53 protein-coding genes and 2 tRNA genes (1 of these 55 only partly in view) are annotated in these 56,401 nt (G+C 65.1%); 23 read left to right on the top strand and 32 right to left on the bottom strand.

What is annotated here, in order from left to right; all coding sequences use genetic code 11:
• From sdhA to IVB46_RS32745, 8 genes are all read left to right on the top strand, one after another.
• Positions 1–158, top strand: partial view of a succinate dehydrogenase flavoprotein subunit gene (gene sdhA, locus IVB46_RS32780; RefSeq protein ID WP_247306684.1) — the 3' portion only. Its footprint begins 1,678 nt before the window's first position; the window shows 158 of its 1,836 coding nt (coding positions 1,679–1,836); the start codon falls outside the window, past its left edge; it ends in the stop codon at positions 156–158.
• 42 nt (positions 159–200) lie between these two features.
• On the top strand, positions 201–983 hold the full coding sequence (locus IVB46_RS32775) for a succinate dehydrogenase iron-sulfur subunit (RefSeq protein WP_071908684.1): 783 nt from the start codon (positions 201–203) through the stop codon (positions 981–983).
• A 191-nt stretch (positions 984–1,174) separates the two neighbouring features.
• Complete coding sequence (locus tag IVB46_RS32770; protein ID WP_247306681.1) at positions 1,175–3,331, top strand: hybrid sensor histidine kinase/response regulator; 2,157 nt, start codon at positions 1,175–1,177, stop codon at positions 3,329–3,331.
• A gap of 52 nt (positions 3,332–3,383) precedes the next feature.
• A complete protein-coding gene (locus tag IVB46_RS32765) occupies positions 3,384–5,342 on the top strand; it encodes an ABC transporter ATP-binding protein/permease (protein WP_247306679.1) in 1,959 nt (652 codons plus the stop codon).
• Between the two features lie 219 nt (positions 5,343–5,561).
• A complete protein-coding gene (locus IVB46_RS32760) occupies positions 5,562–6,386 on the top strand; it encodes an FkbM family methyltransferase (RefSeq protein ID WP_247306677.1) in 825 nt (274 codons plus the stop codon).
• Between the two features lie 22 nt (positions 6,387–6,408).
• Positions 6,409–6,795 (top strand): VOC family protein, encoded by a 387-nt coding sequence (locus IVB46_RS32755; RefSeq protein ID WP_208083890.1) that lies wholly within the window; start codon positions 6,409–6,411, stop codon positions 6,793–6,795.
• A gap of 84 nt (positions 6,796–6,879) precedes the next feature.
• On the top strand, positions 6,880–7,122 hold the full coding sequence (locus IVB46_RS32750) for a hypothetical protein (protein ID WP_247306675.1): 243 nt from the start codon (positions 6,880–6,882) through the stop codon (positions 7,120–7,122).
• Between the two features lie 186 nt (positions 7,123–7,308).
• On the top strand, positions 7,309–9,474 hold the full coding sequence (locus IVB46_RS32745) for an OmpA family protein (RefSeq protein WP_247306674.1): 2,166 nt from the start codon (positions 7,309–7,311) through the stop codon (positions 9,472–9,474).
• A 54-nt stretch (positions 9,475–9,528) separates the two neighbouring features.
• Here the strand turns inward: IVB46_RS32745 and IVB46_RS32740 are convergent, their stop codons facing one another.
• The 8 genes from IVB46_RS32740 to IVB46_RS32705 all read right to left on the bottom strand — a co-directional run bounded on the left by IVB46_RS32740 (position 9,529) and on the right by IVB46_RS32705 (position 18,408).
• A complete protein-coding gene (locus IVB46_RS32740; RefSeq protein ID WP_247306672.1) occupies positions 9,529–10,485 on the bottom strand; it encodes a homocysteine S-methyltransferase family protein in 957 nt (318 codons plus the stop codon).
• 104 nt (positions 10,486–10,589) lie between these two features.
• Positions 10,590–12,347, bottom strand: coding sequence for an alkaline phosphatase (locus IVB46_RS32735; RefSeq protein WP_247344295.1), 1,758 nt, complete (start codon positions 12,345–12,347; stop codon positions 10,590–10,592).
• Positions 12,348–12,467: 120 nt separating this feature from the next.
• Positions 12,468–13,805, bottom strand: a complete 1,338-nt coding sequence (gene argG / locus IVB46_RS32730; RefSeq protein ID WP_247344292.1) for an argininosuccinate synthase — start codon at positions 13,803–13,805, stop codon at positions 12,468–12,470.
• 93 nt (positions 13,806–13,898) lie between these two features.
• The gene (locus IVB46_RS32725) at positions 13,899–14,675 is read right to left on the bottom strand and encodes a phosphatase PAP2 family protein (protein WP_247306665.1); all 777 of its coding nucleotides are present in this window, start codon (positions 14,673–14,675) and stop codon (positions 13,899–13,901) included.
• 56 nt (positions 14,676–14,731) lie between these two features.
• Positions 14,732–15,226, bottom strand: a complete 495-nt coding sequence (locus IVB46_RS32720; protein ID WP_063980357.1) for a hypothetical protein — start codon at positions 15,224–15,226, stop codon at positions 14,732–14,734.
• Between the two features lie 169 nt (positions 15,227–15,395).
• Positions 15,396–16,598: a 23S rRNA (adenine(2503)-C(2))-methyltransferase RlmN gene (gene rlmN, locus IVB46_RS32715; RefSeq protein WP_247306644.1), complete on the bottom strand. Its 1,203-nt coding sequence runs from the start codon at positions 16,596–16,598 to the stop codon at positions 15,396–15,398.
• Positions 16,599–16,815: 217 nt separating this feature from the next.
• Positions 16,816–17,463 carry an invasion associated locus B family protein gene (locus IVB46_RS32710; protein WP_063980355.1) on the bottom strand — a complete coding sequence of 216 codons (648 nt, stop codon included), beginning with the start codon at positions 17,461–17,463 and terminating at the stop codon, positions 16,816–16,818.
• Positions 17,464–17,568: 105 nt separating this feature from the next.
• Positions 17,569–18,408, bottom strand: coding sequence for an SDR family oxidoreductase (locus IVB46_RS32705; RefSeq protein WP_247344287.1), 840 nt, complete (start codon positions 18,406–18,408; stop codon positions 17,569–17,571).
• Positions 18,409–18,642: 234 nt separating this feature from the next.
• On the opposite strand from IVB46_RS32705, the gene IVB46_RS32700 reads away from it, so the two are divergent.
• The 3 genes from IVB46_RS32700 (at position 18,643) to IVB46_RS32690 (ending at position 22,046) form a co-directional block, all read left to right on the top strand.
• A complete protein-coding gene (locus tag IVB46_RS32700; protein WP_014490699.1) occupies positions 18,643–19,617 on the top strand; it encodes an NADPH:quinone oxidoreductase family protein in 975 nt (324 codons plus the stop codon).
• Positions 19,618–20,012: 395 nt separating this feature from the next.
• On the top strand, positions 20,013–20,873 hold the full coding sequence (locus IVB46_RS32695; protein ID WP_247306642.1) for a hypothetical protein: 861 nt from the start codon (positions 20,013–20,015) through the stop codon (positions 20,871–20,873).
• An 18-nt stretch (positions 20,874–20,891) separates the two neighbouring features.
• Positions 20,892–22,046 (top strand): TAXI family TRAP transporter solute-binding subunit, encoded by a 1,155-nt coding sequence (locus IVB46_RS32690; protein WP_135213903.1) that lies wholly within the window; start codon positions 20,892–20,894, stop codon positions 22,044–22,046.
• Positions 22,047–22,299: 253 nt separating this feature from the next.
• Here the strand turns inward: IVB46_RS32690 and IVB46_RS32685 are convergent, their stop codons facing one another.
• Positions 22,300–22,683, bottom strand: coding sequence for a YkvA family protein (locus tag IVB46_RS32685; RefSeq protein ID WP_166105110.1), 384 nt, complete (start codon positions 22,681–22,683; stop codon positions 22,300–22,302).
• Positions 22,684–22,774: 91 nt separating this feature from the next.
• Entirely contained in the window at positions 22,775–23,077 is a 303-nt protein-coding gene (locus tag IVB46_RS32680; protein WP_028152804.1) for a 4a-hydroxytetrahydrobiopterin dehydratase, read from the bottom strand.
• Between the two features lie 151 nt (positions 23,078–23,228).
• On the opposite strand from IVB46_RS32680, the gene IVB46_RS32675 reads away from it, so the two are divergent.
• Positions 23,229–24,674 (top strand): TAXI family TRAP transporter solute-binding subunit, encoded by a 1,446-nt coding sequence (locus tag IVB46_RS32675; RefSeq protein WP_085402976.1) that lies wholly within the window; start codon positions 23,229–23,231, stop codon positions 24,672–24,674.
• Positions 24,675–24,839: 165 nt separating this feature from the next.
• The gene (locus IVB46_RS32670; protein WP_247306641.1) at positions 24,840–26,381 is read left to right on the top strand and encodes an alkaline phosphatase D family protein; all 1,542 of its coding nucleotides are present in this window, start codon (positions 24,840–24,842) and stop codon (positions 26,379–26,381) included.
• A gap of 24 nt (positions 26,382–26,405) precedes the next feature.
• Here the strand turns inward: IVB46_RS32670 and IVB46_RS32665 are convergent, their stop codons facing one another.
• Positions 26,406–26,840, bottom strand: coding sequence for a response regulator (locus tag IVB46_RS32665; RefSeq protein ID WP_247344284.1), 435 nt, complete (start codon positions 26,838–26,840; stop codon positions 26,406–26,408).
• 136 nt (positions 26,841–26,976) lie between these two features.
• Here IVB46_RS32665 and IVB46_RS32660 point away from each other — a divergent pair, with 136 nt between their 5' ends.
• From IVB46_RS32660 to IVB46_RS32650, 3 genes are all read left to right on the top strand, one after another.
• Positions 26,977–27,753, top strand: a complete 777-nt coding sequence (locus tag IVB46_RS32660; protein WP_247306638.1) for a Crp/Fnr family transcriptional regulator — start codon at positions 26,977–26,979, stop codon at positions 27,751–27,753.
• Positions 27,754–28,042: 289 nt separating this feature from the next.
• On the top strand, positions 28,043–29,869 hold the full coding sequence (gene typA / locus IVB46_RS32655; protein WP_071908699.1) for a translational GTPase TypA: 1,827 nt from the start codon (positions 28,043–28,045) through the stop codon (positions 29,867–29,869).
• Positions 29,870–30,083: 214 nt separating this feature from the next.
• Positions 30,084–31,331, top strand: coding sequence for an NAD(P)/FAD-dependent oxidoreductase (locus tag IVB46_RS32650; protein ID WP_247306635.1), 1,248 nt, complete (start codon positions 30,084–30,086; stop codon positions 31,329–31,331).
• A gap of 98 nt (positions 31,332–31,429) precedes the next feature.
• Here IVB46_RS32650 and IVB46_RS32645 read toward each other — a convergent pair whose 3' ends face one another.
• The 4 genes from IVB46_RS32645 to IVB46_RS32630 are packed head-to-tail and all read right to left on the bottom strand — an operon-like array spanning position 31,430 to position 34,589.
• Positions 31,430–31,837, bottom strand: coding sequence for a thiol-disulfide oxidoreductase DCC family protein (locus tag IVB46_RS32645; protein WP_247306616.1), 408 nt, complete (start codon positions 31,835–31,837; stop codon positions 31,430–31,432).
• 60 nt (positions 31,838–31,897) lie between these two features.
• Positions 31,898–33,217: an SDR family oxidoreductase gene (locus IVB46_RS32640; RefSeq protein WP_247306613.1), complete on the bottom strand. Its 1,320-nt coding sequence runs from the start codon at positions 33,215–33,217 to the stop codon at positions 31,898–31,900.
• Between the two features lie 8 nt (positions 33,218–33,225).
• A complete protein-coding gene (locus IVB46_RS32635) occupies positions 33,226–33,693 on the bottom strand; it encodes a DUF2269 domain-containing protein (RefSeq protein ID WP_247306611.1) in 468 nt (155 codons plus the stop codon).
• Complete coding sequence (locus tag IVB46_RS32630; RefSeq protein ID WP_247306608.1) at positions 33,690–34,589, bottom strand: alpha/beta fold hydrolase; 900 nt, start codon at positions 34,587–34,589, stop codon at positions 33,690–33,692. Before IVB46_RS32630 ends, IVB46_RS32635 begins: the two co-directional genes overlap by 4 nt.
• A 261-nt stretch (positions 34,590–34,850) precedes the next feature.
• Between IVB46_RS32630 and IVB46_RS32625 the strand changes: the two genes are divergently transcribed.
• Positions 34,851–35,360: a GNAT family N-acetyltransferase gene (locus IVB46_RS32625; protein ID WP_014490714.1), complete on the top strand. Its 510-nt coding sequence runs from the start codon at positions 34,851–34,853 to the stop codon at positions 35,358–35,360.
• Between the two features lie 178 nt (positions 35,361–35,538).
• Positions 35,539–36,075: an inorganic diphosphatase gene (gene ppa / locus IVB46_RS32620; protein WP_014490715.1), complete on the top strand. Its 537-nt coding sequence runs from the start codon at positions 35,539–35,541 to the stop codon at positions 36,073–36,075.
• 136 nt (positions 36,076–36,211) lie between these two features.
• On the opposite strand, the gene folD is transcribed toward ppa, so the two are convergent.
• The 3 genes from folD to IVB46_RS32605 are packed head-to-tail and all read right to left on the bottom strand — an operon-like array spanning position 36,212 to position 37,772.
• Complete coding sequence (folD, locus tag IVB46_RS32615) at positions 36,212–37,096, bottom strand: bifunctional methylenetetrahydrofolate dehydrogenase/methenyltetrahydrofolate cyclohydrolase FolD (RefSeq protein WP_247306605.1); 885 nt, start codon at positions 37,094–37,096, stop codon at positions 36,212–36,214.
• 1 nt (position 37,097) lies between these two features.
• Positions 37,098–37,466 (bottom strand): DUF167 domain-containing protein, encoded by a 369-nt coding sequence (locus IVB46_RS32610; protein ID WP_247306602.1) that lies wholly within the window; start codon positions 37,464–37,466, stop codon positions 37,098–37,100.
• Between the two features lie 15 nt (positions 37,467–37,481).
• Positions 37,482–37,772, bottom strand: a complete 291-nt coding sequence (locus IVB46_RS32605) for a YggT family protein (RefSeq protein ID WP_007598721.1) — start codon at positions 37,770–37,772, stop codon at positions 37,482–37,484.
• 184 nt (positions 37,773–37,956) lie between these two features.
• Between IVB46_RS32605 and IVB46_RS32600 the strand changes: the two genes are divergently transcribed.
• Positions 37,957–38,032: transfer RNA gene (locus IVB46_RS32600), tRNA-Ala, on the top strand.
• 234 nt (positions 38,033–38,266) lie between these two features.
• Here the strand turns inward: IVB46_RS32600 and IVB46_RS32595 are convergent.
• The 7 genes from IVB46_RS32595 to IVB46_RS32565 all read right to left on the bottom strand — a co-directional run bounded on the left by IVB46_RS32595 (position 38,267) and on the right by IVB46_RS32565 (position 46,214).
• Positions 38,267–39,079, bottom strand: a complete 813-nt coding sequence (locus IVB46_RS32595) for an enoyl-CoA hydratase (RefSeq protein WP_247306594.1) — start codon at positions 39,077–39,079, stop codon at positions 38,267–38,269.
• Between the two features lie 126 nt (positions 39,080–39,205).
• Entirely contained in the window at positions 39,206–40,000 is a 795-nt protein-coding gene (locus IVB46_RS32590; protein ID WP_085402996.1) for a glutamine amidotransferase, read from the bottom strand.
• A 191-nt stretch (positions 40,001–40,191) separates the two neighbouring features.
• Positions 40,192–40,971 carry an SDR family oxidoreductase gene (locus IVB46_RS32585; RefSeq protein WP_071908709.1) on the bottom strand — a complete coding sequence of 260 codons (780 nt, stop codon included), beginning with the start codon at positions 40,969–40,971 and terminating at the stop codon, positions 40,192–40,194.
• Positions 40,972–41,202: 231 nt separating this feature from the next.
• Positions 41,203–41,691: a TerB family tellurite resistance protein gene (locus IVB46_RS32580; protein WP_063980339.1), complete on the bottom strand. Its 489-nt coding sequence runs from the start codon at positions 41,689–41,691 to the stop codon at positions 41,203–41,205.
• A 289-nt stretch (positions 41,692–41,980) separates the two neighbouring features.
• The gene (locus IVB46_RS32575; RefSeq protein ID WP_247306591.1) at positions 41,981–43,390 is read right to left on the bottom strand and encodes an adenylate/guanylate cyclase domain-containing protein; all 1,410 of its coding nucleotides are present in this window, start codon (positions 43,388–43,390) and stop codon (positions 41,981–41,983) included.
• 51 nt (positions 43,391–43,441) lie between these two features.
• A complete protein-coding gene (locus IVB46_RS32570; RefSeq protein ID WP_063980337.1) occupies positions 43,442–44,809 on the bottom strand; it encodes a cytochrome P450 in 1,368 nt (455 codons plus the stop codon).
• 34 nt (positions 44,810–44,843) lie between these two features.
• Positions 44,844–46,214, bottom strand: a complete 1,371-nt coding sequence (locus tag IVB46_RS32565; protein ID WP_247306589.1) for a hydrolase — start codon at positions 46,212–46,214, stop codon at positions 44,844–44,846.
• A gap of 148 nt (positions 46,215–46,362) precedes the next feature.
• Here IVB46_RS32565 and IVB46_RS32560 point away from each other — a divergent pair, with 148 nt between their 5' ends.
• Positions 46,363–48,051, top strand: coding sequence for an MFS transporter (locus IVB46_RS32560; protein ID WP_247344281.1), 1,689 nt, complete (start codon positions 46,363–46,365; stop codon positions 48,049–48,051).
• Positions 48,052–48,154: 103 nt separating this feature from the next.
• Here IVB46_RS32560 and IVB46_RS32555 read toward each other — a convergent pair whose 3' ends face one another.
• Together IVB46_RS32555 and IVB46_RS32550 are read right to left on the bottom strand one after the other, a co-directional pair.
• Positions 48,155–48,370 (bottom strand): hypothetical protein, encoded by a 216-nt coding sequence (locus IVB46_RS32555; RefSeq protein WP_063980334.1) that lies wholly within the window; start codon positions 48,368–48,370, stop codon positions 48,155–48,157.
• A 161-nt stretch (positions 48,371–48,531) separates the two neighbouring features.
• The gene (locus tag IVB46_RS32550; protein ID WP_247306588.1) at positions 48,532–48,840 is read right to left on the bottom strand and encodes a hypothetical protein; all 309 of its coding nucleotides are present in this window, start codon (positions 48,838–48,840) and stop codon (positions 48,532–48,534) included.
• Between the two features lie 253 nt (positions 48,841–49,093).
• Here IVB46_RS32550 and IVB46_RS32545 point away from each other — a divergent pair, with 253 nt between their 5' ends.
• Entirely contained in the window at positions 49,094–50,149 is a 1,056-nt protein-coding gene (locus tag IVB46_RS32545; protein WP_063980332.1) for a polysaccharide deacetylase family protein, read from the top strand.
• Between the two features lie 74 nt (positions 50,150–50,223).
• Here the strand turns inward: IVB46_RS32545 and IVB46_RS32540 are convergent, their stop codons facing one another.
• Positions 50,224–50,589, bottom strand: coding sequence for a hypothetical protein (locus IVB46_RS32540; RefSeq protein WP_247306586.1), 366 nt, complete (start codon positions 50,587–50,589; stop codon positions 50,224–50,226).
• Positions 50,590–50,809: 220 nt separating this feature from the next.
• Here IVB46_RS32540 and IVB46_RS32535 point away from each other — a divergent pair, with 220 nt between their 5' ends.
• A complete protein-coding gene (locus tag IVB46_RS32535) occupies positions 50,810–51,466 on the top strand; it encodes a hypothetical protein (protein ID WP_247306585.1) in 657 nt (218 codons plus the stop codon).
• A gap of 22 nt (positions 51,467–51,488) precedes the next feature.
• Positions 51,489–52,223 (top strand): class I SAM-dependent methyltransferase, encoded by a 735-nt coding sequence (locus tag IVB46_RS32530; protein ID WP_247306583.1) that lies wholly within the window; start codon positions 51,489–51,491, stop codon positions 52,221–52,223.
• Positions 52,224–52,307: 84 nt separating this feature from the next.
• Here IVB46_RS32530 and IVB46_RS32525 read toward each other — a convergent pair.
• The 4 genes from IVB46_RS32525 to IVB46_RS32510 all read right to left on the bottom strand — a co-directional run bounded on the left by IVB46_RS32525 (position 52,308) and on the right by IVB46_RS32510 (position 56,359).
• Positions 52,308–52,383: transfer RNA gene (locus tag IVB46_RS32525), tRNA-Thr, on the bottom strand.
• A 100-nt stretch (positions 52,384–52,483) separates the two neighbouring features.
• Entirely contained in the window at positions 52,484–54,259 is a 1,776-nt protein-coding gene (locus tag IVB46_RS32520) for a heme biosynthesis HemY N-terminal domain-containing protein (RefSeq protein ID WP_247306581.1), read from the bottom strand.
• A 37-nt stretch (positions 54,260–54,296) separates the two neighbouring features.
• Complete coding sequence (locus IVB46_RS32515; protein ID WP_247306578.1) at positions 54,297–55,532, bottom strand: hypothetical protein; 1,236 nt, start codon at positions 55,530–55,532, stop codon at positions 54,297–54,299.
• 65 nt (positions 55,533–55,597) lie between these two features.
• Complete coding sequence (locus IVB46_RS32510) at positions 55,598–56,359, bottom strand: uroporphyrinogen-III synthase (protein WP_247306576.1); 762 nt, start codon at positions 56,357–56,359, stop codon at positions 55,598–55,600.
• Positions 56,360–56,401: the final 42 nt, after the last annotated feature.

Genomic DNA, 56,401 nt, shown 5'->3' with positions numbered 1-56,401 from the left:
GCGAGGACTTCTCCGCGCGCGACGACAAGAACTGGATGAAGCACACGCTGGCCTGGCTCGACGACAAGGGCAAGGTCAAGATCGAGTACCGCCCCGTTCACGACTACACCATGACCAACGACGTGCAGTACATCCCGCCCAAAGCTCGCGTTTACTAAACGTCGCGCGTGTACTGAACGAACAGCGAAAGCTTTATCGAAATGGTTGAATTCGCACTTCCGAAGAACTCCAAGATCACCGGCGGCAAGACCTGGCCGAAGCCCGCGGGCGCGACCGAGACCCGCGAGTTCAAGGTCTATCGCTGGAATCCGGACGACGGCAAGAATCCGAGCGTCGACACCTATTACGTCGACACCCATGATTGCGGTCCGATGGTGTTGGACGGCCTGATCTGGATCAAGAACAACATCGATCCGTCGCTGACCTTCCGCCGCTCCTGCCGTGAAGGCGTCTGCGGCTCCTGCGCGATGAACATCGACGGCCAGAACACGCTGGCTTGCACCCGCTCGATGCACGACGTCAAGGATGGCGCGGTCAAGATCAACCCGCTGCCGCACCAGCCTGTCGTGAAGGACCTCGTTCCCGATCTGACCAATTTCTACGCGCAGTACGCCTCCGTCGAACCGTGGCTGAAGACGACCTCGCCGACGCCGCAGAAGGAATGGCGCCAGAGCCATGAGGACCGCGAAAAGCTCGACGGCCTCTACGAGTGCATCCTCTGCGCCTGCTGCTCGACCTCGTGCCCGAGCTATTGGTGGAACAGCGACCGCTATCTCGGCCCCGCCGCCCTGCTCCAGGCCAATCGCTGGGTGTCCGACTCCCGCGACGAGGCGACCGGCGAGCGCCTCGACAATCTCGAGGACCCGTTCCGCCTCTACCGCTGCCATACCATCATGAACTGCGCCAAGGCCTGCCCGAAGGGTCTCAACCCGGCCGAAGCCATCGCCGAACTCAAGCTCAAGATGGTCGAGCGCCAGATCTAGGCCTCATTCATGCTACGGCCCCCCGGCCGCGACGGCCGGGGCATTCTACGATCAACCTCAGTTTGAGTAGAATTTGCCATAGCCCGCACCACGCGCGAACGTCCGGATTACAACCTCCGGTTCCATCGACAAGCCACTTCCTTCCCAGCGGGAATTTCAAGTAAGCTCTCCGGTCAGGGACCGGAGCGACTGTGCAGGGTGCGCAACGCAACTCGCTGAGACTGTTGCAGTGGATGATGGCGGCATCCCTGGCGCTGCCGATTGCACTGTTCGTCTTCACCTCCACGATCTCCTACACATCGACAAAGGACATCGCCGACCGCGAGATCGAGCGCACGCTCGATGTCGCCCATGAGCACGCGCTCAAGGTGTTCGAGACCATCGACCGCAGCTTGGCCGAGCTCAACGAGGTCGTGCGCGGCCTCCCCGACGAGGTCATCCGCTCGCGCGAACCGGCGCTGCACCGCCGCCTGAAACGGCTGACCGATGCGCTGCCGCAGCTCAAATCGGCCTGGATCTTCGACGCGAACGGAAAATCGCTGGTCAACAGTCTCGCTTCGCCACCGCAGGATCTGAGTTTTGCGGACCGCGATTACTTCTACGCCCATGTCGACCAGAACATTGGCACGTTCGTCGGCGCGGCCCTGACGCCGCGTCCGCCCTATCAGGGAGCACGCTTCTTCGGCATGAGCCGGCGCCGCGAAGCCGACGATGGCAGCTTCATCGGCGTCATCCAGGCCTCCGTCCTGCCGGAATATTTCGAGAGCTTTTACGCCAGGATCGGCTCCGATCCCGGCAGCTTCTTCGCCATGGGACGCACGGACGGCGTGGTGCTCACCCATTTTCCCCGGCTCGACCGCGACTTCCGGCTCGATCCGACCGGACCGGTCGGGCAGCAGATCGCCGCTCACCCCGAGCACGGCCTCATCACCATCGCCTGGCCCTCGGACGGAATCGAGCGGCGCGTCGGCTACAGGCGCGTCGCCGAATATCCGATCTATGTCAGCGCCGGGCTCGAGACCTCGGCGATCCGCGCGCGCTGGCTCGCCACCATGGGCCAGCATCTGGTGTTCGGCATTCCCGCCACGGCGCTGCTGTTTCTGCTGCTTGCGCTCGCGTTCCGGCGCACCCAGCATCTCCACGCCGAGGCCGCAGCGCGACGCGAGGCCGAGGAGGCGCTCAAGCACAGCCAACGGCTGGAAGCGCTCGGCCAGCTCACCGGCGGTGTCGCGCACGACTTCAACAATCTCCTCACCGTGATCCGCGCCTCGGTCGACCTGTTGAACCGGCCGCAGCTGAGCGAGGAGCGGCGGCAGCGCTACATCAATGCCATTGCGGACGCGGTCGCGCGCGCCGCCAAGCTGACCTCGCAGCTGCTGGCGTTCGCGCGGCGCCAGACCCTGAAACCGGAAGTGTTCGACGTCGGGGATCGGATGCAGTCGCTGCACGACATGCTCGCCACGTTGCTCGGGCCGGCGATCGAGATCGGAATCCGGCTGCCGGCCGAGCCCTGCCTCGTCAAGGCCGATGCCGGCCAGTTCGAGACGGCTCTGATCAACATGGCGACCAATGCGCGCGACGCCATGCAGGGCAAAGGCAGGATCACCTTCGCCGTGCAGGCGGCGGCGACCATACCCGATACTTTGGTGCACGCCTCGGGCAGCCATGATCTTGCAGGCGGCGATGGCTTCGTCAGTGTCGCCGTCAGCGACACCGGCATCGGCATTCCCGCCGCACGATTGGGCCGCATCTTCGAGCCGTTCTTCACCACCAAGCAGGTCGGCCAGGGCACCGGCCTCGGCCTGTCGCAGGTGTTCGGCTTCGCCCGGCAATCCGGCGGCGAGGTGACCGTCGCGAGCGAGGTCGGCCAGGGCAGCACCTTCTCACTCTATCTGCCGCGCGTTCCGGCGGACCTGCTGCCGCAGCGGCAGGCGCCCAACACCGCGCCGGCAGTGGCCGGCAGCGGCATGTCGGTGCTGTTGGTCGAGGACAATATCGAGCTCGCCAATTTCGCTGCCGACGGTCTCACCGAGCTCGGTTACAGCATCACTTTGGTGGACAACGCCACCGACGCACTTGCCGAGCTCACCGTGGACACAGATCGCTTCGACGTCGTGTTCTCCGACGTGGTGATGCCCGGGATGACCGGGCTCGATCTGGCGCAAGCGATCCGCGAGCGCGGCATCCGCGTGCCGATCGTGCTGACCACGGGCTACAGTCAGGCCCTGTCACAAGATGGCGCCGCCGGCTTCGATCTCGTGCAAAAGCCCTATTCGATCGAGGAATTGTCGCGGGTTCTCCATCGGGCCGCGAGGCTCCGGCCGGTCCGCGACGGCGCCGCCGAGTGAGGGCGGCACGGAACCAACGGGAACTGATTGATTTGGTTCGCGTTATCCGCTCATGCACAAGCCGGCCGCAAAGCGCGAACAGGGCAGGAAGCCCCCCATTGTCGAGATCAAGGGCGAGAACGGCGACGAGGTCACGCCGCCGCCGCCGGAGGTTATTGAGCCCGATCCCGCACTCTCGCCCGAGGAGGCCGAGCAGGTTCGCAAGGACTATCTGCTGACGCGCTTCTGGATCAGCGCACGCGGCTTCTGGGGCCGCAACGGCGACCGGCTCGCGTGGCTCTACTCGATCGGCCTCGTCGTGCTGATCGTCCTCACCGTCGGCTTTCAATACGGCATCAATGTCTGGAATCGCGCGATCTTCGACGCCATCGAGAAGCGCGAGGCGAGCACCGTCTTCCATCTCACTGCGGTGTTCTTCCCGCTCGCGCTCGGCAGCATCGTGCTTGGCGTCGCGCAGGTGTTCGCGCGGATGGGAATTCAGCGCCGCTGGCGCGCCTGGCTCACGGCAAGCGTGCTGACGCGCTGGCTGGCCAACGGGCGCTATTATCAGCTCAACCTGGTCGGCGGCGATCACAAGAACCCGGAATATCGCATCGCCGAGGATCTGCGCATCGCGACCGATTCTCCGGTTGATTTCCTCGCCGGCGTGACCTCGGCGCTGTTGTCGGCGGTCACGTTCATCATCGTGCTCTGGACCATCGGCGGCGCGCTCACGGTCACGCTTGCGGGATCGACCATGACCATCCCAGGCTTCCTCGTCATCGCCGCGATCCTTTACGCCGCGATCGCCTCGGGTTCGATCCTGGTGATCGGCCGGCGCTTCGTGCAGGTCTCCGAGGACAAGAACCAGGCGGAGGCGGATTTCCGCTACACGCTGACGCGCGTGCGCGAGAACGGCGAGAGCATCGCGCTGCTCGGCGGCGAGGAGGAGGAGCGCGGCGGCATCGACCGCAATTTCACCAACGTGCTGCGGCAGTGGGCGCGTTTGGCCGGCCAGCACATGCGCACAACGCTGGTGTCGCAAGGCTCGAGCCTTGTTGCTCCCGTGGTCCCTCTCTTGCTCTGCGCGCCAAAATTCCTCGACGGCAGCATGACGCTCGGACAGGTGATGCAGGCGGCCTCCGCCTTCACCATCGTGCAGAGCGCGTTCGGCTGGCTGGTCGATAATTATCCGCGGCTCGCCGACTGGAACGCCTGCGCGCGTCGCATCGCCTCGCTGATGATGTCGCTCGACGGCCTCGAGCGCGCCGAGCAGGGCGACGGCCTCGGCCGCATCAAGCGCGGCGAGACCACCAACGACGCCATGCTGGAGATGAAGGATCTCTCCGTCACGCTCGACGACGGCACGGCCGTGGTCGGCGAGACCGAGGTGGTGATCGAGCCGGGCGAGCGGCTGCTGGTCGCCGGTGAATCCGGCACCGGCAAGAGCACGCTGGTGCGCGCCATCGCGGGGCTCTGGCCATGGGGCGGCGGCAGCGTCAATTTCCATCCTGACCGGCGCCTGTTCATGCTGCCGCAGCGGCCTTACGTGCCGTCCGGCAGCTTGCGCCGCGCGGTCGCCTATCCCGGCGCCGAGGACGATTGGAGCGTCGAGGAGATCGGCGAAGCCCTGCACAAGGTCGGCCTCGACCACCTCAAGGAGAAGATCGAGGAAGAGGGACCGTGGGACCAGACGATGTCGGGCGGCGAGAAGCAGCGCCTCGCCTTCGCGCGGCTGCTGCTGCACAACCCCGACATCGTCGTGCTCGATGAAGCGACCTCCGCGCTCGACGAGAAGAGCCAGGACAAGATGATGCAGATGGTCACCGACGAGTTGCCGAAGGCGACCATCGTCAGCGTCGCCCATCGCGTCGAGCTGGAAGCCTTCCACAGCCGCAAGATCGTGCTGGAACGCCGCAAGGGCGGCGCAAAACTCGTCAGCGATATCGACCTGATCCCGCGCAAGGGCAAACGCAAGCTGCTCGGGCGATTCCTGAGGCAGCGCAAGGCCGCGCCAAAAAAGGCGGCGTGAGGCTCTGTCGTCCCGGGGCGCGCGAAGCGCGAGCCCGGGACCCATAGCCACGGGATTGAGTTTGGCGAGGACTCGTAGTTGCCAGTCCCATGTCACAACTCTTCCCTGGGGTTATGGGTCCCGGGCTCGCTTCGCGCCCCGGGACGACAGCTGTGATGGAGCGTTGGAGTCCCCGGCAAAACCGGCTATGCATGCGCCGCTGCAACGAGGACCGCCTGCTTGACGCCCGACAACGCCCCTTCATCCGCGCCGTTTGGCGCGTTTGCGCCGAACGCGGCGCAGGCTGCGGTCATCCGCCTTGCGCAACAGTCGGGGCTGAAGCGCGGTGCGTTCCGCCCGTGGATGTCGCGGCTGGTCAACCTGATGCGCAGCGGGCCGATCGATGTGCAGTACCAGGGCGCCTCGTTCCGCTTCTATCACCAGGGCAGCGCGACCGAGCGCGGCGCGCTGTTCAATCCCGACTACAATCTCGACGAGCTCGACTTCCTGCGCCGACACACCCCGGCAGGCGGCGTGTTCGTCGACGTCGGCGCCAATGTCGGCACCTTTGCCCTGGTGATGGCGCAGCAGGTCGGCACCAATGGCAAGGTGGTCGCGATCGAACCGCATCCGATGACGTTTGGACGGCTTTCGTTCAATCACGCCGCGTCGAAGACGACGCAGGTGCGCCTGGTGCAGGCTGCCGCCGGTGACAGCGACGGTGAGCTCATGATCGAGAGCGGCGGCGGCAATCTCGGCGCTACGCACGTCGTCACCGGCACGGCCAGCGCGGAGGCCATCAAGGTGCCGTCGCTGCGGCTGACACGCATTCTGGACGAGGCCGGCGTCGGCCAAGTCGATTCGCTCAAGATCGACGTCGAGGGCTTCGAGGACCGCGTGCTGATCGGCTTCTTCCGCGACGCGCCGCAATCGCTGTGGCCGCGCGCGGTGGTGATCGAGCATCTGTCACAAAACGAATGGCAGCAGGATTGTATCGCTGACATGGTCGCGCGCGGCTTTGCGATCGCGCGCAAGACGCGGAGCAATACGTTCCTGTCGCGCTAACCGTGAGCAAGGGAGATTTGCGATGATCGACCATTTGGGTTTTTCGGTCTCCGACTATGAGCGCGCGAAAGCGTTCTACGCCAAGGCGCTGGCACCGCTCGATTACAGCCTGATCATGGAGGTAACGGCGGAGCAGACCGGCCACGCTCCGGCGGCAGGCTTTGGCGCCAACGGCAAGCCGGACCTCTGGTTCGGTGCGGAAGGCGCGATGAACAAGCCGGTGCATATCGCGATTCTCGCGAAGGATCGCGCCACGGTCGACGCCTTCTACAAGGCGGCCATGGCGGCCGGCGGTCGCGACAACGGCGCACCCGGCATCCGCCCGCATTATCATGCGAACTATTACGGCGCGTTCGTGCTCGACCCTGACGGACACAACATCGAGGCCGTCTGCCACGCGCCGGAATAGCGCGCGTTCAGGCACGACACGACAAGGAACATCGGCGCGGCATCATCGTTGTCATTCTCCAGACAACTGATCTCGATGATGCCGATGCCGATCGAACCGCCCGAGATTCCGCCGGCAACACCGGGCACCCCCACCGAGCCGCCGCCTGGAATTCCGCCGGGCAATCCGCAGCCTGAAATTGCGCCGCCGGTGCGCGAGCCCGGCGAATCACCGCAGCCCGACGAATTGCCGGGCCACGTGCCGGAAGAGATTCCATCGCGCGGACCGAACGGACCGCTCACGCCGAATCCCGCGACGGATGCAAGTTCGCTGCGCGATCACATGTGAGGCGAAGCATCACATGTGAGGCAATTGCAACCTGCGTCTGAATGCGCAATGAACGTCACCATAGTGAGGTGATTTGCGTGCAGAAATAAATCGGCCCGCGACCTCTTCGCCCGCCACATTCCGGCCTAACGCGTAGCTGTTCATCCCGACACTTCGTCAAAGAACCTTCCGGGGAAGTTCACCATCATGACCAACCTTCGTTTCGTGCTGCTTGCAACGACGGCTCTGACCGCGATGCAATTCGCAAGCTCCGCATCGCATGCGCAAAGCGCGCCGCCGCTCGTGGTCGCGCAGGCGCAGACACAACCACCAGAGACCGACAAATCGAAGCAGCCTCCGAAGGAAGCGCCGAAGGGACCGCCGCCTGGCGCACGTCCTGCCGCACCACCTCCTCCGGCCGCGGCACCGCCCGCAGCTCCTGCGCGCCCCACGGCGCCGCCGCCTGCGGCTGCACCTCCGCATCCTCCCGCTCCGCCGCCGCCGGCTGCCGCGCCGGCGCGCCCGACCCCACCACCGCCTCCTCCGCCTGCGGCACGTCCGGTACCTCCGCCTCCGCCGCCACCCCCACCGCCGGCAGCTCCCAAGCAGCCGTCGCCGCCTCCGGCTGCGGCACCCCAGCAGCATGCGCCTGCGCCAACTCCGCCGCCCCCGGCCGCGCAGCAGCACACGCCGACGCCGCCTCCCGCCGCAGCTCCGCCTGCCGCGCGTCCCGCTCCGACTCCGCCGGCAGCAGCAACGCCGCCCGCAGCAGCACCCGCACGTCCGGCGCCGGCACCTGCGGCTACGCCGTCGCCTTCACCGGCCGCGCCTGCGGCCCGCCCTGGCGCGGCTGCACCGACCGCCACGCCTGCTCCGACGGCAACACCTGCGCCGACGGCAACGCCGGCACCGGGCGCCACGCCCGGCGCACCGCCGACTGGACGCCCGGGCACCCCGCCGCCCGGCGGACGTCCCGGCACGCCTCCGGCTGCAGGATCACCGACACCGGCTCCCGGTGCCGCGCCCGCTCCAACGGCCACGCCGGCCCCCGGTGGCGCTCCGACGCCGCTGCCCGGCCGTCCCGGTGCAGGACCGACGCCCGCCCCCGGCACAGCGCCGGCGGCGACGCCGACCCCTGGTCAACAGGGCGGAACGCCTCCTGCTGGCGCGCCCGCAGCCGGAACTCCGGCTGCGCCGCCCCAGGCCGGCGGCCTCCCGCCGCGGCCCGCGGCGCCCGCCGGTGCCGCTGCGCCGAGCACCGTCCCGGGCTCGGCGGCCGCAACGCCGCCGCCCAACCGGGCGCAATTCGCTCCGCCGACGGTTACGCCTGCCTTCCAGGCAAGGCCGACAGTCGTCGCACCGCTGCCACCTCCGCCGCGCCCGCCGCAGCGTGACCTGACACCGCTCGCGATCGGTGCGGGCGTGGTGGCCGGCGCCGTGATCGGAGCCACCATTGCCGACCTGCACAACCAGCGACGCGAGGCCATCGAAGGCGGCCGCACCGTCTACACCGAACCGGATCGCATCATCATCCGCGATCCGGGCGGGCAGGCCTACGTCCGCGGCAACGACCTCTATCGCTTCCGCTATGGCGCCCGCGACATCCGCACCGACACCGTCGGCGGCGAGACCCGCACGGTCGTGATCCGTCCTGATGGCAGCGAGGTCATCACCGTGGTCGGCCCGGACGGTTCGTTGCTGCGGCGAATCCGCAGGGACCCCGGCGGGCGCGAGATCATCATCATCGACAACAGCTACCGCGATCCGCGGTCGGTCGGCGGCTTCTATGTCGATGCGCCGCCGCCGGTCGTGAACATTCCCTACGATCGCTACATCGTCGACGCCGAGGAAGCATCGCCGGACGTGATCTACCAGACCATGGAGGCACCGCCGGTACAGCGGATCGATCGGCGTTACACGCTCGACGAGATCCGCTACAGCCCCAATGTTCGCATGCAGATGCCGAGCATCGACGTCAACACGATCACCTTCGAGACGGGCTCGTGGACCATCCCGCCGGACCAGGCGGCCCGGCTGCAGGGGATCGCCGACGGTCTCAACCGTGCGATCCAGCGCAACCCGCGTGCGGTGTTCTTGATCGAGGGACACACCGACGCGGTCGGCAACGAGGTCGACAATCTGTCATTGTCGGACCGCCGTGCGCAATCCGCGGCCGAATTGCTGACCCAGCAGTTCGGGGTGCCCGCCGAGAACCTGACCTCGCAGGGCTATGGCGAGCAGTATCTGAAGGAGCAGACGCAAGGACCGAGCCTGATCAACCGGCGCGTCACCGTCCGCAACATCACGCCGCTGCTCAACGGCGGCCAGGCCTCGCTGCCGCCGCCCCCGCCCGGCACCGCGCCGCCGCGCTGAGGCGAAGCACAAATGCAAAATGGCCGGGAGCAATCCCGGCCATTTTTGTTTGGATCAGGCGCCCGCTGCCTGAAGCGGCACGCAGGCAGCGCAGATGGCTGCGGCATGCCTGTGATCGGTGCCGCAGCAGCCGCCGAGCAGTTGCATGCGCGGGAATGCCCGCCTGAGCGCCACATAACGGCGGCCAAGATCGGCGGGATCGCCGCTGTCGAGCACCTCGGACTCATCGAGCTCGGCATGACTCTTGGCCGACGCATTGGCCCTCACGCCATGAATGCGTTCGACCCATGGCTCGCCGGCTTGGAGGGCACTCTCGAAATGGGTCGGATGAGCGCAGTTGATCAGGAAATATTCGCAAGCACGTTCCGTTGCACGATCGACGATTTCGATCGCCTCCCGCAGGGTCTCTCCCCTGATCAGGCAACCGTCAGTTTCGACCGTGAAGGAGACGGCAACCGGGATCGCGTGCATCTTTGCAGCACGCACCACGCCGATGGCTTCATTGACGCTGTTCAGCGTGAACGCGGTCACCATGTCGGCGCCGGCCTCGGCGAAGGAGGCGATCTGGGACGAATGATAGTCCATCGCCTCCGTCGCATCCATGTTGCCGGCCTTGTAGCCGTCGCCCCGCGGACCGATCGCACCGTTGATCACACAGGGCAGGCCGGAGGTCTCCCATGTGCCGCGCAATTCCTCGAGAAAAAGAATTGCCCGCATGTTGATCGCCGTGAGCGCATCCATATCGTAGCCGAGCTTGACACCCCAATCAGGATTGGCGCGCCAGGTCGGACTGTCGAGCACGAAACCGAGCCCATGCTGACGCGCGATCGCAAGATAGGCCTCGTAATACTGCCTCAGATGCGAGCGGCCGGCCTCGCTCTCGAGCAACACGAAGGCAGCGAAGTGAGGAAGCTCCAGACCTTTGTGAAAGATCAGGGTCGTCTCCATGCCGCCGTCGGTCAGGAAGATACCGCCGCGGCGCTGAGGCAGATTGTCTCTGTACTTCGCCATTGGTCGCTCCGTCGCTGCGAGGCCCCACTCATTCGGTCGTTTCAACCTCCTTCCGGTCTCATGCGAGATGGTGCCGCATAATGTCGCGCGGTACGCGACTGCTCCTACTGCCCTGCGGCGAGCCCAAGCGCATCGACCATCACGCGAAACACTTCGGTGTTGTCCATCGAGCCGTGCACGCGCTCGCTGCCCGGGCCAGTGGCCGTCAGGATGACGTCCTCGCCCGAATGCACGCTGGCACCGATCATCGCCGACAGATTGCCCGGGCGCAGCACCGCGCCGGGGACGTCCTTGTATTTGTCGTTGGCCTTGAAGGTTCCGTCGTCGCCGGCCTTGACGGTCGGCTCGTTGGGATTGTCGAGCTTCGGGCGGAACGTCTCGTAGTGGTCCGGCAGGCTGGCCGAGAAGATGGCGAGCCGGCGGCTCACATCGACGCGTGACGGATAGCCCTCCGCATCCGGCGCCGGATAGTTGGGAAATCCGGCCTGCTCGTAGACGCCGACACGCTCGCGCAAGGGAACGTTGGGCGTGGTGCCCATGTCGTCGTTCACCGTGCCGACAAGGCTGTTGGGATGATTGTGGTCCGCCAAGACCAGGATGAGGGTGTCGTCGCCGCGCGCCCGTGCCCATTCGCGCGTCTGGCGCACCGCGTTGTCGAGCATGATCGTGTCGTAGACCGCCCGCTCCATGTCGAGCAGGTGCGCATATTTGTCGATCAGTCCGGATTCGACCATCAGGAAGAAGCCGGTCTCGTTCTTCGAGAGGATGTTCAGCGCCGCCCGCACCTGCTCGGTCAAATCAGGCTGTTCAGGAAATTTCTTCACGCCGCCGCCCTTGAGGAATTTGCGGTCGAGCACGCCATCCATGTTGCCGGTCGCGAACAGGCCGAGCAGCTTGCTTGTCTCCGGCTTTGCGGCCGAGGCGCCGAGCTCGCTCGCGGTCGTCGCGACCTGATAGCCTGCGTCGCGGAACTTCGCGATGTAGTCGGCCTCGTCCTTGCGTTTGGAGCCGGCCGCGGATTTCGGCAGAAAATTCGCGCTGCCGCCGCCCATCAGCACATCCGGCTTCGCCGCGAAGAACTGCTCGACGATCTCGTCATAGGCGGCGCGCCGGCGGGTGTGCGCAACCATCGCGGCCGGCGTCGCGTCTTCGATCTCGGTGTTGGTGACGACACCGATCGCCATGCCATGCCGCCGCCTGGCGAGGCTGGTGATGGTTTCAACGCGGGGATCGTCGAACGGGCTTGCGGTGCGGTCCGCGTAAACACCCAGGGCGTTGACGGCGCTCTTGTGGCCAGTCGCATAGGCGCTGGCCGAGTTCGCGGAGTCCGTGATGATCGAGTCCGAGCCTGCGGTCGCCACCAGCGCCATGTGGGGCATGTCGTCGATCGCGAGCTTGCCGCGGCTCTTGCCTTCCGCAATCCCCTTGGACAGGATTCGCGCTGCGACCCGATGCGCTGGCGACATGCCGTCGCCGATGAACAGGATGACGTTCTTCGCCTTGCGCGGACCGGTGTCGTAAACCGTCCATGCGATGCTGCGCTGCTGCGTGCCGTCGCTCACCTCAATCGCGACGCTGCCCGGCTTGGTCAGCGTGACATCGCGCAAGATCAGCGCCGACTGGTCCTTGCCGTCCTCGCGATCGACGAACGTTCCGGCGCGGCCGAACGCGACGGCATAGTCCGCGCCGTTCACGGTCACCTTCAGCCTGGCCGGATCGACCGGCCCGGCAAACTCGACCTTGAAGTCGAACCGGGCGCCGGCCAGGATCTCGGCACGATCGATCGGATAGATCGTCTGCGCCGACAGCGACGTTGTCCAACAGAGGACGATGAGTGAGGCGAGTGCCGATCCCTTGACCATGCGCGATGCTCCGCAATCCGTTCCCAACAGGAACGGAAAGCTAGCGATCGAGAATGACACCGTCATTAAGTCGCGCGTCGCCCGATCGGGCGACAAAAGGCCTCAGCCCAAAAAAAGGCCTCAGCTCTTGTCGTTCTCCAGCCGGAAGATCTGCGAGCCTTCGCTGCCCGACAGCAGGCCGGTATCCGTGTAGAGCTTCAGCTTGGTACGGGTGTCAGCGATGTCGAGATTGCGCATGGTGAGCTGGCCGATGCGGTCGGCCGGCGTGAATGCTGCGTCTTCCACCTTCTCCATGCTGAGCCGCTCCGGCGCATAGGTGAGGTTCGGGCTCTCGGTGTTGAGGATCGAATAGTCGTTGCCGCGGCGTAGCTCCAGCGTCACCTCGCCGGTGACGGCGCGCGCGACCCAGCGCTGCGCGGTCTCGCGCAGCATCAGGGCCTGCGAATCGAACCAGCGGCCCTGATAGAGCAGGCGGCCGAGGCGCATGCCGCTGATGCGGTACTGCTCGATGGTGTCCTCGTTGTGGATGCCGGTGACGAGGCGCTCATAGGCGATGTGCAGCAGCGCCATGCCGGGCGCCTCGTAGATGCCGCGGCTCTTGGCCTCGATGATGCGGTTCTCGATCTGGTCGCTCATGCCGAGTCCGTGGCGGCCGCCGACCGCATTGGCCTCGAGGAACAGCGCGACGGGATCAGAGTAGGTCTGGCCATTCAGCGCCGTGGGCTGGCCTTCCTCGAAACGCACGACGACCTTCTCGGCCTTGACGGCGCAATCGTCGCGCCAGAACGGCACGCCCATGATGGGGTTGACGATCTTGATGCCGCTGTCGAGGCTTTCGAGATCCTTCGCTTCGTGCGTGGCGCCGAGCAGGTTGCTGTCGGTCGAATACGCCTTCTCCGCGCTCATCTTGTAGGCAAAGCCCTGCGCGGTCATGAACGCCGACATTTCGGCGCGGCCGCCGAGCTCGTCGATGAATTGCTGGTCGAGCCAGGGCTTGTAGATGCGCAAGGATGGATTGGTCAGCAGGCCGTAGCGGTAGAAGCGCTCGATGTCGTTGCCCTTGAAGGTCGAGCCGTCGCCCCAGATGTTGACGCCGTCCTCCTTCATCGCCGCGACCAGCATCGTGCCGGTGACAGCGCGCCCGAGCGGCGTGGTGTTGAAATAGGTGATGCCGCCGGTCGAGATGTGGAAGGCGCCCGACTGGATCGCGGCGATGCCCTCGTGGACGAGCTGCGTGCGGCAGTCGACGAGCACGGCCTTCTCGGCGCCGAACGCTTCCGCCTTGCGCGGGATCTCGTTGTAGTCGGCTTCATCGGGCTGGCCGAGATTGGCCGTGTAGGCGTAGCAGCGCGCGCCCTTCTGCTTCATCCAGAGCAGCGCCGCGCTGGTATCGAGACCGCCCGAAAAAGCGATGCCGACTTTCTCACCCTTGGGCAGGCTTTTCAGGATCGTGGTCATGGGGCTTCCAATCGGGTCTCAAGGGGCTGATGGCGTTTGTGGGTTGACCGCGCGAATATCAAATTTCGCACGCCTCGGCACGCATTTAATGGCTCAAATCGACGGCTCGGGGCCTGTCTTGCGGCCGAACAGGCGCTGGCGGAGCCGGTAGGCGGGCATGTTCAGCCGGGTCAGGGCGGCATCGACCGCCTCGTCCGAGAACCGGGTCCGCGGCCAGCGGTAAATCAGCGCGTAGGCGAACCAGATCACGACGAAGGTGACGAGGCCGGCGATCGAGACGTCCGTGAAGAAGTGGCCGCCGAAGGCCATCCGCAGCCCGCTGGTGACCATGCCGAACACAAGCGCACCGGCATAGGCGAGCGGCCGCCATGCCGGCGGCGCCAGCGCAGCCGGCGCCAGCGTCCAGAACGCGGTCGCGCCCTCGCCCGAGAAGAACGAGCAGTTGCGCGCGCAATCGCCGCGCGGATCCCACCACGGCACGAATTGCTGGTCGCCGGCAAACTCAGTCACCACCACCGGACGCGGCCGTCCCCAATAGGTCTTGAAGGTGAGATTGGTGAGGATGCCTGCCGACATGATGATGGTGACCAGCAGGAATACGATCGCGCGCCCCGATACCATCAGCGGCCGGTCGGGTCGGATCATCTTGACCACAAGCGCGACCAGCGGCGGCAGCACGAATGCCCAGGCGACCCACATGGCGGCGTCGCGCGCGACGCCCGCCCACTCATTCAGCTTGAGCGGAAACGTCTTCGTCTCGGGGTCGAAGAACAGTGCGGCGAGCTTGAGATCGAGCTCGGGATAGAGGCCGAAAACGACGCCGATCACGAGCCACAGCGCCAGGGCGATGAAGAGTCCAGTCCGGTTCATGCGCGCGGTTTAGCGGAGCGGGGAGGAGATGGAAACCCCGGAGGAAGGCAAGAAAATCACCGCGCATCCGGCCGCGAATTCGACGGCAGCGGCGGAGGCGGCTTGTGCGGGGGCGGCGGATTGCGCCAGGCGCCGGCGTTACGGCCGGCAATCAGCCAGTAGACCACGCCGGAGACGATGCCCGCGCCCGTCATGATCTCCAGATGCCGCCGCACGATGCCTTCGAACTGGAGCGTATCGGAGTGGAAGGGGATGAGGCCGAGATAGCAGGCTAGGCCAACTACGCCGCCACCCACGGCATAAGCGAGCGCGCTGCGGATATAGAGCGCTTCGGTGATCGCGACGATCACCGCCGCCGGAACCAGCGCAAAGCCCGAGACGAAGATGAAGCCGAAGCCGAGCAGGATGTCGATCGCGCCCTGATCGACGGGACCGGCGCCGAGATCGGCGAACTCCGGAAACAGCAGCGCGACGACGACGATCATGCCGCCGACGAAGCAGGCGGCGAGGAAGCCGATGAAGATGACGATGAGGCGGCCGATCAGGGACATGACGGGAAAGCTCACCTCGCCGTCATTGCGAGGAGCCACCCGGTCCCGCCTTCGGCGGGCCGGATGACAGGCTCCACGACGAAGCAATCCAGACTGTCTCCGCGGAGGGATTCTGGATTGCTTCGCTGCGCTCGCAATGACGGGGATGCGAGAACGCGGGCACGCATCCTCAATCCGTCATCGCCATGGCGCGGAGCGCCTGGCGCTCGCGGGCGCTGAGCTTTTCCGTCTCCGACTTGAGCTGGCCGCAGGCGGCGAGGATGTCGCGGCCGCGCGGGGTGCGCACCGGCGAGGAATAGCCGGCGTTGAAGATGTATTCGGAGAATTTTTCGATCTGGTCCCAGTCCGAGCATTCATAGGCGGTGCCGGGCCAGGGATTGAACGGGATCAGGTTGATCTTGGCGTGAATGCCCTTGAGCAGCTTCACCAGCAGCTTCGCATCGTCGAGCGAATCGTTGACGCCCTTGAGCATCACATATTCGAAGGTGATGCGGCGTGCGTTCGAGGCGCCGGGATAGTCGCGGCAGGCCTGCAGCAGCTCCTTGATCGGATATTTGCGGTTGAGCGGCACCAGCTCGTTGCGCAGCTCGTCGCGCACCGCATGCAGCGAGATCGCGAGCATCACGCCGATCTCGTCGCCCGCGCGCACGATGTTCGGCACGACGCCCGAGGTCGACAGCGTGATGCGGCGACGGGAGATGCCGATGCCTTCATTGTCGCCGACGATGAGCAGCGCGTCGCGCACCGCGTCGAAATTGTAGAGCGGCTCGCCCATGCCCATCATCACGATGTTGGTGACGCGGCGCGTGCCGTCTTCGCGATCGGCCCAGTCATTGAGGCGGTCGCGCGCGACCATCACCTGTCCGACGATCTCGCCGGCGGTGAGATTGCGCACCAGCCGCTGCGTGCCGGTGTGACAGAAGGAGCAGTTCAGCGTGCAGCCGACCTGGGAGGAGACGCAAAGCGTGCCGCGATCGGTCTCGGGGATGTAGACGCACTCGACTTCGTGGGCCCGCTCGACATTGTCGCCGCTCGGCAGCCGCAGCAGCCATTTGCGGGTGCCGTCGTTGGAGATCTGCTCGGCCACGACTTCGGGACGGTCGACCGTAAAATGCTGCGCGAGCTCGGCGCGAATGCCCTTCGAGATCGACGTCATATCGTCGAAGCTTTGGGCGCCGCGGAAATAGAGCCAGTGCCACAGCTGCTGGACGCGCATCTTGCGCTGCGCGGGCGCAACGCCGATCTCGCCGAGGCGGTCGGCAAGCTCGCTGCGCGACAGGCCGATCAGCGAGGGCCTGGCCGGCGGCACATAGGTTTCGAGCGGAGTCTTCTCCACCAGTATTGCGTGGTGCGGCTCGGTCGTCGGTTGCATTGGTTGCCTGATATCTCTCGTCATGCCCGGGCTTGTCCCGGGCATCCACGTTCTATTCCGCCCGTTGCTAGCGCGTGGATGGCCGGGACATCTGGTGCGAAGACGCGCTTCGCGCTTTAGCCCGGCCATGTCGGCTGCACCTTTGGGATACCCCAATATAGCAACCGGAACCGCCGATTGCGACCGTGATACCGACCGCAGCCTTAACGCGGCTGGTTTACCGCCTGCAATCCTGGGAAATCCGGTCCAGCGCCTGGGCGAGGCCCTTCAACGAGAAGGTATCGGTTGTCTCCGTTCCCTTGGCCGAGACGCCCTTGACCACGAGATCGGCGGATTTGCGCATGGCCTCGACCATCCGCTCTTCCTCGGCCGCGTTCTTGATCCAGAGGCCGTCGCCCTGCGTGTACATCGCGAAAGCGGCGCCGCCGACCTCGACCGAGGATTCCGAGCCCGGCTTCAGCGCATAGCCGATCATGACCGAGACTTCGTTGTTCACCTTTTCCGCCGGCCGGGTCGAAACGAAGGCATAGGCGGGGTCGCGCGGGCGGTTCGGCGGGTTGGTCTTCGACGACGACGGCTTGGCCAGCGCGAAGCAGACCTTCTTGCCGTTCGGTGTGGCCGAATAGGCGCCCCAGGTGCCGAACTGGCCGATCAGGGTCGGCTCTGCGCCGCCCGCAACTGCGGTGGCTGGAGCCACCGGCTTGCTCTCGGGCTTTGCTACTGTCTTTGCAGCCGGATTGGCCGCCGGTGCAGCCGCCTTTGGCGCGGCTTTGGGCGCTGGTTGCGCCGTCTGCGCCCGCGCGGAATCGGTGATTCCCACGGCCATAACGCCCGTCATCAAGGCTAAAATCAGCACCCGCCACATGCTGGAGTGGTTCCCTCAATATTGTGACTGGAAGATGGCCCGGCCGCGCTTTGTCCCCCGGCAGGGATAACCGGGAAAGTCCAATTTGGGAAGGCAGTTAGCGGCTCAGCCTTTGGATCGCGCAGCGCGCTGCTCGGCCCATTGGGCGTCGGTCCAGCGCAACAAATCCTCGGCGCCGGAACTGCGCAAATGGGCGCCACCGTCGATCACGACCATCTCGCCATTGATATAGCCGGCACGGTCCGAGACCAGGAAACTGGCGAGGTCGGCGAGCTCGCCGTGCTCGCCGGTGCGCCCCATCGGGTTGCGGGCGGTCCAGCCTTCGTCGCGGCCCTCGGGACGGAGCTGCCCCGAGGCGCCAGTGGTCGGGAACGGGCCCGGGGCGATCGCGACGGTGCGGATGCCCTTCGGGCCCCACTCGACCGCGAGACTCCTGGTCATCGCCAGCACCGCCGACTTCGCCATCGCCGAGGGAACCGTGAAGGCGCGGCCGGTGATGGTGGAGGTCGAGAGGATCGAGAGCACGACACCGCCATGCTTGCCGTCGATCCAGCGCTTGCCGGCGGCGAGCGTGCAGTACATCGCACCATGCAGCGTCGGCGCGAGGATCGCGTCCGCGGCGCGAAACGACAGATGCTCGCTCTGCGCGATGAAGGTTGCGGCAGCGTTGTTGACGAGAATGTCGAGCGGCGCCTCGCGCCAGATCGCGTCCACCATATCGTCGACGGCGCCACCGTCACGGATGTCGCAGGCGATCGTAGTGACCTTGCCGCCGGTCTGCGCGCGCATCTCACTCGCCGTCGCTTCCAGCCGATCAAGCTTGCGGCCGCAGATCACGAGCTCGGCACCGAGCGCGAGGAAGCGGTATCCCATCGCGGCGCCGAGGCCGGAGCCGCCGCCGGTGACGAGGATGCGCTTGTCCCTGAGCAGACCTGTTTCAAACATCGTTTGAATCCTCTTTTTCTTCTTGTTTCGTCATTGCGAGCGCAGCGAAGCAATCCAGACTATTTCCGCAGGACGGATTCTGGATTGCTCCGCTGCGCTCGCAATGACGCGAGGATAGGCCTGCGCATCCTCTTGCGCAAAGAAACCGGATTGTCGGACCGCACTAAATCCGGCAGAAACGGACCAACTATAATTCCACCTCGAAACGCCCAGTCTTCTCAAGAAGGTGCCGCCATGAAAGCCATCCTCTGCTCGCAATATTGCCAGCCCGATGATCTCGTGCTTGCCGACGTGCCGGATCCGGTGGCAGGTCCCGGCGAAGCGGTGATCGCGATCAAGGCGGCGGCGCTGAACTTCTTCGACATCCTGATGATTCAGGGCAAGTACCAGATCAAGCCGCCGTTCCCGTTCTCGCCCGCCGCCGAAGTCGCCGGCGTGATCGAGAGCATCGGTCCCGGCGTGACTGATCTGAAGGTCGGCGATCGCGTCGTTGCGTCTTGCGGCCACAACGGCGCGCGCGAAAAGATCGCGCTGCCGGCGGCATCGATCGTGAAGATTCCCGACAATCTCGACTATGACCGCGCGGCCGGCATCATCATCATCTACGGCACCGCGCTGCATGCGCTGGAAGACCGCGCGAGCCCGAAGCCGGGCGAGACGCTCGCGGTGCTGGGCGCGGCCGGCGGCACCGGCTTGGCCGCCTGCGAGCTCGGCAAGCTGATGGGCCTGAAGGTGATCGCCTGCGCCTCGTCGGACGAGAAGCTCGAATTCGCGAAAGCGCATGGCGCCGAGCTGACGCTCAACTACGGCAAGGAAGATTTGAAAGAGGGCCTGCGCAAGCTCACCGGCGGCAAGGGCGTCGACATCATCTTCGATCCGGTTGGTGGCGCCTATGCCGAGCAGGCACTGCGCTCGATCGCCTGGGAAGGCCGCTTCCTGGTGATCGGTTTTGCCGCCGGCGACATTCCGAAGATGCCGCTGAACCTCGCGCTGCTGAAGGGCTGCGACATCCGCGGCGTGTTCTGGGGCGCGTGGACCCGGCTCAACCCGGCCAAGAACCGCGCCAATCTCGAGAAGCTCGTGAAGTGGACCGCGGAAGGAAAGATTTCCTCGCATGTCGACCGCACCTTCCCGCTGGCACAAACCGCCGACGCACTGAAGGTTCTGGCGGGACGCCAGGCCATGGGCAAGGTGATCCTGCATCCGTGATGGTGTGAGCCGCAGCGCTTGCCTGCCACACGCACTCGCCACATATGCGACCGTCGTCGCCCGCCTTCTGCGCAATTGCGTACTGAGGCGGGCGGTCCAGATTTCAGAGACGCCAGAGATTTCAGCCGAGACGCCGCGGCCCACTGGATGCCCCGGGGTCAAAGTCAGCGGAGTCTAGGAAAACCTTCCTCAACCATCACCGCCAAAATCGTGGTGCATTCCTCCGCTCCGCCTCAATCAAACCCAAATATTTCCTAATTCGCGCAAACCGTCGTCGTTTTTTGGGCTGATTCCAACTGCGTTTTACCGGTTCCATTTGCGGGACACTTTGGACAAAAGCAAGAAGACTTAAGCCGAATTGCCCCTGCGTTGCGTTGGTAATGGGGAGCATGACCATGGAGACGACGGCACATCGCCCGTCGAAGGAGTCGAAGGCGTTCGACTCCGATCGAGCCACATCACATCCGCCGACCGCGTCCTTTATCCGTGCGCGCGCCGCGCGGGCAGATCTTTCGCAGGACGATCCAATTCCACTCTTCCTGTCCGATCCGCTCGGTGCGCCGGACCCACGCGAATATGAGCCCATTGAGGTGCGCTCCAGAATTGTCCCACGTGTTCTCGCGGCCGTTCTGACGGCATCCACCTTGGCAGTTCTGGTCACACTGTATCAGTCCGACTTTCGCGGCCTCTTCGCCGCCAATGCCGTTAGCTGGATGGGCATCGCGCCGGAGCAAGCCATGGCGTCGGCCAACACGCCGGCCATGACGCAGAGCTCGCTGAAGGATTCGGACCGCGCGACCAACACGAGGCTGGCGAGCGCCGACACGCAGGTTCCCCCTGCACCGTCAACGCCGAGCCGCGAAGCGATCGCGACCGCCTATCAGACGGCGCTGCAAGCCCAGGCACCCACACCTGCGCCCGCACCCGTCGCGGCGCCGCCGGCGCCCACTCCGCCCGCCAAGACGCTCGCCAAGACGCTCGATGCCGACACGCTGGCCGGGCTGATGACACGCGCGAAGAACCTGTTGAGGATCGGCGATATTGTTGCAGCCCGCCTGCTGCTCGAGCGCGCGGCCAATGCACAGGATGCAATGGCCGCGTTTCTGCTGGCGCAGACCTATGACCCGGCCGTGCTGGGCACCAGCGACGCGCGGAGCATCGCCGGCGACGCGACCGTCGCGCGCGACTGGTACCAGAAGGCCGCGGCACTCGGATCGGCGGAGGCGCGGCAGCGCCTCGCTCAGCTTCAGAACTAGAACTTTTTAGAGGGTATCATGCGTAACGCTTTGGGAATGGCGGTTGCCGCCATCATGACGATCTGTGCCTTCGCGGCACGCGCCGAGCAGACCGAATACGATCCGGCCAAGGTCTCGGACGGCCTGAAGGCCATCTTCCAGTTCGGCTCGACCTCGACCAAGCAGTCGCTGAACGCCAATACGGTCACGCTGATCACCGGCACGATCGGCGGCACCTACGTGCAGTTCGGCGCCGACCTCGCCTCCGTGCTCGACGACGGCAACAAGATCCGCGTGCTGCCAATCGTCGGCCGCGGCTCGGTGCAGAGCGTCGCCGACATTCTGTTCCTGCAAGGCGTCGATCTCGGCATCGTGCGGGCGGATACGCTCGACTATCTCGAGCGCAAGGGCTTTGCCAAGGACATCAAGAAGCAGTTCACTTATGTGACCAAGCTCTACAATGAAGAGATGCAGGTGATCGCACCGAAATCGGTCGCGACGCTCAAGGACCTCGAAGGCAAGACCGTCAGCGTCGACCTGCCGAACGGCGGCACCTTCGTCACCGCGCTCACCGTGTTCGAACGGCTCGGGATCAAGGCGAACTTCGTCTATGTCGAGCAGCGCATCGCGATGGAGAAGCTGAAAGCCGGCGAGATCGACGCCGTCATCGTGGTCGGCGGCAAGCCGTACAAGTCAGTGTCGACCTTCAGCAATGACGGCCGCTTCCACCTCGCGGGGGTCGACTATGCAAAGCCGCTCCAGAGCGACTATCTGCCGGCGACGCTGACCGCCAAGGACTATCCGAACCTGATCAAGGAAGGCGATAACGTGGACACCATCGCGGTGCCGGCGGTGCTCGCGGCCTACAACTGGGCGCCCAACACCGACCGTTACCGTAAGCTTGCGCTGTTCGTGGATGCGTTCTTCACGAAATTCCCGACCCTGCAGAACCCTCCTTTCCATCCCAAGTGGAAGGAAGTCTCGCTCCCGGCACCTCTGACGGGCTGGAACAGATTGCCGGTGGCGCAGCAATGGCTCGACAAGCACGGCGTCGAACCGGTGACCCGGCAGCGCTTCGAGGCGTTCCTCAAGCAGAACCCCGCGGCCCAGAAGGTGTCCGACGCAGACAGGGAAACGCTGTTCAAGCAATTCCAGGCGTGGGACGCGGGGAACGCGCGGGCGGAGAAGAAGTAACGAGCGGCATTGCGGCCGATGGTGTCGCAAGCGGCACCCACACACTCGCTGTCATCGCCCGGCTTGACCGGGCGATCCAGTACTCCGTGACGTCAGTGATTGAATCGAGAGGCCGCGGCGTACTGGATTCCCCGCCTGCCGCCTACGCTAAAGCTTCGGCGGCCCTGGACCGCAACCCCGGCGAAGCCTTGGCGTAGCCGGGTCGCGGGGAATGACAGCGGTGGGCGTGGCTACGGCGTGTCGCCAACAACGCCTACTGCGCCGCCTCCGCACCATCCACCCCGCGCTTCAGCACGGCGCGGGCGGCTTCGCGGTGCTCCGTCGTGATGTGGCTGGCGACCATGCGGATGGCGGTGGCGAGCACGGCGGCGTCATCGGTGAAGCCGAGGATCGGCATCACGTCGGGGACGAAATCGAACGGCAGGATGAAATAGGCGATCGCTCCGAGCAGCGACGCCTGGACATGGCGCGGCGTCTGCCGGTCGAACGCACAGTAATAGGCCGCGAGCAGGTCTTCCGCGAACGGCAATTGCACGGCGACACGCTTCAGCTTGCGCCAGAAACGGCGGCGCACGCTCTCATGATCCTCCGCGAGCCGATCGGCCGGCTCGAAGCCGACGCTGTGTTCGGCAGCCATGTTCGACAAACTCCCCGTTCAGCCAGGGGCGGCAGATGGCCGCATCTCCTGCTGATCACAACATGGGGATGCAGCCGATCCTCGCAAGGTGTCAGGTAGCTGTCAGCTTGGCGATCGTGTTCATCGTCCTGGCGAGCTCGATGTCGAGCTTGGTGACGCCGCCGGCGTCATGGGTCGACAGCACCACCTCCACCGTCTTGTAGACGTTGCGCCATTCGGGGTGGTGATCCATTTTCTCGGCAACCAGCGCCGCGCGGGTCATGAACCCGAACGCCTCGTTGAAATCCTTGAAGACAAAGGTCTTCCCGATGGCGTCGCGGCCCTGAACCTCGGTCCAGCCCGGTATGGCGCCCAGTGCCTGCTTGCGTGCTTCCGGCGTCAGCCGCTCTGCCATGATCGCCTCCATTTTCAGGGGAACTTTACCCTAACACCGTGCATATGGCCCTGGTTCAGACCGGATTTCGTCCATCCGCTAACCATGACGGAGATGTAACCCCGCGGGACAAGAAATTTGCTATGATTACAGGTGTAAATCGCCGGCCAAGATGAAACTGAGCCTCAAGCGCCTGTTTGGGAGATCGATGACCGGGGGATTGGACCTGGCCGAAGCGCCCACCCCGCCTTCGCCGCGATCAGCGGCGCGGAAGACGGCGCTCGTGTCTCTGGCGCTGGTGCTTGCGATCATCGGCGCGCTCGTCGGCGGATACTACTTCGCGATGCGGCCGGTGACGTTGAAGATCGCGGTCGGTCCGGCCAATAGCGACGACCTCAAGGTGGTGCAGGCGCTGACGCAGGCTTTTGCGCAGCACAAGAGCTTTGTGCGGCTACGCCCGATCCAGACCGACGGCGCCACCGCCAGCGCCGATGCGCTCGCGGAAAACAAGGTCGATCTCGCCATCGTGCGCGGCGACGTCGACGTGCCGAAGAACGCGCAAGCCGTTGCGACCCTGCGCAAGAACGTCGTGGTGCTGTGGTCCGTGCCCGGCAAGGGCAAGAAGAAGGGCGCGAAGATCACCAAGATCGCGCAGCTCGCCGGCCATCGCGTCGGGGTGATCGGCCGAACCCAAGCCAACGTCAATTTGCTCAAGGTGATCCTCCAGCAATACGGCGTCGATCCCGCCAAGGTCGAGGTCATACAGTTCCCCGCCAATGAAGCCGCCGAGGCGATCAAGGCCCAGAAGGCCGATGCCTATCTCGCAGCCGGCCCCGTCAACAGCAAGATCACGTCGGATGCGATCGCGGCTTCCGCCAAGGACAGCGGCACGCCGACGTTCCTCGCGATCGATTCCGCGGACGCGATCGCGCAAAACCATCCCGTCTACGAAGCATCGGAGATTCCCGCCGGTACCTATGGCGGCTCGCCCGATCGCCCCGATGACGAGGTCAAGACCATCAGCTTCTCGCACCACATCGTGGCGCGCAAAGGTGTGTCCGATACCACCATCGCGGCGTTCACGCGCCAGCTCTTCGCCGTGCGCCAGCAGCTGGTGGCGGAATTCCCGATGGCGGCGAAGATCGAGACGCCCGACACCGACAAGGATGCGGTGATCCCCGTGCATCCGGGCGCCGCCGCCTTCGTCGACGGCGAGGAAAAGACCTTCCTCGACAAATACAGCGATTACATCTGGTGGACCCTGATGGCGCTCTCGGCGATGGGCTCGATCGGCGCCTGGTTCGCGGGCTACCTCAAGAAGGACGAGCGCGACAACAACAGCCATTTGCGGGACCGCCTGTTCGACCTGATCGCGGCGGCGCGCAAGAGCGAGACGACCGACGAGCTCGACCAGATGCAAACCGAGGCTGACGAAATCCTGCGCGACACGCTGCGCTGCTTCGATCACGGCGCGATCGAAGAGGGCGGGCTCACCGCCATCAACATCGTGCTCGACCAATTCCACGCCGCCGTCGCCGACCGCAAGGCCGTGCTGTTTGCCATGCCGCAAAGCCTGCAGCGCGCAGGCGCGCAATTCAGGGCCGCCGGCAACGCGTAAACGCCTGCCGCGTTATTGCTGCGTCATACTGTCTCAGTATAGCTTTCGCTGTCATTCCGGAGCGCGCGCAGCGCGAGTCCGGAATCTCGAGATTCCGGGTCCGGTCGTTCGGACCGTCCCGGAATGACGACGCGAGATGCGCACGAGACAAAAAGCGAAGCCGCCATGAACATCAAATTCTCCCGCCGCCGCTTCCTCACCACCAGCGCCGGCGCACTCGGCGTGATCGCGATGCCCCATCTCTCGCGCGCGGCCGACCGGCCGGCGGTTACGCATGGCGTGCAGTCCGGCGACGTCACGGTCGACGGTGGCGTGGTCTGGGCGCGCACTGACCGGCCATCGCAGATGCTGGTCGAGGTGGCCACGACCGAGTCCTTCAAGGACGCCCGCGCGCTGCCGCCGATCGCGGCGCTGCCGGAGAGCGACTTCACCGCGAAGATGCTGATCGAGAACCTGCCGGGCGGACAGGACATCTTCTATCGCGTCCGCTTTCGCGATCTCTCGCATACCGCGATCGAGGGCGAACCAGTGGTCGGCCGCTTCCGCACCGCGCCGGCCGACCGTCGCGACGTCAGCTTCGTCTGGGGCGGCGATGTCGCAGGGCAGGGCTGGGGCATCAATCCCGATGATGGCGGCATGTTCACTTTCTCCGCGATGCGCAAGCATCGCCCGGATTTCTTCCTGCATTCCGGCGACACGATCTATGCCGACGGTCCGATCGAATCCGAGGTGAAGCTCACCGACGGCAAGACCTGGAAGAACGTCACCATCCCCGAGAAGGCCAAGGTCGCGGAGACGCTGGACGAGTACCGCGCCGCGCACAAATACAATCTCACCGACGACAACGTCCGCGCCTTCAATGCCGAAGTGCCGATCTTCGTGCAGTGGGACGACCATGAAGTGACCAACAACTGGTCGCTGTCGAAGGAGTTGCCGGCGTCCTACAAGGTGCGCGACATCTCTCTGCTGGCAGCCCGCGCCGGCCGCGCCTTTCACGAGATGTATCCGATGCGGGAGAGCATCGTTGAGCCGGGCCGCGTCTATCGCCAGATCTCCTACGGCCCGCATCTCGACGTGTTCATGCTCGACGAGCGCAGCTATCGCGGCCCGAACGGCGCCAATCTCGAAACCGCTTACGGGCCCGCCAGCTACTTCCTCGGCCCGGACCAGATCGCCTGGCTCAAGCGCGGCCTCCTCAACTCGCGCGCAACCTGGAAAGTGATCGCCTCCGACATGCCGCTCAGCCTCGTCGTCTCGGACACGCCGAAGGGCGGATCGGAAGCCATTGCGCAGGGCGACGGCCCGGTGCGCGGCCGCGAGTTCGAGATCGCCGACATCCTGCGCTTCATCAAGATGGCGCCGATCAACAACACGGTGTGGCTGACTGCGGACGTGCACTACGCCGCCGCGCATTATTACGATCCGAACAAGGCGCAATTCCAGGAGTTCGAGCCGTTCTGGGAATTCGTCTCGGGCCCGCTGCATGCGGGCACCTTTGGTCCAAATGCGCTCGACAACACCTTTGGGCCCGAGGTGCGTTTCGTCAAAGCGCCGGGCAAGGACAACCAGAACCTGCCGCCGTCCGCAGGCATGCAGTTCTTCGGTCACGTCAAGATCGACGGCGCATCCGGCCAGATGACGGTGACCTTGCGCGACCGCGCCGACGTCGCGCTGTGGTCGACCACGCTCGATCCGAAATCTGCCTGAAGCCGGGAGAACGCCGACGGGCGATCAGGCGCCGCCCGAGCGCAGCGCGGCCTCCAGCGCTTCGCTCGAACACGGCTTTTGCAGCCGCGGCCGCGTCTTGAATTCGGGAGCGATGCGATCCTCGGCGCCGTAGCCCGTCACGAAGACGAAGGGAATCTGCGCAGCCGCCAGCCGGTCGGCGACGGCAAAGCTTTTCTCGCGGCCGAGCTCGACGTCGAGCAGCGCGAAATCCGGCGCGCGCGCCGCGATCGCCGCCAGCGCCTGCGCCACCGACCCCACGGTGCGCACGCTCCTCACGCCAAATCCGAGCAGGCGATCCTCGAAATCGATCGCAATGATCGGATCGTCCTCAACGATCAGAACATCGGCGGGCATGCCGGCAGAGCCGTCCGGGGGAGCAGGTATCATGATGGTGGATATCGAGGGCTGCATGTTCTTACCGATCAAGGACAGCCTCATCTCGACGCCTGCGCCCAGCGCATCGGAGGGTTCCCGGAACGAAACTCACCACAGAACAGTTTTCACGTCTGTCCACTTGTGCACACAGCCCATGATCGGACCTCGCTAGTGTTGAAAGGAGAGCAGGGGATTTACGATGGACGCGCGTATCAGCAAGACAACCGAAGTCGACAGCCGGCCGGCCAACAATCTGCTGCGACGCTTGAGTCCGGCTGACTACGCGCTGCTGGCACCGCACGTCACCCTGGACACCGCCGGGGCCAACGAGCTGCTCTACAGTCCCGGCGACGATGTCCAGGTCGTGCACTTCCCCTGCGGGCCGTCGCTTGCGACATTTCTCGTTCCCAATGAAGACGGCCGCGACGTCGAGACCATCCTGGTCGGCCGCGAAGGCGCAGTGGGCGGCATCGTCAGCGAGGGATTTTTGCCGGCCTATACCCGCATCTGCGTGAAATTCGGCGGACCATTCGCGCGCATTCACGTCGCCAAGCTGGACGCTGCCAAGATGCGCTCGGCCTCGCTGCGCAACATTTTCGCCCGCTATGCCGACTGCATGCTGGCGCAGATGTTCCAGTCCACCGCCTGCAACGCCATCCACTCCATCGAACAGCGTACGGCCAAGTGGATCATCGCGGCGATGGAGCGGACCGGCGACGAGAGCAGCGTGCCGCTGACGCATGAGCAGCTCGCGACGCTGCTCGGGGTCGGCCGCAGCTATGCGAGCCGCGTGCTCCAGTCGTTCAAGGCCGAGGGCGTGCTCGATACAAGACGCGGCGCGATCCTGGTCCGCAATCTCGACGGCTTGCGCCTGCGCGCCTGCCTGTGCAACGAAGCGGTGAAGATGCACTTCGAGGAGGTGCTGCGCGGGGTCTATCCGACCGAGGAGACCAGCCCCGGCTCGGTGCAGGGCTGATCGAGGCCCCGTCCCCGAGCAAAGGCCGGTTTGGTGCTGGATTTACCCTAACCCCCGGAGATTCCCGGACAAAATTCAGTCAACCAACCAGCAAAGAACACATTGTTTTTTGGCGGTTTTTGCATATATTGCGCCGCAACGCGTAGGGTGCCTGGTCGAGATGGCCGGGCGGCCCTTTTTGGGCGGAAAGCGCCCGTTTCCAGTCTTCCAGCGTTGTTTCGTGAAGAGGTCCCGGTCCGACCGGCGAGATCGCGCTTAACCCATTGTCCGACCGCAAAGAAGCTCACTCATGAACCTTCGTAACGTCGCCATCATCGCCCACGTCGACCACGGCAAGACGACCCTGGTCGACAAACTCCTCCAGCAATCCGGTACGTTCCGCGAGAACCAGAAGGTGACGGATCGCGCCATGGACTCCAACGATCTGGAGCGTGAGCGCGGCATCACCATCCTGGCCAAGGCGGCCTCGGTGCAGTGGAAGGACACCCGCGTCAACATCGTCGATACCCCCGGCCACGCCGATTTCGGTGGTGAGGTCGAGCGCATCCTGAACATGGTGGACGGCGCCCTGGTGCTGGTCGACGCCGCCGAAGGCCCGCTGCCGCAGACCAAATTCGTGGTCTCCAAGGCCCTCAAGGTCGGCCTGAAGCCGATCGTCGTCATCAACAAGGTCGACCGCCCCGACGCGCGCCCGACCGAAGTCATCAACGAGGTGTTCGACCTGTTCGCGGCGCTCGACGCCAGCGAGGAGCAGCTCGACTTCCCGATCCTGTACGGGTCGGCCAAGCAGGGCTGGATGGCCGAAAGCCCCGAGGGTCCGCAGGACAAGGGCATGGAGCCGCTGTTCGACCTGATCCTGCGCCACGTCGCACCGCCGACGGTCGAGGAAGGTCCGTTCAAGATGATCGGCACCATCCTGGAGGCCAACCCCTATCTCGGCCGCATCATCACCGGCCGCATCTCGTCCGGCGTTCTCAAGCCGAACCAGCAGGTCAAGGTGCTGCATGCCGACGGCAAGCTGGTCGAGTCCGGGCGCATCACCAAGATCCTGGCATTCCGCGGTCTCGAGCGCACGCCGCTCGATGAAGCTGAAGCCGGCGACATCGTCGCCATTGCCGGCCTGACCAAGGGCACCGTCGCCGACACCTTCTGCGATCCGACCGTCGAGGTGCCGCTGCCGGCGCAGCCGATCGACCCGCCGACCGTGTCGATGTCGTTCATCGTCAACAACTCCCCGCTCGCCGGCACTGAAGGCGACAAGGTGACGAGCCGCATGATCCGCGACCGTCTGCTGCGCGAAGCCGAGGGTAACGTCGCGTTGCGCGTCGTCGAGGCCACCGACAAGGATGCGATGGAAGTGTCCGGCCGCGGCGAATTGCAGCTCGCGATCCTGATCGAGACCATGCGCCGCGAAGGCTTCGAGCTCTCGGTGTCGCGCCCGCGCGTCGTGTACCAGAAGGACGAAGCGACCGGCGCCACCATGGAGCCGATCGAGGAAGTCGTGATCGACGTCGACGAGGAGCATTCCGGCGTCGTCGTGCAGAAGATGAGCGAGCGCAAGTCCGAGCTGGTCGAGATGAAGCCGTCCGGCGGCAACCGCCTGCGCCTGGTGTTCTACGCGCCGACCCGCGGCCTGATCGGCTATCAGGGCGAACTGCTCACCGACACCCGCGGCACCGCGATCATGAACCGCCTGTTCCACGGCTACGCCCCGTACAAGGGCGAGATCCAGGGCCGCCGCAACGGCGTGCTGATCTCCAACGACCAGGGCGAAGCGGTGGCCTACGCCATGTTCAAGCTGGAAGACCGCGGCCCGATGATGATCGAGCCGGGCTGGAAGGTCTACAAGGGCATGATCGTCGGCGAGCACACCCGCGACAACGATCTCGAGATCAACGTGCTCAAGGGCAAGCAGCTCACCAACATCCGCACGACGTCCAAGGACGAAGCCGTGCGCCTGACCCCGCCGATCCGCATGACGCTGGAAAAGGCGCTCGCCTATATCGAGGACGACGAGCTCGTCGAGGTCACGCCGAAGTCGATCCGCCTGCGCAAGAAGCACCTCGACCCGAACGAGCGCAAGCGCGCGGAAAAGTCCAAGGAAGCGGTGGCGTAAGCCGCTCCACACCGTAGTGCCGTAGGGTGGGCCAAGCGTAGCGGGCCCACCACTTGAAATCCCGGTCGGCAATGGTGGGCACGGCGCAAGAGCGCCTTTGCCCACCCTACGAAAGTGGATCACTCGCCCAGTGCGCAATCGCGCACAAGGCGGGTGATGACACCTCACTTTGTGGTGGCTTCAGCGCTCTTCGCGAACGTGCTAGAGCCCGCTCATGACCTCCCTGCCCTCCTCCGTCAACGTCGCGATCATCGGCGCCGGCGCGGCCGGCCTCGGCGCGGCGCATGCGCTGCATGGCTCCGGCCTCTCCGCGATCGTGCTGGAGGCGCGTGACCGGATTGGCGGACGCGCCTGGACCGTGCAGGCCTCGCCTGAGGTGACCTTCGACGTCGGTTGCGGCTGGCTGCACTCGGCCGACAAGAATTCCTTCGTCGGAATCGCAAAGCAGCTCGGCTTCGAGGTCAACAAGGACCTGCCGCCCTGGCGCGAGCGCGCCTTCGGCAACGCGTTTCCGCAGGCCGAGCGCGACGATTTCATGCGCGCGATGGACGCATTCTACGAGCGGCTGTGGCAGGCCGCGCAAAAGGGCAAGGACGAGCCCGCGAGCCAGAGCCTCGATCCGGACAATCGCTGGAATCCCATGATCGACGCCGTCTCGACCTACATCAACGGCTGCGAACTGAAGGACATGTCGACACTGGACTGGGACGCCTATGAGGACAGCGACCTCAACTGGCGCGTCCGCCGTGGCTATGGCGCGCTGGTCGCGGCCTATGGCGCCCCCTGCCCGGTCGCCCTGGGCTGCAATGTCACGCTGATCGATCATTCCGGCCAGCGCCTCCGCATCGAGACGTCGCAGGGAACGCTGACCACCGACAAGGCGATCGTCACCGTTCCAACCAATCTCATCGCCGATGAGGCGATCCGCTTCTCACCGCCGCTGCCCGCCAAGGTCGATGCGGCAGCCGGCCTGCCGCTCGGCGTCGACGACAAGGTGACGCTGGCGCTCGACGATGCGGAAGCCTTTCCGAAAGAGGGCAATTTGCGCGGCGCCACCATGCGCACCGAGATGGGCACCTACCACATCCGCCCGTTCGGCCAGCCCTGCATCGAGGGCTTTTTCGGCGGCAGCTTCGCCCGCGAGCTGGAAGACGCCGGCGACGGCGCCATCGCCGCGCACAGCATCGACGAGATCGCAGGCCTTCTCGGCAACGACATCAGGCGAAAGCTGAAGCCGCTGTACGAGTCGCGCTGGGCCCGCGACCCCTTCGCGAGAGGATCCTATTCACACGCACTGCCAGGGCACGCTGGAGACCGCGCGGTGCTGGCAGCGCCGGTGGATGGGCGGCTGTTCTTCGCGGGCGAAGCGACCTCGCCAAGCTTTTTCACGACGGCGCACGGGGCCAGGGACAGCGGGGAGCGCGCGGCGAAGGAAGTGCTGGCGGCTTCAGGCAAGCTGTAGCGGTAAACTCCGTCATTGCGAGCGCAGCGAAGCAATCCAGAATCTTTCCGCGGCGACAGTCTGGATTGCTTCGTCGCTTCGCTCCTCGCAATGACGGGCTACTCGATCACCCGCGCCCTCAAATCCGCATCGGGAACGAAGCAGGCATCGTACTTGCCGAAGATGCGGTAGCGGTTGCGCGCGATGAGGCTGTACACGGGGTCTCGCAGCAGTTTTGGCACGGCGAACAACATCCGCACCCAACGCCATCCCGGCAGATGCGACAGCACGGTCAGCGCGGCGTCGGACTTCATAAAGACCTTTCCGTCATGGACCACCGCATTGGTGTCGGGATCGTCAGGATCGATGCCAAACGTACGTGCAAGCCGCGCCCCATAATCCGACTGGATCGGCGTGAAGCGAAACCGCCTCGCCGTGTCGCGCTTGGCGACGAAGCGGACCCAGCGCGAGCAGAAGATGCAGACGCCGTCGAACAGGATCACGTCGTCGTCGGGCCATTTGCTCATCAGTCTCTCTATCTTACGCGTTTTCTTCACGCGAAACGGGATCCACTTCGCTCGAAAACGCTATCGATTATCCAGCATCAGCAGCGCGACCAGCATCAGCACGATGGCCGGCCCTGTCTTCACCAGCGCGCCGAGCGGCTCGATCCAGAGGTCGGGCGTGAGGATCGCCGCGCCAACCATATAGCCGAGCGAGGCAACGATGCCTGCGACCAAACCGATCGCCGCAGTACGGCGGAAGGCGATCAGCACGCCGATGCTCATGTCCATCAGGCTGGTGCCGATGGTGATGGGATCGACCAGTGCGGGCGAAAAATTGTGCGCGGTCAGGATGCCGGCGGCGGCGCGGTAGGAGACGAACAGCGCGATGAAGCCGGAGACGAGCCAGAACGCGACCAGGCTGGCGAAGATCAGCGCCTTGATCAGGAACAGCCGCGCGAACCATTTGTCCTGGATGGTGGCGGGATGGCGCCCGATCGTATCAGCCAACGTCTTCGGCGCGAAGCCCGTGGCGGCGATCCAGCTGGAGGGATCGCCGGTCACGCCGCGGCGCAGCTCGGCGATGGCCGTGGAGCGCATCGGCGGCATCCAGCCGAGATAATTGGCGAGATCGCCGATCTTCGCGCCGAGATCGAGCGTGAAGGACGGCATCGCGAGGCGCGGCCGGCCGGCCGTGCCGAAGGCGTGGCGGAACTGTTTGATGACGCCGGCCATGGTGACCGGCTCGGCCTGCATCAGGTCCCACGTCACGGCTTTGACTGAGGCGTCGTCGATATCGCGCGCGGCGAGCCAGGCGATGGTGGCCGAAATGTCCTCGACTGCGACGGACTGGAATGGCGTCGACATCTCCTTCTGCGGCAGGTCGAGCGGGAAGGCGGCGAGGGCGCGCAGCATGGCGCTGCCGCCATAGGCTGACGGTGCGACGACGAAGCCGGGCCGCAGGATCGCGTGGGGAATGCCGGAGGCTGCAACCAGGCGTTCGGCCTCGCGCTTGGTCGTCGCGAACGCGGTGCGATCCGCCCCCACGGTCCCGGGGATCGAGATGTGCACCAGCCGGATCGCGCGGCCGCTGTCGGCGATCGCCTCAAGCAGGCGCGCGACGAAATCGCGATGCACTGCGCCGGTGTCGCTGCCGGGACCGTCCTGGAGCACGCCGAGACAGTTCACGACGACGTCGACGGCATGCTCGCGGAAGAGGCGCATCAGCGCGGCTGCGTCGAGCGACAGGATCGGCTGCTCGATGTCCAGTGCGCTCATCTTCTGCGCGGGCGACAGGCTGCGTGCGACGCCGACCACGCGAAATCCCCGCACGCGCAGATCGTCGGTGACGAAGCGCCCGATCAGGCCGGAGGCGCCGAGCACCAAAACGGTTTGCTGGGTCATCGCATCTCTCAAAACGGTTTCGCGATCATCAGCCACAGGATCAACATCGTCGCGCCGAAGCCGGGGAAACCGAACGCGAACCAGCGGCGGTAGAGCACGAAGTAGCGTTCAGGCAGAGAGCCGCGCTGCTCGGCCGCCTTGCGCGCGAGATCTCGCATCTCGATCTGCATGAAGACGACGGGGACCCAGAACAGGCCCGCAAGGACGTAGAGCCCAAGCGAGGCCAGCAGCCAGCGTTCCGTGATCGGCATGGCCGAAAGCATCATCAGCAGGCCGCCCGTCACCGGCTGGAGGATCACGGCCGACAGCGTGAAGATCGCGTCCGCAATCACCACCACCGAAGCGGTGCGCGCGATGAATTCCGCGTCGTTCGTGCGATGCGCCATCAGCATGAAGAAGGCGATGCCGGTGCCGGTGCCGAGAATGACGATGGCGCCCAGCACATGGAGGTATTTGACCAGGAGATACAGCGTCATGGCTTCTTGGCCGCCGCCGGTTTGGACTGGTTCAGCGCAAGCCCGAGCTCGCGGCTGGCAGCTTTGACGCCGGCTTCGCTCTCGATCATCCAATGCCCCTCACTGCCGACGGCCGGCAATGAGCGGAAGTCCACCCTGCCGCCTCCTCCGCGAAACGCATCGGCCAATTGGCGCGAGAACGCCGGCGCGAAATAGCTGTCATTGGTCGCCACGAGCCATGTGACGGGAATGCGCGCCGCCTTGCCGAACTCGGCCGCCGCGGCGAGAAGCGTCTGCGGCGCGCAGATCCGGTTCGGTTCGTCATTGGCGTGGCCACCGCGCCCCGGCGCAAGCGCGATGATCGCGGAGATCGCGTTCGGATCGGCATTCGCGAGCGCCAACGCCCCCCAACCGCCGGCGGAATGGCCGAGCACGACCGCCGAGTCTTGGCGAACGAAATCCTGCTTTCGCAAAAAATCCAGCGCGAGCGAAATTTCGGCGGCCGTCGCGCGACCGGAACGCGCGTAATCCGCCTCGTCGCAGCCGCCCTGGTCCTCGACATAGCGGCCGCCGGTCGCACCATGGCCGAGCCGCTCCGGCACCAGCACGGCGAAGCCGTGCGCGACGAGAAACGCGACCAGCGCGCGGTATTCAGGCTGCGGCATTTGCGCCCGGCGCAGCACATTCTGCGTCGAGGCATGTGCGATCACCGCAAGCCGGAACGGACCGGCGCCGACGGGGCGAAACAGCAGCGCATGCGCGGCAATGTCGGTATCCGGCGATGGCACGCGCCATTGTTGCCGGCGAAACGGCTCGCCCTCCTCACCCGATGACCCAAACGTGACCTGTGCGCACAGAGGCGACGCCAGCAGCAAGGGCAGCAGAGGCAGGACGGCGAAGATGTTGAAGAGGCGCATGAATCGCCGCAGGCGAACACGGACAGCGACGGATCTGCAGGAACGAATCATTTTCGGTGGGCTTTTTGCGTTGCCATCGCGGTTCATTGGTTGCCGCAGGGCAGTTTTGCACCGGCAATGGCAGGCCGGTGCCGTTCGAAATGGCGTCTTGTCTTCTTTCGGTACAACATGGTTAAAATACTGATGCACAAAATCCACACGTTAACCGATAATTAACGATAGGTCTTGCCGCCGGCGCGGCGACTTGGTTTGATCGTGTCCATGAGCACAACCCTGATCGAGGTCCGGCCGGCCAAAGCTGCAGATGCAACTGCGGTGGCGTCCACCCATGACGAAGCCTGGCGCTCCGCCTATCAGGGCATCATTCCCGGCGGCGAACTGGAAAAGCTGATCAACCGCCGCGGTCCGCAGTGGTGGGACAGTGCGATTCGCAAAGGCAGCCGCGTCAGCGTGCTCGTGTTCGGCGACAAGATCGCCGGCTATGCCAATTACGGCCGCAACCGCGCCCGCAGCCTGCACTTCGACGGCGAGATCTACGAGCTCTATCTGCGTCCGGAATTCCAGGGTCTCGGCTTCGGCCGCCGCCTGTTCACCGCAGCCCGCCGCGACCTGATGCAGAGCGGCCTGAAGAGCATGGTGGTGTGGGCGCTCTCGGACAACGATCCGGCGACCGAGTTCTACCGCGCCTTGGGCGGCCGCATGGTGGCGCGCTCCTCCGAGCGTTTCGGGCCGAAGTCGCTCGACAAGGTTGCCTTCGCTTGGACCAATTGAGCTGCTGAAAGTCTAGCCGGCAGCACTTCCCATCCGTCGATACCGTTGCCTTTTGAGCCGGTAGTCGCTGGATTCATTATTTCACAAAAACACGATGGATTGGCGCGCCAAGCCCGCGTATGACAGCGCCAAAATCGCTGCCGGGCGCGATTTAACCTCGGCAACAACGGAGCCTTGAATGCGTATCGATGCGGTCTCGATCGGAAAAAACGTACCCCACGACGTCAACGTCATCATCGAAGTCCCCGTGGGCGGCGAACCGATCAAATACGAGATGGACAAGGAAGCCGGCACGCTCGTTGTCGACCGCTTCCTCTACACGCCGATGCGTTACCCCGGTAACTACGGCTTCATTCCGCACACGCTGTCCGACGATGGCGATCCCTGCGACGTGCTGATCATCAACACCCGCGCCATCATCCCCGGCGCCGTCATGAGCGTGCGCCCGGTCGGCGTGCTGTTCATGGAAGACGAAGCCGGCGGCGACGAGAAGATTCTCGCTGTGCCGTCGTCGAAGCTGACGCAGCGCTACGACAAGGTGAAGTCGTACTCCGACCTGCCCGACATCACGCTGCAGCAGATCCAGCACTTCTTCGAGCACTACAAGGATCTCGAGAAGGGCAAGTGGGTGAAGATTCTGCGCTGGGGCGGCCCGGAAGACGCGCAGAAGCTGATCCTCGAAGGCATCGAGCGCGAGAAGAAAAAGAAGGCGTGAGATTGCGTGTCCCGGACGTGGTGCATCACGAAGTGATGCGCTGCAGAGCCGGAACCCGTGGCGCCACTTGCAGTGGGCCCCGGCTCCGCAGCGCATCGTTGCACGCTGCGCCGCGTCCGGGGCGCAAGACCTGGAGTTAAACCGCCGGCTTCGGCAGCCCTGCGATCGCGCAAGCCGCGCGCAGCGTATTCACCAGCAGGCAGGCGACCGTCATCTGGCCAACGCCACCCGGCACCGGCGTGATCGCGCCGGCAACGGCGAGTGCTTCCTGATAGGCGACATCGCCGACGAGACGCGTCTTGCCGTCGTCCTTGGGGATGCGGTTGATGCCGATGTCGATCACGGTCGCGCCCGGCTTCAGCCAGTCGCCGCGCACCATCTCGGGCTTGCCGACCGCGGCATAGACGAGATCGGCGCGCTTCACGAGCCCGGGCAGATCGCGCGAGCGCGAATGCGCGATGGTCACCGTGGCGTTCTCGTTCAGCAGCAATTGCACCAGCGGACGGCCGACCAGATTGGAGCGGCCGATGACGATGGCATTCATGCCTTCGAGCGAGGCGTGGACGCTCTTGGTCAGGATGATCGAGCCGAGCGGCGTGCAAGGCGACAGCGCTTCAAAGCCGCCGGCGAGCCGGCCGGCATTGTTCGGATGCAGGCCGTCGACATCCTTGGCGGGATCGATGGCGTTGATGACGGCCTCGGTGTTCAGGCCCTTCGGCAGCGGCAGCTGCACCAGAATGCCGTGCACGGCCGGATCGCGGTTGAGCTTGGCGACGACGGCCAGCAGATCGGCCTGCGACACGTCGGCCGGCAGCTTGTACTCGAACGAGGCCATTCCGGCCGCCTGGGTCTGGGTGTGCTTGGAGCGGACATAGACCTCGCTGGCGGGGTCGTTGCCGACCAGAACCACCGCGAGGCCCGGCACCAGATTGTGCTCGCGCTTGACGCGGGCAACCTCGTCAGCGACGCGCGCGCGGAGTTCCGCAGCGATGACTTTTCCATCGATGATCTTGGCCGTCATGTCAGTTCCCTTGGTCTGTCGGTTTGGCGTCTGCCGATCTGGCTTGGGCGAGCTTGCGCAGGGCTTCGCCGAGCCGCGCCGGATCGCCGTCGACCGCGATCTGCTTCAGCCGCGAGGTGGCACCGGATAGCAGCTTTACACTGGCCTTGGGGACGCAGAGCGATTTCGCCAATAGCACCAGAACGGCCTTGTTGGCCTCGCCGCCATCGGCGATCGCGCGCACCCGCACCTTGAGCACGCTGCGGCCATCGGCCAATTGCTCGATCCCGTCGATGTCGTCGCGGCCGCCGCGCGGCGTCACCCGCAGCGCGATGCTGATTCCCGCGGCCGAATAGCGCCAGGGTTCCTTGAAGGCCTCTTTCGCAATCAAGGCGCTCCCGCCTGCTTAGATCACGTTCGGGTAGATGTAATACAGGATCACCCGCTCGATGAACATGATGAGCAGGATCAGGATGATCGGCGAGATATCGAGGCCGCCGAGGCTGGGCAGGAAATTGCGAATCGGCGCCAGCACCGGCTCGGTGATCCGGTACAGGAACTCCGCCACCGCCGAAACGAACTGGTTGCGGGTGTTCACGACGTTGAAAGCGATTAGCCAGGACAGGATCGCGGAGGCGATCAGCAGCCAGACGTAGAGGTCGAGCACGATGATGACGATGTCGAGAACGGCACGCATTGAAGACTCTGGCTTTCGGTCGGGATTGACGCTTTTTGCTAGATATCGGTTCCCCCCGGCCCAAACAAGGGAAGTCGGTGCCGGGGATGGTTAAAACCGGGTCACACCCGTCCTTGACTTGACCTTGGCGGGGACTTAAATGGCGCCCGGTTGTCGGCCGCATTCACCAGAGCGGCCGCCAAACGGGGCCATAGCTCAGCTGGGAGAGCGCGTCGTTCGCAATGACGAGGTCGGCGGTTCGATCCCGCCTGGCTCCACCACGCTTCGCCCTTCGGGCTACGCGTGGCGCAGCCACGAGGAGCCCGAAGGGTGAAGCGTGGTGTCCGGCGAAGCCCAAAGGGCGAAGACGGACCGTCTCAACCAACCCAACCTTAAAAATTGCCAAGATCGCACAGGCTACGCGTGGCGCAGCCGCACAGAGCCCGAAGGGCGAAGCGTGGTGTCCGGCGAAGCCCGCAGGGCGAAGACGGACCGCCCCTGAAAAATCTTCCCCCCTACCTCCCCGTAAACCTCGGCGGCCGCTTCTCCATGAAGCTCGCCACCCCCTCCCGGAAATCGCTGCCGTTCAGCGCGACCATCATCTCGCGGTTGGCCTCGATCGTGGCCTCCGCCAGGGTCTGGAACGGCACCTCGTAGAGCTGGCGCTTGATCACGGCCATCGCGCTCGGGGAAACCATGTCGGCGAGGTCGCGCGCATAGGCATAGGTCTCCTCGCGCAGCTTCTCGGGCGAGCAGAGCCGGTTGACCAGGCCGATCCGCAGCGCCTCCTCGCTCGACACGCGCCGGGCCGAGAGCAGCAAATCCATCGCATTGGCGTGGCCGACGATGCGCGGCAGCATCCAGGACATGCCATGCTCGGCGATCAGTCCGCGCCGCGCGAAGGCTGTCGTGAACACGGTATTGTCGGCGGCAAAGCGCAGGTCGCAATAAAGCGCGTGGATGAGGCCGATGCCGGCGGTCGCGCCGTTGAGCATGGCGATGACAGGCTTTCCGATCGACGGATAGAAGCCGTAACGCGTCTGCCAGTCCGGCCGGCGATTCATGTCGAAGGGCGGCAGGTTCGAGGCATGCCTGACGTCGTTGGGGTCGAGCCCCTTCAGCGCATCCATGTCGGCGCCGGCGCAGAAGGCGCGGCCCGCGCCGGTGAGCACGATGACGCGGACATCGTCTTCGGCGCTCGATGCTTCCATCGCATGGCGCACGTCGCGCTCCATCGTCGGCGTCCACGCATTCATGCGATCAGGGCGATTGAGCGTGATGGTCGCGACCTTGTCGCTCACCTCATACAGAATGTGTTCGTAGGCCATGACGCTCTCCCTGTGTCTGCCGGCACGCGTTCGCGCGCGCTCGTTAGGAACGAGCCTAGCATATCCAGGGATCAGGCAAGGGCTTGCGCCAAGAACTTAGGCGAAGCACCTGGCGCGAAGGCGCGATCACTCGGCGGCTTGCGCCAGCACCTGCCGGCGCGCCAGCCAGCCATCGATGAAATGATCGAGCCAGGCCCGTTCCGCAACGTCGTAGACGGCACGGTCCGCGAAATGATGATGCCGCTCGCGCGCGCCAGGCGCGCTGAGGCCGTCATAGCCGCGCGTGGTCCAGCAATGCATCATCGCGCAGGTCACGTCAGGATGAAACTGCACCCCGAAAGCGTTGCCGGTGCGGAACGCCTGGATCGGAAAATCATCGCCTTCCGCAAGCAGCTCAGCGCCGACGGGCAGTTCAAATCCTTCGCGATGCCAGTGATAGACCTGCGCCGGCCAATTCGGGCAGAGCGCGTGGCCCGCGGCGGTCGGGCGGATCGGATAGTAGCCGATCTGGGTCAGCGCCTGCGCATGCGGTGCGACGCGGGCCCCCAGCTGCATCGCCAGCATCTGCGCGCCGAGGCAGATGCCGAGGAACGGTCGCTGTTCGCGGAGCGGAATTTCGATCCAGTCGATCTCGCGGCGGATGTAATCGTCGGGATCGTTGGCGCTCATCGGACCGCCGAAAAAAACAGCGCCGGCATGCTGATCGAGCGTATCGGGCAGGGGATCGCCGAAGCGGGGACGGCGAATGTCGAGGCGATGGCCGAGCGCGCGCAGCGCATTGCCGACGCGGCCGGGCGTCGAGGATTCCTGATGCAGGATGATCAGAACCGGCAACCGGGCTTCGGAGGCGGCGGCGCTCGGCGTCCTTCTTGGGAAGGGCACCAATTCTGCGCCACCAAACCTGTCCGTCCGGAACGACATGGCCTCTGCGAGTGCTATCGGTTCAGACCGCCAGCATAGCTAAGCGGTAGTTAACATCGTGTGAGTTCGCGCACACGCGTCCCGATATTGAAGCAAGCTCCGGGCCACTACGGAGCTCTGAGCTTTCTTTAAAGCGTTTTCGAGCGAAGTGGATACCGGTTCGCGTAAAGAAAACGCGTCAAAACAAGAAATCAGTGCCTCTGCCTCTGGAACCGGCTGGTGGCGGACAGGATGAAGCCGCGCGGGAAGAAACGCAGCGCGAACGGCACGATCTTGATGCCGAGACCAGGCAGCACTGCCCGCTTGTTGGCCATCAGGCCTCGATAGGCTTGTTGCGCGACATCGGCGGCAGACACGTTGAGAAGAGTCGTGTCATGCCCGGACCCGACGCCGGCGCGCGCCTGGAATTCGGTGGGCACCGGACCCGGGCAAAGTACGGTGACGCGAACGCCGCGCGGCGCGAGCTCCGCCCGCAAGGCCTCGGTGAGGGAAATCACATAGGCCTTGGACGCGTAGTACACGGCCATGCCGGGGCCGGGCAGAAAGCCCGCGACCGATCCGACATTGAGAAGACCGCCCTTGTTCCTGATCAGCTGATCGGCAAAGCGCAGCGACAGATCCGTCAGAGCCCGGACGTTGACATCGACGATGCCGACCTGTTCGACACGGTCGCGCTCGATCGCATCGCCGAACACGCCGAAGCCGGCATTGTTGACGAGATGGTCGAGCTCGACGTCTTCGGCGGCAAGCGCGGCGGCGATCTTCTCGCCCGCATCTGCCTCCTGCAGATCGCAGGCGATCACGATCGGCTTCTTGCCGCCCTTGGCGGCGAGCTCGTTCGCAAGCGCCTCCAGCCGGTCCGCGCGTCGCGCCGTCAGCGCGAGGCGATGCCCGTTGGCGGCGAACACACGCGCCAGCTCCGTGCCGATGCCCGCCGACGCACCGGTGATCAACGTTACTCGCTCAGTCACGATCGAAGTCTCTTGAATTGAAGTTTTTTGGCCCCGCAATGGCGGAACGAGAGCATAGGCCGAGCGCGACAGGCAAGCGTCACCGGCAGCATGGCTGCTTGAGCGGGCAACAGGGAAGCAGGAAAACCACGGATTTTACGGGGAAATCCGGGGCCGGGGTGGTCGACGGGGGTATATTAAAGTTTCGTCATGTGGTCAGCACAACCGCCGATAATACCGCGTTGAGACGGCTCAACCCCCGACGGCACCGTCCTTGACCTGACCACCGGCGCGATTTGCGACCGCATGCTTGAGGTCGATCCGGTCACGCTGGGCGATCCCGAGCAGGTCGGAGGCGCGCCAGACGACGTTGTCCTCGAACTCGGACACCTGGCCATCGGCATAGACCAGCTCCCACATCATCTGGACGATGCGCTTGCGGCCCTCTTCGTCGAGCGAGCGCATGATGACACTGGTGAAGTGATAGAGGTCGACGGCCTCGCCCTCGACCTGGGTGGCGTCCGCGATCAGGCGGTCGGCGGTACCGCGATCCAGCCCGAAATGGCTTTCGATCAGGCTGTGCAGCTTGCGCTGCTCGGTCGCCGTCGGCTGACCGTCCAGCGAGACCACGTGAACCAGCAGCGCGGTGGCCGCAAGCCGGTAATCGCCATCGCCGAAAGCACGATCCGCGGCATGAGGAGCCACAATGTCAGCGATGAATTGGCGCAGGCCGTCGAGCATAGGATCCTACCGAAATCGATGAAGCCGCGGGAGTGCGGCCGCCACCAGCATTATATGAGCGGGAAACCCGACCGCCGCAACGTGCGTCAGCTCCGCGCGGGCATTACCTTTCTGCAATCTGGACGAGCTGGTTACCGTCATGACCGGGACTAGCCCGGGCATGACGACAGAGAGTGTGGCACGCACCTGTCTCCACATCGTCATTGCGAGCGCAGCGAAGCAATCCAGACTGCCTCACTGGAAAGACTCCGGATGCTCGCTAAGCTCGCAATGATCGGGAGTGCCGTCCTCACGGTATCTCGTACACCACCATCTTGTCGGCGATGCCGTGCAGGGCCGCCTGCTTCTGGATCGGCTTGATCGCGCGCTGCTCGAGCACCTCGGCGACTGCGGGCGCATCGAGCACGGGGCCCGTGATGTGGATCTCCCGCGCCGTCGACAGGCTCTGGACGCGAGCGGCGATGTTGACGGTCTGGCCGAAATAATCCTGGCGTTCGTTGAGCATCACCGCAAGACACGGGCCTTCATGGATGCCGATCTTGACGATGAGATCGTCGGTGCCGCGCTGCCTGTTGAGCTCGTCCATCGCGGCCCGCATCCGCAGGCCCGCGACGATGGCGTGCTCGGGGCGGACGAAGGTCGCCATCACGGCGTCGCCGATCGTCTTCACCACCGCGCCCTTCTCGGAGGAGATGATCTCGAGCAGCGCATGGAAATGCGCGCGCACGAGATCGAAGGCGGCGAGATCGCCGACGCGCTCGTAGAGCGCGGTCGAGCCCTTCAAATCGGTGAACAGGAATGTCAGCGACGTGATCTGGAGCCGCTGGTCGAGGCTGAGATTGTCCGCCTTGAAGACATCGCGAAACGTCTGGTTCGACAGCATGCGCTTGGCGGTGAGGAACGGCTTGCGCTTGCCGATGAGATGATGGAGCGCCTCGGCCGCGATGAACACCGACGGCAACACGCGCACGCCGGCCTGGTTCTCCAGCGACAGCCGCAGCGGCCCCGGCCGCATGGTCGTCGTCCCCGTCGGAGCCTGCACCTTGTTGTACATGATCGCGAACTGCTGGCGCTCCTTGGTCGGCTCGCCCTGGACGTCGATGAAATGGGCTGCGTGCGTCACCGGCTCGAAGATGATGATGAAATCGCCCGGCAGTTGCAGCGACATGGTCGCCTTCTCGCCCGCCGGAAGCTCGAGCGTATCGAGCGTCACCTCGTTGGCGAGCGTCGCGAAGGATTCCTTGTTGAAGTCGACGCCGGAACTCCAGAACACCTGCTTGAAATATTCCCACACCGGAAGCGTATCGGGATCATGCGCTGCGATGCGCCGCACGCGCGGATTGACGGTGAAGGAGACCTCGACCTGATCGTCGACCGACGCCTTGTAGCCGCAGGCGCAGAGCGCGCAGTGATAATCGTCCGGCTTGAGCGCCTTCAGCGTCGAATGGGCGCCCAGCACGCCGCCGCAGCCCGGACAGAGCACGTTCCAGCCGAGATCGAACAGTCCGAGCCGCGCCGAATGCAGGAAGGTGGAGATCGTGTGCTCTTCGTCGAGGCCATGCTGCCTGGAGAAATCGAGGACATTGACGCGGTTGAGCTCGTGATCCTCGCCGTTCTCGATGAGACGCGCGATCGCATCGACCACCTTGGCATCGGCGGTCTGCTTCAGAACGGAAAACTGGGCCTGGATGTCGCTCATGGCGGAGGCTCTATCTGGGGTGGATCGCGCCATCGGGCAGACGAATGTCTGTCACCGACGCGTGATGCGGAACAAAGGTGAGTGGTCCGGCTGGGTCGTCACGACGCCGAGCGGGATCACCGGAACCCTGTCGGCAAGCTCGATACGGAACGCGCCGATCAACCGGGCCAGCGCCAGCACGGATTCGGCTTGCGCGAACGGCGCGCCGATGCAGACGCGCGGACCCGCGCCGAACGGCAGGTAAGCGAAACGGTCGGGCGCCTCGTTCGACATGAAGCGTTTTGGAATGAAGGCGTTCGGCTGATCCCACAGCTTCTCATGCCGGTGCAGCAGCCAGGGCGCGATCATGATGATGTCGCCCTTGCCGATCTCGACGCCGGCCGCATTGTCCTTCTCGCGCGCGGCGCGCGCGACCAGGAAGGCCGGCGGATAGAGCCGCATGGTCTCCTCGATCACCGCACGGGTGAACTTCTGGCGATCGATATCGGCCATACTGTCGAGATGCTCGCCATGGGTCTCGGAGGCAACTTCCTCCTGCGTCTCCGGATCGAGCGCGAGCAGATAGAGCGCCCAGAACAGCGCCGTCGCCGTGGTCTCGTGACCCGCCAGGATCATGGTCGCGACCTCGTCGACGAGTTGCGCGTCCGAAAAGCCCTTGCCGGTTTCGGGATCGCGCGCCGCGTCCATGAGATCGAACAGGTCGCGCGGCGGCGCGCCGTCCTTCTTGCCCATCGTGCGGCGCTCGGCGATCAGCATCGCGACGAATTCGGTCCAGCGCTTGCGGAAGCGCGCGCGGGCAAAATCCATCGGGGTCGGCCAGGACACCGGCAGCAGCATGTCGAGGAAATAGGGCCGTCCCAGCCGCGCTCCGTATTCCATGACGAAGTTGCGCAAGGTCGGGCCGTGACGGTCCATGCCGAACGAGAACATCGTGCGCCCGGCGATCTCCAGCGTCATGCGCTGCATCGTCTCGCGCAGATCGACCGGCTCGCTTGTTCGCGCATCGAGCTTTGTGATGGTCTCGTCGAGCACCGCGGTCATGTGCGGGACGAGATTTGCGGTCGCACGCGGCGTGAAGGCCGGCGCGAGCGTACGGCGCTGATGCGCCCAGGCGTGGCCTTCCGCGATCAGAACTCCTTCGCCGAGCACCGGACGCAGCATGCGGATCCCCGCCGGCGTGCGCGTGTAGTTTTCATAATTGCTGAGCAGGACATGCCGAATTGCATTCGGCTGATTCAGAATGAAGCTGTTGTGGAGGAAAAAGCGGCCCTTGATGACCTCTTCTTCGTAGGCACGCTGGCCCCAGGTCGCGATCATGTTCTGCTTGAGGACCGCGACCCGGCCGAGAAACGACATGTCGTCGGGCGCACGCGGCGGGGTCGGAGGGATGATGGGCCGACGCACACTGGCGATGTTCATGGCTCTCTCCCGCAGATATAACCCAGGCCAATAGCTAGTAAGTCAGCTCGGCAATCGCAATCCTGTTCTCGGAGGCGGGCCAGGCGCGCGCCACAATTCGTTCTTCGCCGAACTGGGCCACAACGTTACGCCCGGCCTCCGCGGCCGGGAGCCGCAAGGTTGCTGCCGAATCCGTGGGCACACCCGGCTTGACGTCGGCTGGCTCCTTGCCGTCGAGCAGCACCACGTCCCGCGGCAGGCCGAAATAGCCGCGCGGGCGTGACATGATCACGACGGCGCCGGCATCCTTGTCCGCCGGCCCGAGCGGGCGCGCGGCACGCAGATGCACGACATCGGACGAGCGCGCGAACGGCGAGCGGTAGATATGCGTCGTCGGCGCGTCGGGCGATGTCAGGACGAATTCGAGGAACCAGGAAGGCTCGACCTGCGCCGGACCCCAGCGGCCGTCGGCGCCGGTCTTCGCGCTGTGCACCGCGCCGCCTTTGCGCTCCCCGGTATCAGGATCGACGCGGAAGACATCGACGGTTGCACCCGCCACCGGGCGATTGGTCGACACGCCGCCTGGCGTACCGGTCACAAGGCCGCTCAACCTGACGCTCTGCTCCGGCACAATCGCGATGCGCGCGGGCTCGCGGCCGGCAATGAATTTGTAGATCTCGCGGAAGGCACGCGGGTGAAACGCCACTTCGCGATGGTCGAGCGCGACGAGCACGAGATTGGTGGCGCCCGTCAACTCCGGCCCTTCGACGGTAACGCCGGTCGGCGTGCCGGGCTTGCCGATGAAGCGGCCGTCGGCTTGCGCGTACTTGTCCATGCCATCGCTGCGCAGGGTGAGGAAGGCCGTGCCCGGCGTCACCTCGCTCTCGCCCTCATTCAGGCCGCGCAGAAATGTACCGCGGCCATTGAATTCGTTGTTCGGCTGGTCGTCGGTCGCGAACACGCCGTGATTGGGCGTGCCGCACAGCACGGCATGGCTGACATCGCCGGCACCGCCGTTCCTGATGACGTTGCGAATGGCGTAGCCACCGCGCGAACTGCCGACCAGCGCCACGCGGGCCGCGCCGGTGCGGCGCTTCAATTCCGCGATGGCCGCCGCGAGCTCGCGGCGCTGGTCCCCGGTCGAGGAGCGGCCCGCTTGCTCGACCTTGTCGTCGCTGCGCGCCAGCGGATCCGTGAAATTGATCGCCATCATGCGATCGCGCGCGACGCCGTTGGATTCCATCCGCCAAAGCGTCGTCATCCAGACCGCGTCGTATTCACCATTGCCGTGGACGAACAGGATCGGCGGCACCTCGGCATTCTGAGCCGTGGGCGCGGTCTGCGCCAGCGCGCCTGTCCGCAAGCTCGCAACCGCGAAAGGCAAGCTGCCTGCCCCTAGCAGGATCGACCGTCGCGACAGCTTCATATGTTTCTCCGGAAAAACCACGTCTTTGGACCGCTTATACCGGCCTAACCACTGGACAGCGAAGGACTTTCGCAGGCATCACTGAACCTGCCGGAATCACCCAAAGACCATTCCAAGACCACTTCTGCCAGCCCATATGGAAGGGGATATGACCGAACAGCCGAACCGTCAGAAATTCGCCGGCGACGGCATCGCCGCACCCCTGCGGTACACCGTGTTCCGGCGCATCTGGCTCGCCAGCCTGCTCTCCAATCTTGGCCTCTTGATCCAGGGCGTGGGCGCGGCCTGGGCGATGACGCAGATGGCGGCCTCGGCCGACAAGGTGGCGCTGGTGCAGACCGCGCTGATGCTGCCGATCATGTTGATCTCGATGCCGGCCGGCGCCATCGCCGACATGTATGACCGGCGCATCGTGACCTTGATTTCGCTCGCGATCGCGCTGATCGGCGCGACTGCGCTGACGGTGCTGGCCTGGCTCAAGCTGATCACTCCGGAAACGCTGCTCGTCTTCTGCTTCGTGGTGGGCAGCGGCAATGCGCTGTTCGGGCCGGCGTGGCAATCCTCGGTCAGCGAGCAGGTCCCGCCCGAATCACTGCCGTCAGCCGTCGCACTGAACGGCATCAGCTACAATATTGCACGCAGCTTCGGCCCCGCGGTCGGCGGCGTCATCGTCGCCTCGCTCGGCGCGGTGGCCGCGTTTGCCTGCAACGCGATCCTCTATCTGCCGCTGCTGGTGGTGCTGCTGCTCTGGCGGCGCAATACCGAGCCCTCGCGCCTGCCGCGGGAGAAGCTCAACCGCGCGATGGTCTCGGGCTTCCGCTACATCACCAATTCGCCGCCGATCAAGATCGTGCTGTTGCGCACGCTGGTGATGGGCCTGATCGGCGGCGCCATCATGGCGCTGATGCCGTTGATCGCGCGCGACCTGCTGCATGGCGGCGCGCAGACCTACGGCATCATGCTGGGTGCCTTCGGCATGGGCGCCGTCGTCGGTGCGCTCAACATCCATGAATTGCGCAAGCGCATGAGCGGCGAGGCCGCGATCCGCGCCTGCACCATCTCGATGGCATTTGCGATGGCCGCGCTTGCCGTGAGCACGGAGCCGGTGTTGACGGCGGCGGCGCTTGTGCTCGCCGGTGCGGTCTGGATGGCGGCCGTCGCGCTATTCAACATCGGCGTGCAGCTCTCGGCGCCGCGCTGGGTCGCGGGCCGTTCGCTCGCGGCGTTCCAGGCCTCGATATCCGGCGGCATCGCGATCGGCGCCTGGGGCTGGGGCCATCTCACCGATTACGCCGGCGTCGAGGTCGCGCTACTGACGGCCGCCAGCCTGATGCTGATCTCGCCGGTGCTGGGCATTTGGCTGGCGATGCCGCGCGTCGGCGCCCGCAACGAGGACGCGGACGTGCTCGCCGATCCGGAAGTCAAACTGTCGCTCACGGCGCGCAGCGGGCCGCTGGTGGTTGAGATCGAATACAGGGTGTCCCAGGAGAACGCGCGCGCCTTCCACAATGTGATGCAGGACGTGCAGCTCTCCCGGCAGCGCAACGGCGCCTATGGCTGGTCGATCGCGCGCGACATCGCCGACCCCGAATTGTGGACCGAGCGCTACCACTGTCCGACCTGGCTCGATTACTTGCGCCAGCGCAACCGCTCGACGCAGTCCGAACGCGCGTGGCATCAGCAGGCGATCGATTTCCACATCGGCCCCGATCCGGTGCGGATCCGCCGCATGCTGGAGCGTCCGTTCGGCTCGGTGCGCTGGAAGGAAGAGACGCCGGATCGTGCCGGCGCCGAGGTGCTGCCGGTGGTCGCGAGCGCGGCGGGAAGCAGCACGTAGATTCTCTCGGAAGGTAGCCCGGATGGCGCGAAGCGCAATCCGGGACGATCTCACCGCGCGGGCAGACCCCGGATTTCGCTCATCCGGGCTGCGACGGCACGTCTTACTGCCCGTGATCCGTCAGCACCTTGTCGCAGGCTTTGCTGAGGCGGGTGCGGTTCTGCTTGAGGCAAGCGAGCACTGCGCCATCGCCATTGTTCATCACGGCACGGCAGAAGCGCGTCACATCGCGCGCGCAGGCATCGTGGCCGGGCTGCTGTTGCGCTGAGGCGCTCGATGCGCACAGAATCAAAGAAACAATGAAAAGAAATCTGGTCATCGCGTAATGCCTCTACCCCAAGGATGTGCGGGCGAAGCTAGTGCGACGATCCCGGAGCCGCAACGGCTTTATTGCCGAGCGGGACTGGCGCGCGTGGCCCCGGCTTGACGCCGGGAGCACATCGCGAGGGGAGCCAACAACGATTGCCGTTGCGCGTTGTCCTACTGCCTGTCCTGGGCGTCAGCGACCTTGCGTGAGGCGCCCTTTGCGAGGTCCTTGTCCATCACCGCGCGGCAGCCGGCGCTCAGATCAGAGCGATGCTTCATCATGCACGCCGTGATCTTCGGGACGTTGGGGATTTCCGAGGAGCACAGACGGAAGGCATCGCCGGTGCACTGCTGCTGCGCTTCGGCCGAGAAGGCGAAGCTCGCGGTCGTCGAGACGATCGAGACGATGGCGGCAAAGCCCAGGGCCAGGCTGGTGTCGCGGATCCTACTCGTCAGCGATTTGGCAGAAAAAGACTTGGTCATTTGAAGCTCCCGTGGGCGCCGCTGGAAGCGGGGCCCGTTGTTGGTGGGAACTACGATGCTCCGGCAAAACAGTTTCCACTGTGATGACGGTCACGGGTGGCCGCCCATCTGTGACCTCCGTCACATGGCGCACCTCGCTGAAAATCCGGCGCAAACGCCGTCGTGTTGGTGTCACGTTAACTGTTCCTTCGCATTAATGGCTCGTCGCGCGGGAGATTCCGCAGGGTTGGTTGCGTAATTGGAAAGAATAGCGATGCGTAATGCGTTGGGCCTGATGCTGGCCAGTGTAGTTGCGGCGGTCGTGATCGCCGTCGGCGGTTGGTTTTATTATTCCGCGCGCGCCGATCAGGGCGCCCCCAAAACAACGGCCGCCCGTGCCGCCGATCAATTGCCGGCACAGGCGAAGCTCGCCGCCAAGGATGACGTCGAGACCACCGCGGCGATCGCGGCCAGGCCGACGGCGGTTGCTCAGGCAGCGGCGCCTGCGCCCGCTCCGGCCATGCCGGTGCAGCAGCGGTCGACCTGCGCCAATCCGAACGCGCTCGGCGTTGCCCGCGTGGTCGAGATCGACACCACCGGCGGACCCGGCTTCGGCTTCGAGCATTTCAAGCAGTTCGACTTCCTCACCGACAAGGAGGTCGTGCTGACCTTCGACGACGGTCCGTGGCCGGTCAACACGCCCGCGGTGCTGAAGGCGCTCGGGGATGAATGCACCAAGGGCTTGTTCTTCTCGGTCGGCAAGCACGCGACCTATCATCCGGAAATCCTGCGCCAGGTGCTGGCCCAGGGCCACACGGTCGGCACGCACACCTGGTCGCACGTCAACCTGAACAGCAAGAAGATGACGGAGCAACAGGTCAAGGACGAGGTCGAGAAGGGCTTCAGCGCGGTGAGGTTCGCGCTCGGCACCAACCCGGCACCGTTCTTCCGCTTCCCGCAGCTTCAGCACAATCCGGCGATGGTGAGCTATTTCGGCACCCGCAATGTCGCGATGTTCTCGACCGACATCGACTCCTTCGACTTCAGGAAAGGTGCCACGCCGGAGAAGATCGTCGACAACGTGATGACCAAGCTCGACAAGCTCGGCAAGGGCATCATCCTGATGCACGACTTCCAGAAGCACACCGGCGAAGCGATGCCGGCGCTGCTCGCGCGGCTGAAGGCTGGCGGCTACAAGGTCGTGCAGATGAAGGCCAAGGCAACGCTCCAGACGCTGCCGGAATATGACGAGGCGCTGCTGAAGGACCTGAAGGTGCCGACGTCGAGCGCGCGTCCGATAACGAGCGTGGTGCAGACGGTGTCGCAGTAAGCCCGCAACGCTTCCTCAATACGCGCATGGCCGGGCTCTTGCCCGGCCATTTGCTTTTGCAGCGAGTCGCGGCCTTACCAGTAGATGCCGTGGCGATGCAGCTCGCTGATGATGCGGCCTTCGGTCCAGCTGCGCTTGTGCTTCGGCTTGCCCGCCTTTGCGGTCTTCGTGGCAGTCGCCGCCGGCGCTGAGGTCGTCGTTGTCGCGGTCACGGCAGGAGCCGTCGCCGCGGCGGGAGCAGGGGCCGAGACTGCCGGCGGACGATCGACGTATTTCGGAGCTTCCGTGGCCGGCGCGACTTCGCTGATTTGTGTCATCGGGGCGATGGTCGTGGTGGCCTGCGGAGCGGCCGTCGCCGTGGCCAGCGACAGGCTGCGGTCGGCAGCATGGGCAGACGCGGAAGCCAGGACCATGGCGGCGACCAGAATGATCTTGCGCATGTGAAATCTCCCCGTGTTTGCGTGACCGGGAAATTAGGGGAGATCTGGTCTGCGTTATGTGACTGTCATCACGTAGACTGCGCGCTCGGTCTTGAACCCGCGATCAGCATTCGCGGCGATCGACCCGCAACGTCATGTCGCGTTTCGCGATTGTTTCCAAATGTTTCTGATTGTGGTAGACGCTCGACACGTATCACAAGGCGTGCCGAGTCCGCCCGTTATGACCTTCATCCAGCGAGTGAAGCGTAAGCTGCTGCCGCCGCGAGAGGTTGTTCAGGGGTACGAGAATCCGGAACTGGTCGAAACGATTTTCCTGAAGACAATCAACTACAGCCCGGACAGCGACTGGCCGCTGGTCGCGGGCATGAACACGGTTCTCGATTTCGGCGGAGGTGCTGGCCTGCATTACAAGGTGGCGCGCCGGCAATGCCCGGACATTCGATGGGCGGTGGTTGAGACGCCAGCAATGGTGCAGCGCGCCAAGGAGCTTGGCACCGATAGGCTGATGTTTTTCGAGCGCATCGACCAGGCCGCCGACTGGCTCGGCAGTGTCGATCTCCTCCACTCGAATGGGGCCATACAGTACGTCCCGGATGCATTGGAGACCGTCAGAACGCTGTGCTCGGTTCGGCCGGCAACGTTGGCATGGTACCGCGTTCCGATCAGCGAAGAGATCCGGCGAGAGGTTCAGACCTCGTACCTGAGCGACAACGGTCCAGGATCGTTGCTCGCCTCCAGGGAGAAGCTCGTCAGATACGAGCGCAATTGGATCTCCGAGCAAGCATTCATCCAGGCCCATGAGGGATTTCGCATCACTGAGCGGGGCCCGGATCCCACCGAGCGCGGCACGCAACAATTCAGGTTCGCGCGGGTCTAGCTTGCGACAATATGGGGGCGATGTGTTCGACAAGTTTGCAGACTGGTTACGTCAGACGGCCTTTTTCTCGACCGCTATCGACATCGCGCGCCAGACGTTACCAGAGCCCGCGCTGATTTGGTTGCGTACGCAGATGGTGCGCAATCTCCGTGGAACGCCTGGCGAGGTGTTCGGCGAGATCTATCGTCGCAACGTCTGGGGTTACAAGGAAACCGCTTCCGGCGGCGGATCCACGCTGCACAATACCCAAAGGGTGCGAGAAAGCCTTCCTGGTCTGGTTGGCGACCTCGGGATCCGTACCCTGCTCGATTTGCCTTGTGGTGATTTTCATTGGTTGTCGAAGATCGAACTTCCAATTTCTCGCTACATTGGAGGAGACATCGTTCCGGAACTGATTGCGCGAACGGGTGACCAATACAGTCGCCCAGATCGCACGTTCCTCCGGATCGATCTCTGCAACGATCCGCTCCCGGAAGCTGACCTGCTGCTCTGCCGCGATTGCTTCATTCATCTTTCCGAAGAGATGATTTTTCAAGCAATCGACAACATTCGTCGATCCAACATCAAGTATCTCCTGACGACCACTTACCCGGCGGGCCGAAATCGTGCGATCCGCACGGGTGACTTCTTCTCCATCGATCTGAGCGCTCCGCCCTACAACTTCCCGCCGCCGATCAAGGTGCTGGACGATTACGTCCCACCGTTCGACCGGCGGCAACTGGCGCTGTGGGAAATCGAAAGCCTGCGCAAAGTCTGAGGCGATGGCATGCCGTCTCGCGGCGAGGCTGCATCGGAGGATGAAGCAACGGCGCGGAAAACAACGAAAAATCAGAGCGATAAATGGTGCCGCAAGAGGGATTCGAACCCCCGACCCCGTCATTACGAATGACGTGCTCTACCAACTGAGCTATTGCGGCGAACCCTGCCGGGACCCGCGCAGTGCAGGTCCCGATACGCGCGCTCCTGATATCGGGCATGGCCCGAATTGGCAAGGTGGAGCGGGCTTCGAAATGTGCCTCACGCGCCCCAGCGGGACCAGAATCCGCGCCAGCCGCCGGCCTGGGCCTTTGCATGGGTTCTGGGCGTGCCGATTTGTTCCGCAAATTCATCGCTCGGACCCTCGTCATCGATCCCGGGATCATCGGGGGCGCGGACGATGGGGATGACGGCCTGGACCGGGGCCGGCGCAGGCTTGCCGAGGTCGGCGCGGGTCCGGAACACCGGCGTTGCCGCCTCCGGCGATGATTCGGCCGCCTCAGGGGCGGGATTGACCGGCTCGGCGGCCGGCGTAACCGCAGGCTCTTCCTTGGCGGCTTCCCCGGTCGTTTCCTTGGCCTCCGGGGGCGAATTGTCCTGTGCGGCGGGGACCGGATCCGGTGCAGCCACGGGCGGTTCCACCGGGGCTTCGCTCGGGGCTGCCGTCACCCGCTTCGGCGGCGGGGCGGCCAGCATGGCTTCCTCGAAGGCCGAGGATTCGATCGTGGCGCCCTTGTCGGAGGGCAGGCTCGCGACCGGCGTTTGCCACTGGAAGGCATCGAGACGGCCGGTGACCGGCGAGACCGGACGCCAGCGGTCGCTGACATAGCCGTCCGCGGTCCAGGCCGGATCGTGGCGGGCGCGCACCGCGCGCAGGGTCCAGGCGCGGGCACGGCCGCCGTCGCCGTGCTCGGTGCGCTCGAGCTCGGCCATCAGCAGCGCGACGCGCTGGGTCGGATCATTGACGTAAGGGGCCAGCACCGCACGCGCACGCGCGAACTCGGAGGCGTCGATCGCGCCGCGCGCAATCGCGAGCTGGCCCTCGACATGGCCCGCCTTGTCGGCCGGCGTCTTGGCCGCCAGCGTCTCGACCCGCTGCAAGCGCTGCCGCGCGGAATCGCCGAGCTTCACATGCGCATAGGCGTCGGCGAGATCCGGATGCGGATTGGCGAGCCACGCGGCCTCGACCAGCTTCATGGAGCGGCGCACCTGATGCGCTTCGCTCTCGAACTTGGCGGCGAGCACCGCGGCCGGCACCAGCGTCGGCGCGAGCTTGATCGCCTCCATCACGCTCTCGCGCGCCACGTCGCGGTCCATGGTTTCCAATTCCAGCGCGCGGGCCGTGAGCAGCACGCCGCGCTGGCGGCGATAGGCCGCCTTGTCGATCAGACCCGCGGACAGATTCGAATCCAGGATCGCTAGCGCGCCGCTCCAGTCGCCGCGCGCGCAGCGGAAGCCGAGCACCGCGTGCGAGGCCCAGGTCGAGGACGGCGACAGCTTGATCGCTTCCTCCGCGATCATCACGGCGCCGACCGCATCGTCGGCGCGCTGCGCCTCGATGAACAGGCCGCGCAGGCCGAGCAGCCGCGTATCCTCGCGCTCGGCCATGACGCGGAAGACGCGCTGCGCCTCGTCGCGATTGCCTTCGAGCTGGGCCGACTGCGCGTGCAGCAGCAGTGCGAGCGGATCGTTCGCGGCCAGCCGCCGCGCAGTATCGGCGTGACGGCGGGCGAGGGCGGTATCGCCGTGACCGATCGCGAGCAGGCCGTGGGTGATGGCATGGCGGCCGCGCGCATGGCGTTTCTCATGGCGGCGGCGGCGCAGGCGTCCCGGCGCGCGCCAGATCATCGTCACGATGCTCCAGACCAGCACGACCGCTGCTGCAAAGACGCCGAGCAGAAACACGAACCTCGGAAGCGTCGTTGACGCGCGGAAACTGCCCGCGGTCAGGACGAGATCGCCGGGCTGATCGGCAACCCAGGCCGCGCCGGCCGCCGCCAGCGCGATCAGGACGAGGAAGAGGACGATGCGAAGCATGGCGATCCCTATTACGCGCTGATTATTGCGCGAACCTTTACTGAGCAGGCTTGACCAGATCGGGCTTGGCGAGATCCGCCATGGCATCGTCGGCGAATTTGCGGGAGGCACCGAGCGCGGCGTCGCGCGCATCGGCCTTGTCGAGCCAGGCCTGTGCCGGTGCACGATCGGCCTCGGACAGCGTCTTCAGCTCGCGCCGCGCCTCGACGAAATCGTTGCGGAGCGCCGCCGCCGTCACCCGTGCGACGATGGCGCCGCGATCATTGCCGACGCCGTCGGTGCGCTCGATACGAACGAGTTTCGAGGCCCCCGCCTGGAGACGCTCGACGATACCGGCACCGGCGGCCGGGGCTTCCGCCGGCGGCGAGAGCTTGGGCACGATGTTGAGCAGCTCGCGGCTCAGCGCAACCGGCGTCGGAATGCCTGATGATGCAAAGGTGTCGAGCGGCTTCAGCATATCGGGCTTGGCTGCGAGCGACCGCGCCGCGGCCAATTGCGATTCGTAAGGATCGCCATGCCGAACCGCGACGTCGAGCAGAGCCGCCGCCACGACATGGCGCAGCGGCTTGTCATTCGTCGCCTTGTTGTCGGCAATCTTCTCGCCCTGCTGTGCGAGCTCGGCGCGCTCCGTCTTGCTGGCACGCTCCAGCTGCGCAATACGGTCGCTGAGAGCGGCAAGATCAGGCGCTGCAGCGCGCGGTGCCGATTTCACGTCGTTGGCGGTCTTGTCGGACTGTGCGCGCAGATTGGCGATGTCACTGCGCAAGGCACTTGCAGATTTCTCCAGTGCATCGATCCGCGCCACCGTGGCCGGATCGGCCGCGGGCTTGCCCGCCTTGGCTTCGACCGCGGCGACACGTCCGCTGAGCGCGTCGACCGTCGCGCTCGTGACCTGCGGCGCGGCCGGCGGCGCCTCCACGGCGGGCCAGCCCAGCATCCAGCCGACGGCAATCACGATTGCGGCTGCGACCGCGCCGGAGAACGGCGCAATGACCCAGGGCGAAACCGGCGCCGACGCGGGAGCGGAAGCAACCGCGGCCTCCGCGTGCGCGGGCTCCGGGTCAGGCCTGGCCTCTTCGGATTTGGACTCTTCGACCGTGGCCTGCTCTGGCGTGGCCTGCTCCGGCGCCGGCTGAACCTCCGGCTCAGCGGCCGCCGTTGGCTGCGGCTGGGTCGAAACTTCGGTTGCCTCAAGGTCGATGGTGGGCGGGGTGCGCTTGGCACGGCCTGACTCGGGAGCCAATCCTGCGTCTTCAGGCTTGTCGTCGGCCATCGTGACGGTTCCTCACACTCAAATGCCCTGAACGGACCCGATCGCGTCGGATTCGGCCCGACCTCTTACGCCAAACGGGTCCGCAAAGCACGCTCCAAGGTATCAAATAGGGCATTTTCGTCCGGCGTCGCGGCCCCCAGAACCTGCGACGCGCCGGCATCGCGCAGCACGCTGGCGACCGTCTCGGACAGGCAGCATTGCGGGATCGCCAGCGCCGAGATTTCGACGCCTTCGTCCCGTGCCGCATCCAGGAAGGCCCGTGCGCTGCGACGGGAGTAGTGCAGCACCGCCTCGATCCCATGTGTGGCAAAGCCATCGCAGACATCGCGCGGCAGGATCTTGACCGGAGTCATGCGATAGGTGGTCTGCGTCACCACGCTGAAGCCCTCCGCGCCAAGCTCGCCGCCGAGATCGCGCGACAGATCCGCGCCCGCGAGATAGAGCAGCGTGCTTTTCTTCTTCAGCAGCTTGTCGCGCGCGCTCTGCATCACCTTGTCGCGCAAGGCCGCGGCATCGCCGCCGGCGACGATCACCTCGGCGAAGCCGGCGTCGCGCGCCGCGGCAGCCGTGTGCTCGCCGACCGCAAACAGCGGCAGCTCCAGGAGGCCAAGATTCTTTAAGCCAAGATCTTGCAATTGCGGCGCGACGGCGCGGATCGCATTGGCCGACGTGACGATGATGGCGCCGTAGTCGGCCTCACTCTCGTCATGGAAGGCGACCGGCTCGAACTTGAGCATCGGGGCGAGCAGCACCACATGACCCCGCGCCCGCAAATTTTCCGCCGTCGCCTCATTGTCGGGATGCGGCCGTGTGACAAGAATGGACATCGCTTGTGTTCCCGAACCACGTGGCGGTGACGCATTCACGAA

It is taken from the genome of Bradyrhizobium sp. 61, from assembly GCF_023073075.1.
Lineage (GTDB): Bacteria > Pseudomonadota > Alphaproteobacteria > Rhizobiales > Xanthobacteraceae > Bradyrhizobium > Bradyrhizobium barranii.
The sequence above is the reverse complement of the archived record's forward strand: the minus strand, read 5'-3'. Positions and strand labels throughout refer to the sequence as shown.

Coding starts and splice junctions, on each gene's coding strand:
- IVB46_RS32775 (WP_071908684.1), top strand. CDS start 201: ATGGTTGAATTCGCACTTCCGAAGAACTCCAAGATCACCGGCGGCAAG.
- IVB46_RS32765 (WP_247306679.1), top strand. CDS start 3,384: ATGCACAAGCCGGCCGCAAAGCGCGAACAGGGCAGGAAGCCCCCCATT.
- IVB46_RS32755 (WP_208083890.1), top strand. CDS start 6,409: ATGATCGACCATTTGGGTTTTTCGGTCTCCGACTATGAGCGCGCGAAA.
- IVB46_RS32750 (WP_247306675.1), top strand. CDS start 6,880: ATGCCGATCGAACCGCCCGAGATTCCGCCGGCAACACCGGGCACCCCC.
- IVB46_RS32745 (WP_247306674.1), top strand. CDS start 7,309: ATGACCAACCTTCGTTTCGTGCTGCTTGCAACGACGGCTCTGACCGCG.
- IVB46_RS32740 (WP_247306672.1), bottom strand. CDS start 10,485: ATGGCGAAGTACAGAGACAATCTGCCTCAGCGCCGCGGCGGTATCTTC.
- IVB46_RS32735 (WP_247344295.1), bottom strand. CDS start 12,347: ATGGTCAAGGGATCGGCACTCGCCTCACTCATCGTCCTCTGTTGGACA.
- argG (WP_247344292.1), bottom strand. CDS start 13,805: ATGACCACGATCCTGAAAAGCCTGCCCAAGGGTGAGAAAGTCGGCATC.
- IVB46_RS32725 (WP_247306665.1), bottom strand. CDS start 14,675: ATGAACCGGACTGGACTCTTCATCGCCCTGGCGCTGTGGCTCGTGATC.
- IVB46_RS32720 (WP_063980357.1), bottom strand. CDS start 15,226: ATGTCCCTGATCGGCCGCCTCATCGTCATCTTCATCGGCTTCCTCGCC.
- rlmN (WP_247306644.1), bottom strand. CDS start 16,598: ATGCAACCGACGACCGAGCCGCACCACGCAATACTGGTGGAGAAGACT.
- IVB46_RS32710 (WP_063980355.1), bottom strand. CDS start 17,463: ATGTGGCGGGTGCTGATTTTAGCCTTGATGACGGGCGTTATGGCCGTG.
- IVB46_RS32705 (WP_247344287.1), bottom strand. CDS start 18,408: ATGTTTGAAACAGGTCTGCTCAGGGACAAGCGCATCCTCGTCACCGGC.
- IVB46_RS32700 (WP_014490699.1), top strand. CDS start 18,643: ATGAAAGCCATCCTCTGCTCGCAATATTGCCAGCCCGATGATCTCGTG.
- IVB46_RS32695 (WP_247306642.1), top strand. CDS start 20,013: ATGGAGACGACGGCACATCGCCCGTCGAAGGAGTCGAAGGCGTTCGAC.
- IVB46_RS32690 (WP_135213903.1), top strand. CDS start 20,892: ATGCGTAACGCTTTGGGAATGGCGGTTGCCGCCATCATGACGATCTGT.
- IVB46_RS32685 (WP_166105110.1), bottom strand. CDS start 22,683: ATGGCTGCCGAACACAGCGTCGGCTTCGAGCCGGCCGATCGGCTCGCG.
- IVB46_RS32680 (WP_028152804.1), bottom strand. CDS start 23,077: ATGGCAGAGCGGCTGACGCCGGAAGCACGCAAGCAGGCACTGGGCGCC.
- IVB46_RS32675 (WP_085402976.1), top strand. CDS start 23,229: ATGAAACTGAGCCTCAAGCGCCTGTTTGGGAGATCGATGACCGGGGGA.
- IVB46_RS32670 (WP_247306641.1), top strand. CDS start 24,840: ATGAACATCAAATTCTCCCGCCGCCGCTTCCTCACCACCAGCGCCGGC.
- IVB46_RS32665 (WP_247344284.1), bottom strand. CDS start 26,840: ATGAGGCTGTCCTTGATCGGTAAGAACATGCAGCCCTCGATATCCACC.
- IVB46_RS32660 (WP_247306638.1), top strand. CDS start 26,977: ATGGACGCGCGTATCAGCAAGACAACCGAAGTCGACAGCCGGCCGGCC.
- typA (WP_071908699.1), top strand. CDS start 28,043: ATGAACCTTCGTAACGTCGCCATCATCGCCCACGTCGACCACGGCAAG.
- IVB46_RS32650 (WP_247306635.1), top strand. CDS start 30,084: ATGACCTCCCTGCCCTCCTCCGTCAACGTCGCGATCATCGGCGCCGGC.
- IVB46_RS32645 (WP_247306616.1), bottom strand. CDS start 31,837: ATGAGCAAATGGCCCGACGACGACGTGATCCTGTTCGACGGCGTCTGC.
- IVB46_RS32640 (WP_247306613.1), bottom strand. CDS start 33,217: ATGACCCAGCAAACCGTTTTGGTGCTCGGCGCCTCCGGCCTGATCGGG.
- IVB46_RS32635 (WP_247306611.1), bottom strand. CDS start 33,693: ATGACGCTGTATCTCCTGGTCAAATACCTCCATGTGCTGGGCGCCATC.
- IVB46_RS32630 (WP_247306608.1), bottom strand. CDS start 34,589: ATGCGCCTCTTCAACATCTTCGCCGTCCTGCCTCTGCTGCCCTTGCTG.
- IVB46_RS32625 (WP_014490714.1), top strand. CDS start 34,851: ATGAGCACAACCCTGATCGAGGTCCGGCCGGCCAAAGCTGCAGATGCA.
- ppa (WP_014490715.1), top strand. CDS start 35,539: ATGCGTATCGATGCGGTCTCGATCGGAAAAAACGTACCCCACGACGTC.
- folD (WP_247306605.1), bottom strand. CDS start 37,096: ATGACGGCCAAGATCATCGATGGAAAAGTCATCGCTGCGGAACTCCGC.
- IVB46_RS32605 (WP_007598721.1), bottom strand. CDS start 37,772: ATGCGTGCCGTTCTCGACATCGTCATCATCGTGCTCGACCTCTACGTC.
- IVB46_RS32595 (WP_247306594.1), bottom strand. CDS start 39,079: ATGGCCTACGAACACATTCTGTATGAGGTGAGCGACAAGGTCGCGACC.
- IVB46_RS32590 (WP_085402996.1), bottom strand. CDS start 40,000: ATGTCGTTCCGGACGGACAGGTTTGGTGGCGCAGAATTGGTGCCCTTC.
- IVB46_RS32580 (WP_063980339.1), bottom strand. CDS start 41,691: ATGCTCGACGGCCTGCGCCAATTCATCGCTGACATTGTGGCTCCTCAT.
- IVB46_RS32575 (WP_247306591.1), bottom strand. CDS start 43,390: ATGAGCGACATCCAGGCCCAGTTTTCCGTTCTGAAGCAGACCGCCGAT.
- IVB46_RS32570 (WP_063980337.1), bottom strand. CDS start 44,809: ATGAACATCGCCAGTGTGCGTCGGCCCATCATCCCTCCGACCCCGCCG.
- IVB46_RS32565 (WP_247306589.1), bottom strand. CDS start 46,214: ATGAAGCTGTCGCGACGGTCGATCCTGCTAGGGGCAGGCAGCTTGCCT.
- IVB46_RS32560 (WP_247344281.1), top strand. CDS start 46,363: ATGACCGAACAGCCGAACCGTCAGAAATTCGCCGGCGACGGCATCGCC.
- IVB46_RS32555 (WP_063980334.1), bottom strand. CDS start 48,370: ATGACCAGATTTCTTTTCATTGTTTCTTTGATTCTGTGCGCATCGAGC.
- IVB46_RS32550 (WP_247306588.1), bottom strand. CDS start 48,840: ATGACCAAGTCTTTTTCTGCCAAATCGCTGACGAGTAGGATCCGCGAC.
- IVB46_RS32545 (WP_063980332.1), top strand. CDS start 49,094: ATGCGTAATGCGTTGGGCCTGATGCTGGCCAGTGTAGTTGCGGCGGTC.
- IVB46_RS32540 (WP_247306586.1), bottom strand. CDS start 50,589: ATGCGCAAGATCATTCTGGTCGCCGCCATGGTCCTGGCTTCCGCGTCT.
- IVB46_RS32535 (WP_247306585.1), top strand. CDS start 50,810: ATGACCTTCATCCAGCGAGTGAAGCGTAAGCTGCTGCCGCCGCGAGAG.
- IVB46_RS32520 (WP_247306581.1), bottom strand. CDS start 54,259: ATGCTTCGCATCGTCCTCTTCCTCGTCCTGATCGCGCTGGCGGCGGCC.
- IVB46_RS32515 (WP_247306578.1), bottom strand. CDS start 55,532: ATGGCCGACGACAAGCCTGAAGACGCAGGATTGGCTCCCGAGTCAGGC.
- IVB46_RS32510 (WP_247306576.1), bottom strand. CDS start 56,359: ATGTCCATTCTTGTCACACGGCCGCATCCCGACAATGAGGCGACGGCG.